The organism is Sphingomonas phyllosphaerae (genome assembly GCF_029623345.1).
GTDB lineage: Bacteria > Pseudomonadota > Alphaproteobacteria > Sphingomonadales > Sphingomonadaceae > Sphingomonas > Sphingomonas phyllosphaerae_C.
Map to the genome: position 1 here is coordinate 169555 of NZ_JAPYKH010000006.1, position 54733 is coordinate 224287.

54 protein-coding genes, 3 tRNA genes, 1 pseudogene and 1 riboswitch (1 of these 59 cut by a window edge) are annotated in these 54733 nt (G+C 70.8%); of the genes and pseudogenes, 29 read left to right on the forward strand and 29 right to left on the reverse strand.

What is annotated here, in order from left to right; all coding sequences use genetic code 11:
• The first annotated feature begins 237 nt into the window (after window positions 1-237).
• Both QBJ89_RS08310 and dapD read left to right on the forward strand, forming a co-directional pair.
• Window positions 238-903 (forward strand): pyrimidine 5'-nucleotidase, encoded by a 666-nt coding sequence (locus QBJ89_RS08310; protein WP_277980055.1) that lies wholly within the window; start codon window positions 238-240, stop codon window positions 901-903.
• Window positions 900-1727 (forward strand): 2,3,4,5-tetrahydropyridine-2,6-dicarboxylate N-succinyltransferase, encoded by an 828-nt coding sequence (gene dapD / locus QBJ89_RS08315; protein WP_277980056.1) that lies wholly within the window; start codon window positions 900-902, stop codon window positions 1725-1727. Before QBJ89_RS08310 ends, dapD begins: the two co-directional genes overlap by 4 nt.
• Before the next feature lie 94 nt (window positions 1728-1821).
• Here dapD and QBJ89_RS08320 read toward each other — a convergent pair whose 3' ends face one another.
• Window positions 1822-2427, reverse strand: coding sequence for a CC0125/CC1285 family lipoprotein (locus QBJ89_RS08320; protein WP_277980057.1), 606 nt, complete (start codon window positions 2425-2427; stop codon window positions 1822-1824).
• Between the two features lie 162 nt (window positions 2428-2589).
• Between QBJ89_RS08320 and QBJ89_RS08325 the strand changes: the two genes are divergently transcribed.
• Complete coding sequence (locus QBJ89_RS08325; protein WP_277980058.1) at window positions 2590-3225, forward strand: nicotinamidase; 636 nt, start codon at window positions 2590-2592, stop codon at window positions 3223-3225.
• Window positions 3226-3232: 7 nt separating this feature from the next.
• On the opposite strand, the gene QBJ89_RS08330 is transcribed toward QBJ89_RS08325, so the two are convergent.
• The 5 genes from QBJ89_RS08330 to moaA form a co-directional block, all read right to left on the reverse strand.
• Window positions 3233-4780: a tryptophan halogenase family protein gene (locus tag QBJ89_RS08330; RefSeq protein WP_277980059.1), complete on the reverse strand. Its 1548-nt coding sequence runs from the start codon at window positions 4778-4780 to the stop codon at window positions 3233-3235.
• A 49-nt stretch (window positions 4781-4829) separates the two neighbouring features.
• Window positions 4830-7922, reverse strand: a complete 3093-nt coding sequence (locus QBJ89_RS08335; RefSeq protein WP_277980060.1) for a TonB-dependent receptor — start codon at window positions 7920-7922, stop codon at window positions 4830-4832.
• Between the two features lie 422 nt (window positions 7923-8344).
• A tRNA-Asn gene (locus tag QBJ89_RS08340) sits at window positions 8345-8419 on the reverse strand.
• 66 nt (window positions 8420-8485) lie between these two features.
• On the reverse strand, window positions 8486-9265 hold the full coding sequence (locus QBJ89_RS08345) for an NAD kinase (protein WP_277980061.1): 780 nt from the start codon (window positions 9263-9265) through the stop codon (window positions 8486-8488).
• Window positions 9262-10269, reverse strand: coding sequence for a GTP 3',8-cyclase MoaA (moaA, locus tag QBJ89_RS08350; protein ID WP_277980062.1), 1008 nt, complete (start codon window positions 10267-10269; stop codon window positions 9262-9264). The genes QBJ89_RS08345 and moaA overlap by 4 nt, the downstream gene beginning before the upstream one ends.
• 108 nt (window positions 10270-10377) lie before the next feature.
• On the opposite strand from moaA, the gene QBJ89_RS08355 reads away from it, so the two are divergent.
• The 3 genes and pseudogenes from QBJ89_RS08355 to QBJ89_RS08365 all read left to right on the forward strand — a co-directional run.
• Window positions 10378-11619 carry a GGDEF domain-containing phosphodiesterase gene (locus QBJ89_RS08355; protein ID WP_277980063.1) on the forward strand — a complete coding sequence of 414 codons (1242 nt, stop codon included), beginning with the start codon at window positions 10378-10380 and terminating at the stop codon, window positions 11617-11619.
• Window positions 11616-12008 carry a hypothetical protein gene (locus QBJ89_RS08360; protein ID WP_277980064.1) on the forward strand — a complete coding sequence of 131 codons (393 nt, stop codon included), beginning with the start codon at window positions 11616-11618 and terminating at the stop codon, window positions 12006-12008. Before QBJ89_RS08355 ends, QBJ89_RS08360 begins: the two co-directional genes overlap by 4 nt.
• Before the next feature lie 65 nt (window positions 12009-12073).
• Window positions 12074-12418, forward strand: a pseudogene (locus QBJ89_RS08365) (YybH family protein); the annotation flags it as partial.
• 174 nt (window positions 12419-12592) lie between these two features.
• Here QBJ89_RS08365 and mfd read toward each other — a convergent pair.
• Window positions 12593-16048, reverse strand: coding sequence for a transcription-repair coupling factor (gene mfd / locus QBJ89_RS08370; protein ID WP_277980065.1), 3456 nt, complete (start codon window positions 16046-16048; stop codon window positions 12593-12595).
• A 207-nt stretch (window positions 16049-16255) separates the two neighbouring features.
• On the reverse strand, window positions 16256-16519 hold the full coding sequence (locus QBJ89_RS08375; RefSeq protein ID WP_277980066.1) for a succinate dehydrogenase assembly factor 2: 264 nt from the start codon (window positions 16517-16519) through the stop codon (window positions 16256-16258).
• A 119-nt stretch (window positions 16520-16638) separates the two neighbouring features.
• Between QBJ89_RS08375 and recG the strand changes: the two genes are divergently transcribed.
• Window positions 16639-18693 carry an ATP-dependent DNA helicase RecG gene (gene recG / locus QBJ89_RS08380; RefSeq protein ID WP_277980067.1) on the forward strand — a complete coding sequence of 685 codons (2055 nt, stop codon included), beginning with the start codon at window positions 16639-16641 and terminating at the stop codon, window positions 18691-18693.
• Between the two features lie 238 nt (window positions 18694-18931).
• On the opposite strand, the gene QBJ89_RS08385 is transcribed toward recG, so the two are convergent.
• From QBJ89_RS08385 to serS, 6 genes are all read right to left on the reverse strand, one after another.
• Window positions 18932-20152, reverse strand: a complete 1221-nt coding sequence (locus tag QBJ89_RS08385; protein WP_277980068.1) for an autotransporter outer membrane beta-barrel domain-containing protein — start codon at window positions 20150-20152, stop codon at window positions 18932-18934.
• A 652-nt stretch (window positions 20153-20804) separates the two neighbouring features.
• Window positions 20805-21116, reverse strand: coding sequence for a PilZ domain-containing protein (locus QBJ89_RS08390; protein ID WP_277980069.1), 312 nt, complete (start codon window positions 21114-21116; stop codon window positions 20805-20807).
• Window positions 21117-21196: 80 nt separating this feature from the next.
• Window positions 21197-22423, reverse strand: coding sequence for a tyrosine--tRNA ligase (gene tyrS / locus QBJ89_RS08395; protein WP_277980070.1), 1227 nt, complete (start codon window positions 22421-22423; stop codon window positions 21197-21199).
• Window positions 22424-22447: 24 nt separating this feature from the next.
• On the reverse strand, window positions 22448-23557 hold the full coding sequence (locus QBJ89_RS08400; RefSeq protein WP_277980071.1) for a M23 family metallopeptidase: 1110 nt from the start codon (window positions 23555-23557) through the stop codon (window positions 22448-22450).
• Between the two features lie 5 nt (window positions 23558-23562).
• Window positions 23563-24327 carry a 5'/3'-nucleotidase SurE gene (gene surE, locus QBJ89_RS08405; protein WP_277980072.1) on the reverse strand — a complete coding sequence of 255 codons (765 nt, stop codon included), beginning with the start codon at window positions 24325-24327 and terminating at the stop codon, window positions 23563-23565.
• 49 nt (window positions 24328-24376) lie between these two features.
• On the reverse strand, window positions 24377-25657 hold the full coding sequence (gene serS, locus QBJ89_RS08410) for a serine--tRNA ligase (protein ID WP_277980073.1): 1281 nt from the start codon (window positions 25655-25657) through the stop codon (window positions 24377-24379).
• Window positions 25658-25752: 95 nt separating this feature from the next.
• On the opposite strand from serS, the gene QBJ89_RS08415 reads away from it, so the two are divergent.
• From QBJ89_RS08415 to QBJ89_RS08430, 4 genes are all read left to right on the forward strand, one after another.
• Window positions 25753-26262, forward strand: a complete 510-nt coding sequence (locus QBJ89_RS08415; protein ID WP_277980074.1) for a host attachment family protein — start codon at window positions 25753-25755, stop codon at window positions 26260-26262.
• Between the two features lie 191 nt (window positions 26263-26453).
• Window positions 26454-26936, forward strand: a complete 483-nt coding sequence (gene dksA, locus QBJ89_RS08420) for an RNA polymerase-binding protein DksA (protein WP_431522520.1) — start codon at window positions 26454-26456, stop codon at window positions 26934-26936.
• 120 nt (window positions 26937-27056) lie between these two features.
• Complete coding sequence (locus QBJ89_RS08425) at window positions 27057-27377, forward strand: PilZ domain-containing protein (RefSeq protein ID WP_277980075.1); 321 nt, start codon at window positions 27057-27059, stop codon at window positions 27375-27377.
• Window positions 27378-27570: 193 nt separating this feature from the next.
• A tRNA-Leu gene (locus tag QBJ89_RS08430) sits at window positions 27571-27654 on the forward strand.
• A gap of 457 nt (window positions 27655-28111) precedes the next feature.
• Here the strand turns inward: QBJ89_RS08430 and QBJ89_RS08435 are convergent.
• The 5 genes from QBJ89_RS08435 to QBJ89_RS08455 form a co-directional block, all read right to left on the reverse strand.
• A complete protein-coding gene (locus tag QBJ89_RS08435) occupies window positions 28112-28330 on the reverse strand; it encodes a DUF4170 domain-containing protein (RefSeq protein ID WP_132907437.1) in 219 nt (72 codons plus the stop codon).
• A 178-nt stretch (window positions 28331-28508) separates the two neighbouring features.
• Window positions 28509-28964 (reverse strand): hypothetical protein, encoded by a 456-nt coding sequence (locus QBJ89_RS08440; protein WP_277980076.1) that lies wholly within the window; start codon window positions 28962-28964, stop codon window positions 28509-28511.
• A 37-nt stretch (window positions 28965-29001) separates the two neighbouring features.
• Entirely contained in the window at window positions 29002-29277 is a 276-nt protein-coding gene (locus QBJ89_RS08445) for a DUF3618 domain-containing protein (protein WP_277980077.1), read from the reverse strand.
• Window positions 29274-29615, reverse strand: coding sequence for a phage holin family protein (locus tag QBJ89_RS08450; RefSeq protein ID WP_277980078.1), 342 nt, complete (start codon window positions 29613-29615; stop codon window positions 29274-29276). The genes QBJ89_RS08445 and QBJ89_RS08450 overlap by 4 nt, the downstream gene beginning before the upstream one ends.
• Before the next feature lie 4 nt (window positions 29616-29619).
• Entirely contained in the window at window positions 29620-30165 is a 546-nt protein-coding gene (locus tag QBJ89_RS08455) for a hypothetical protein (RefSeq protein ID WP_277980079.1), read from the reverse strand.
• 132 nt (window positions 30166-30297) lie between these two features.
• Between QBJ89_RS08455 and eno the strand changes: the two genes are divergently transcribed.
• Together eno and QBJ89_RS08465 are read left to right on the forward strand one after the other, a co-directional pair.
• Window positions 30298-31578, forward strand: a complete 1281-nt coding sequence (gene eno / locus QBJ89_RS08460) for a phosphopyruvate hydratase (protein ID WP_277980080.1) — start codon at window positions 30298-30300, stop codon at window positions 31576-31578.
• 44 nt (window positions 31579-31622) lie between these two features.
• Window positions 31623-31940 carry an FtsB family cell division protein gene (locus QBJ89_RS08465; RefSeq protein WP_277980081.1) on the forward strand — a complete coding sequence of 106 codons (318 nt, stop codon included), beginning with the start codon at window positions 31623-31625 and terminating at the stop codon, window positions 31938-31940.
• Window positions 31941-32132: 192 nt separating this feature from the next.
• On the opposite strand, the gene QBJ89_RS08470 is transcribed toward QBJ89_RS08465, so the two are convergent.
• The 3 genes from QBJ89_RS08470 to QBJ89_RS08480 are packed head-to-tail and all read right to left on the reverse strand — an operon-like array spanning window position 32133 to window position 34722.
• The gene (locus QBJ89_RS08470; protein ID WP_277980082.1) at window positions 32133-32957 is read right to left on the reverse strand and encodes an alpha/beta fold hydrolase; all 825 of its coding nucleotides are present in this window, start codon (window positions 32955-32957) and stop codon (window positions 32133-32135) included.
• A 59-nt stretch (window positions 32958-33016) separates the two neighbouring features.
• On the reverse strand, window positions 33017-34174 hold the full coding sequence (gene aroB / locus QBJ89_RS08475) for a 3-dehydroquinate synthase (protein ID WP_277980083.1): 1158 nt from the start codon (window positions 34172-34174) through the stop codon (window positions 33017-33019).
• Window positions 34171-34722 (reverse strand): shikimate kinase, encoded by a 552-nt coding sequence (locus QBJ89_RS08480; RefSeq protein ID WP_277980084.1) that lies wholly within the window; start codon window positions 34720-34722, stop codon window positions 34171-34173. Before QBJ89_RS08480 ends, aroB begins: the two co-directional genes overlap by 4 nt.
• Window positions 34723-34819: 97 nt before the next feature.
• Here QBJ89_RS08480 and QBJ89_RS08485 point away from each other — a divergent pair, with 97 nt between their 5' ends.
• Genes QBJ89_RS08485 through QBJ89_RS08500 form a run of 4 tightly spaced genes read left to right on the forward strand, consistent with a single transcriptional unit; the run spans window position 34820 to window position 38605 of the window.
• Complete coding sequence (locus QBJ89_RS08485) at window positions 34820-34957, forward strand: hypothetical protein (protein WP_165926994.1); 138 nt, start codon at window positions 34820-34822, stop codon at window positions 34955-34957.
• Window positions 34938-36710 (forward strand): hypothetical protein, encoded by a 1773-nt coding sequence (locus QBJ89_RS08490; RefSeq protein ID WP_277980085.1) that lies wholly within the window; start codon window positions 34938-34940, stop codon window positions 36708-36710. Before QBJ89_RS08485 ends, QBJ89_RS08490 begins: the two co-directional genes overlap by 20 nt.
• Window positions 36710-37645 carry a tyrosine recombinase gene (locus tag QBJ89_RS08495; RefSeq protein WP_277980086.1) on the forward strand — a complete coding sequence of 312 codons (936 nt, stop codon included), beginning with the start codon at window positions 36710-36712 and terminating at the stop codon, window positions 37643-37645. The genes QBJ89_RS08490 and QBJ89_RS08495 overlap by 1 nt, the downstream gene beginning before the upstream one ends.
• Before the next feature lie 9 nt (window positions 37646-37654).
• Window positions 37655-38605, forward strand: a complete 951-nt coding sequence (locus QBJ89_RS08500) for an acetyl-CoA carboxylase carboxyltransferase subunit alpha (RefSeq protein WP_277980087.1) — start codon at window positions 37655-37657, stop codon at window positions 38603-38605.
• Between the two features lie 276 nt (window positions 38606-38881).
• On the opposite strand, the gene QBJ89_RS08505 is transcribed toward QBJ89_RS08500, so the two are convergent.
• Both QBJ89_RS08505 and QBJ89_RS08510 read right to left on the reverse strand, forming a co-directional pair.
• Window positions 38882-39055, reverse strand: coding sequence for a Flp family type IVb pilin (locus QBJ89_RS08505; RefSeq protein WP_277980088.1), 174 nt, complete (start codon window positions 39053-39055; stop codon window positions 38882-38884).
• A 150-nt stretch (window positions 39056-39205) separates the two neighbouring features.
• Entirely contained in the window at window positions 39206-39397 is a 192-nt protein-coding gene (locus tag QBJ89_RS08510; RefSeq protein ID WP_277980089.1) for a Flp family type IVb pilin, read from the reverse strand.
• Window positions 39398-39436: 39 nt separating this feature from the next.
• Between QBJ89_RS08510 and QBJ89_RS08515 the strand changes: the two genes are divergently transcribed.
• From QBJ89_RS08515 to QBJ89_RS08535, 5 genes are all read left to right on the forward strand, one after another.
• Window positions 39437-39856, forward strand: a complete 420-nt coding sequence (locus tag QBJ89_RS08515; protein WP_277980090.1) for a (deoxy)nucleoside triphosphate pyrophosphohydrolase — start codon at window positions 39437-39439, stop codon at window positions 39854-39856.
• Window positions 39855-40052, forward strand: a riboswitch (cobalamin riboswitch). It overlaps the preceding gene by 2 nt.
• A gap of 112 nt (window positions 40053-40164) precedes the next feature.
• On the forward strand, window positions 40165-42096 hold the full coding sequence (locus QBJ89_RS08520; RefSeq protein ID WP_277980091.1) for a TonB-dependent receptor plug domain-containing protein: 1932 nt from the start codon (window positions 40165-40167) through the stop codon (window positions 42094-42096).
• A 1-nt stretch (window position 42097) separates the two neighbouring features.
• Entirely contained in the window at window positions 42098-42916 is an 819-nt protein-coding gene (locus QBJ89_RS08525; protein WP_277980092.1) for an ABC transporter substrate-binding protein, read from the forward strand.
• A complete protein-coding gene (locus tag QBJ89_RS08530) occupies window positions 42913-43875 on the forward strand; it encodes a FecCD family ABC transporter permease (RefSeq protein ID WP_277980093.1) in 963 nt (320 codons plus the stop codon). Before QBJ89_RS08525 ends, QBJ89_RS08530 begins: the two co-directional genes overlap by 4 nt.
• Window positions 43872-44645, forward strand: coding sequence for an ABC transporter ATP-binding protein (locus QBJ89_RS08535; RefSeq protein ID WP_277980094.1), 774 nt, complete (start codon window positions 43872-43874; stop codon window positions 44643-44645). The genes QBJ89_RS08530 and QBJ89_RS08535 overlap by 4 nt, the downstream gene beginning before the upstream one ends.
• An 11-nt stretch (window positions 44646-44656) precedes the next feature.
• Here the strand turns inward: QBJ89_RS08535 and QBJ89_RS08540 are convergent.
• Window positions 44657-44730 (reverse strand) — tRNA-Cys (locus QBJ89_RS08540).
• Window positions 44731-44887: 157 nt separating this feature from the next.
• Here QBJ89_RS08540 and QBJ89_RS08545 point away from each other — a divergent pair.
• The 3 genes from QBJ89_RS08545 to QBJ89_RS08555 are packed head-to-tail and all read left to right on the forward strand — an operon-like array spanning window position 44888 to window position 47671.
• Window positions 44888-45559, forward strand: coding sequence for a protein-L-isoaspartate O-methyltransferase family protein (locus QBJ89_RS08545; protein ID WP_277980095.1), 672 nt, complete (start codon window positions 44888-44890; stop codon window positions 45557-45559).
• A gap of 13 nt (window positions 45560-45572) precedes the next feature.
• Entirely contained in the window at window positions 45573-47087 is a 1515-nt protein-coding gene (locus QBJ89_RS08550) for a TolC family outer membrane protein (protein WP_277980096.1), read from the forward strand.
• A gap of 35 nt (window positions 47088-47122) precedes the next feature.
• A complete protein-coding gene (locus QBJ89_RS08555) occupies window positions 47123-47671 on the forward strand; it encodes a DUF2497 domain-containing protein (protein ID WP_277980097.1) in 549 nt (182 codons plus the stop codon).
• 151 nt (window positions 47672-47822) lie between these two features.
• Here the strand turns inward: QBJ89_RS08555 and QBJ89_RS08560 are convergent, their stop codons facing one another.
• Genes QBJ89_RS08560 through QBJ89_RS08575 form a run of 4 tightly spaced genes read right to left on the reverse strand, consistent with a single transcriptional unit; the run spans window position 47823 to window position 50764 of the window.
• Window positions 47823-49172 carry a sensor histidine kinase gene (locus tag QBJ89_RS08560; protein WP_277980098.1) on the reverse strand — a complete coding sequence of 450 codons (1350 nt, stop codon included), beginning with the start codon at window positions 49170-49172 and terminating at the stop codon, window positions 47823-47825.
• Between the two features lie 17 nt (window positions 49173-49189).
• Window positions 49190-49876, reverse strand: coding sequence for a winged helix-turn-helix domain-containing protein (locus QBJ89_RS08565; RefSeq protein WP_277980099.1), 687 nt, complete (start codon window positions 49874-49876; stop codon window positions 49190-49192).
• Window positions 49877-49886: 10 nt separating this feature from the next.
• Window positions 49887-50246, reverse strand: a complete 360-nt coding sequence (locus QBJ89_RS08570) for a PDZ domain-containing protein (RefSeq protein WP_223013425.1) — start codon at window positions 50244-50246, stop codon at window positions 49887-49889.
• Window positions 50243-50764: a DUF1003 domain-containing protein gene (locus tag QBJ89_RS08575; RefSeq protein WP_223013423.1), complete on the reverse strand. Its 522-nt coding sequence runs from the start codon at window positions 50762-50764 to the stop codon at window positions 50243-50245. Before QBJ89_RS08575 ends, QBJ89_RS08570 begins: the two co-directional genes overlap by 4 nt.
• A gap of 145 nt (window positions 50765-50909) precedes the next feature.
• Here QBJ89_RS08575 and QBJ89_RS08580 point away from each other — a divergent pair, with 145 nt between their 5' ends.
• From QBJ89_RS08580 to mprF, 4 genes are all read left to right on the forward strand, one after another.
• Window positions 50910-51245, forward strand: coding sequence for a hypothetical protein (locus QBJ89_RS08580; protein ID WP_223013421.1), 336 nt, complete (start codon window positions 50910-50912; stop codon window positions 51243-51245).
• Window positions 51246-51248: 3 nt separating this feature from the next.
• Window positions 51249-51992, forward strand: coding sequence for a virulence factor (locus QBJ89_RS08585; RefSeq protein ID WP_223013419.1), 744 nt, complete (start codon window positions 51249-51251; stop codon window positions 51990-51992).
• A gap of 101 nt (window positions 51993-52093) precedes the next feature.
• Window positions 52094-52519: a DUF2147 domain-containing protein gene (locus tag QBJ89_RS08590; RefSeq protein ID WP_223013697.1), complete on the forward strand. Its 426-nt coding sequence runs from the start codon at window positions 52094-52096 to the stop codon at window positions 52517-52519.
• Window positions 52512-54733, forward strand: partial view of a bifunctional lysylphosphatidylglycerol flippase/synthetase MprF gene (gene mprF, locus QBJ89_RS08595; protein ID WP_277980100.1) — the 5' portion only. Its footprint extends 424 nt past the window's final position; the window shows 2222 of its 2646 coding nt (coding positions 1-2222); it begins with the start codon at window positions 52512-52514; the stop codon falls past the right edge of the window. The genes QBJ89_RS08590 and mprF overlap by 8 nt, the downstream gene beginning before the upstream one ends.

Sequence of the window (54733 nt, forward strand, 5' to 3'; positions counted from 1 at the left end):
AGGCGGGCGGCGCTTCGCCAGCCGAGAGTGGCTTGGCGCGGGCGAAGCTAGGCTTGGGGCGGCGTACTCCTCTCCCGTCAGGAGAAGGACGCTTCCGCGTACGTCGCGCTTGCGGACGGGCTCCACTACAATCCCGCCGCTGAACGGGAGGGGCTGACAAGGCTGCACCGCGTCCTCCATCCCGCGCTCGTCCCGAAGGGATGACGCGCCGCGGCAAAGTCACTACAGCCTCACGCCATGCTGCCAGCGCTCGCGCACATCGATACCTGGATCTTCGATCTCGACAACACGCTCTATCCGGCCAGCGCCGACCTGTTCGCGCTGATCGACCGGCGTATGACGGCCTTCGTCGGCGACCTGCTCGGGCTCGATCCGGTGGAAGCGCGGCGCGTGCAGAAGGACTATTTCCTCGGCCACGGCACCACGCTGGCTGGGCTGATGGCGAACCATGAGATCGATCCCGCCGCCTTCCTCGCCTATGTCCACGACATCGAGATGGACGCGCTGGAGGAGAACGCCCCGCTCGCCGCCGCGCTGGCGCGTCTGCCCGGGCGCAAACTGGTCTTCACCAACGGCGACAAGCCCTATGCGCTGAAGGTGCTCGACCGGCTCGGGCTCGGCGCCAGCTTCGAGGCGGTGCACGACATCACCGCGATGAACCTCGTGCCCAAGCCCGCTGCCGCGGCCTATCAGGGACTGTGCGACGCCTTCGGCATCGATCCCGCGCGCGCTCTGTTCGTCGAGGACATGGCGCGCAATCTCAGACCCGCCAAGGCGATCGGCATGGCGACGGTGTGGGTCGACAACGGATCCGAGCAGGACCACGATTCCGACCGCTCCTACGTCGACTATCGCATCACCGATCTCACCGCCTGGCTCGACACCCTGTTGGAGACCGCATGACGAACGACCTCGCCGCCACCATCGACGCCGCCTGGGAGCAGCGCGCCGAGCTCGGCTTCACCACCGCGGGCGAGATCCGCGTCGCGGTCGACCAAGCGCTGGCGCTGCTCGACGCCGGCGAGGCGCGCGTCGCCGAACCCGACGGGTCGGGCGGCTGGCGCGTCAACCAATGGCTCAAGAAGGCGGTGCTGCTCAGCTTTCGTCTCAACGACAATGCGCTGATCGACAACGGCCCGGGCGCGGGCCACTGGTTCGACAAGGTGCCGAGCAAGTTCTCGGGCTGGAGCGAGGTCGAGTTCCGCACCGCCGGTTTCCGCGCGGTGCCGGGCAGCGTGGTGCGGCGCGGCGCCTTCGTCGGCAAGGGCGCGATTCTGATGCCAAGCTTCGTCAACATCGGCGCCCATGTCGGTGAGGGCACGATGGTCGACACCTGGGCGACGGTCGGCAGCTGCGCGCAGATCGGGCGCAACGTCCATCTCTCGGGGGGGGCGGGGATCGGCGGCGTGCTCGAGCCGCTCCAGGCCGATCCCGTCATCATCGGCGACGGTGCCTTCATCGGCGCGCGCGCCGAGGTGGCGGAAGGCGTGCGCGTCGGCGAGGGCGCGGTGCTGTCGATGGGCGTCTATCTCGGCGCCTCGACCAAGATCGTCGACCGCGCGTCCGGCGAGGTATTTCGCGGGGAAGTGCCGCCCTATGCGGTGGTGGTGCCCGGCTCGATCGGTGGCGGGGAGGGCAGGCCGGCGCTCTACTGCGCGGTGATCGTCAAGCGCGTCGACGCGCAGACGCGGAGCAAGACGAGCATCAACGAGCTGCTGCGCGATTGAGGCGGCGCGCCGAGAAGCTCGGCGCACCGATCCAGACGTGAAAAGGGCCGCGATCTTACCGGTCGCGGCCCTCTCATCGTCATCGTTCGGCGATTCAGGACGCCTTTGGCAGCCTGATCGACGGCCCGATCGTCTCCACCACCTGGCGGGCGTTGAAAGCGCGGACGTTGCCGGGCTCGGGCGAGCCCTTGAACATCACGATCTCGGCCGACGCCTCGTAGCGGTCGACGGTGCGGATATCGGCGCCGCCGCCGAAGCCGCCCCACGGGCCGCCCCAGAACGGGTCCCAGGCGCGATAGCCGAAGCCGCGGCCGTAGAAGCCCCAGCGCGGACCCCACAGCCCGCCGCCGAACGCGCCAAAGCCGGGACCGAAGCCGCCATAGCCCGGCGTCGAGTAGGTGCGCGCCTGGCGATCGGTGTCGCGATCCGCCATCACGAAGTAATCGAAGCCGTTCTGCAGCGTCAGCTCGGCCGAGCGGAACAGCAGGTAGCGCTCCACCACGTCGCGATCGGTGACGGTGTTGCCCGCGAAGGTGACGCGGAAGCGATTCGGCTCGATGCGGGTGTCGCTGTAGCCGGTGCGATAGAAGCCCGATCCGGTCGCCGGACGATAGGCAGTCTCGGTCGCGCACGCCGCGACCAAGGAGGTGCTGGCCGCCAACGCCACGACAGCGGCGGTGCGGCCCCATTTCTTCAACATGGCGAGTCACTCCAATCGCGCCAGGGCGGCACGACTGGCGTCGTGTAGCCGAGGCGAGTGGAACGTGCGATGAACGGAAACGCTCCGTGTGCCAAGGGGGTGGGAAGAGGAGCTGACCGCTCGTGGGGAGTGGACGCGAGCATGCTCTAGAAGGTGCGGCCGATGGACGAGAGCGACGACTATACCGAAGAGGACGCGCTGATCGTGGTCGATCCGCAGCTCGACTTCTGCCCCGGCGGGCGGCTCGCGGTGGTGGACGGCGACACGGTCATGGCGCCGATCGCGGCGCTGGCCGCGCGCTTCCGCCACGTCGTGGTCACGCAGGACTGGCACCCGGCGGATCACTCGTCCTTCGCGAGCAGCCATCCCGGTCGACGCGCCTTCGACACGATCCGCATGCCCTACGGCGAGCAGGTGCTGTGGCCCGACCATTGCGTCCAGGGTAGCGCGGGCGCCGACTTCCACCCCGACATCGCCGGCGCGGTCGCGCGCGCCGGGCTGATCCTGCGCAAGGGCGCCAACCCGGCGGTCGACTCCTACTCGGCCTTCTACGAGAACGACAAAGCGACCCCCACGGGGCTGGCCGGCTATCTCCGCGACAAGGGCATCCGGCGCTGCGTGCTCGTCGGCCTCGCCTATGATTTCTGCGTGAGCTGGTCCGCGCTCGACGCGCGTCGCGAGGGCTTCGCCGCGCGCGTGCTGACCGGCTACACCCGCGCGATCGCGATGCCGGCGGGGGCGGGCAGCAGCGTCGATGCCGCGGAGGCGGCGATGCGCGCCGCCGGCGTAAGCTTCTAGCGTCGGCTCAGGCCGCGGCGCTGCCGAAGCCGCGCCGCTGCGCCGCCTCGACCAGGGCCCGGTGCGGCGGCAAGTTGGCGAGCGCGACGCCGACCTGCCGCCGCACCTCGCCGAACGCGCGGCGCGCGTCGTCGCGATAGCGCAGCGCGCCGGCGCGCGCGCTCAGGTCGGTGCGCCAGCCCATGCCGTAGAGGACATATTGCCAGCTCGCCTCGGTGAAGATGTCGACCTGCGGGTCGATGTCGAGCTCGTTGGGCCAGCGATGACGCCAGCGGTCGAGCAGCTCGAGCAGGCTGGCGGTATTCGACGCATCGGCGACGTTGTCGCGCCAGAAGTCGGTGTCGCGCCGCTCCGAGAGGCAATAATGCAGCTTGATGAAGTCGAGCGCGCGCTCGTAGCGGCGCAGCATGTTGGCGTTGAACTGGCGCGCCGAGGTTTCGAGGTCGCCACTCCACGGGAAGAGGTTGGCGATCATCGCCGCGGACACTTCGGCGAAGGCGATGCCGGTCGCCTCGAGCGGCTCGAAGAAGCCGCTCGACAGCCCGACGGCGACGCAGTTGCGCCGCCAATTGATCTCGCGGAAGCCCGCGTCGAAGCGGAAGCGGCGTACCTCCGCCTGCGCGCCGCGCGGGCCGAGGTAGCGCCGCAGCGCGCGCTCGGCCGCCTCGTCGTCGCTGTGATCGGACGAGTAGACGTGTCCAATGCCGCGGCGCCGATCCAGCCCGATGTCCCAGATCCAGCCTGCCTCCTGCGCGGTCGAGATGGTCTGCGAGGCAATCGGCGCGTCCGCCGCGTCGTAAGGCAGCTGCGCGGCGAGGGCGCGGTCGCAGAACAGCACGTCGCGACACGAGCGGAACGGCACGCCCATCGCCTTGCCGATCAGCTCGGCGCGAAAGCCGGTGCAGTCGACGTAGAGGTCGGCGGTGAGCGCAGCGTGGCGCTCGGTTTCGAGCCGCTCGATCGCGCCGCTGTGGTCGAGCGCGACATGGGTGACGGTGTCGACGAGATGGGTCACGCCGTTCGCCACCGCGCGCTCGCGCAGCAGCCCGGCGAGCGCGACCGCGTCGAAGTGGAAGGCATAGTTGAGCGGCCCCACATAATCGGGGTGGGTCGGCAGCTTGGGCGCGCGCGCCGAGTCGGCGGCGGCCTTCTGCGGGGTGGAAACTTCGTCCCACTCGGCGTCGCCCGCGGCGCCGCTGAGCCAATAGGGCAGTAGCTCGAGCCCGCCCGGCGCCTCGGCGACCTGAAACGGGTGCATGTAATGGTCGCGCCCGGACGTCCCCGGCGCGCGCTGCCAATGGACGAAGCGCGCGCCTTGCTTGAAGGTGGCGCCGCAGCGCCGCACGAGCTCGGCTTCGTCGACGCCGATCGTCGCGAGCGTGCGCCGGATCGTCGGGAAGGTGCCCTCGCCGACGCCGAGCACGCCGATGTCCTTGGACTCGATCAAGGTGATCGCGACGCCGTCCGCGAGGTCGGCGCCGAGCCGCTTGGCGAGATAGCCGGCGGTGAGCCACCCCGCGGTGCCCCCGCCGACGATCAGCACGCGCTTTCTCATGACCGTCCTCCCGCTGCCCCGCCGCGGACCGGCGGGGCAGCGCATCCTATCAGAACGACAGGTTGATGCCCGTGCTGATGCGACGGTCCGACTGGAACCAGCTGCGCCCGACCAGCCGCCCGTTGGGATAGCCGCCCATCAGCGTCCGCTGGGTTGAGGCGGTGAGGTTGGTACCCTGCACGCCGAACGAGAAATTGTCCGTCACCTTGAAGCGGATCCCGGCGTCGAGCGAGCCGTAATTGCCGCCGTAGATCGGCAGCGCGATCTGCGTGCTGGTGTTGGCGCCGCCGTCGAGGTCGGTCAGCACGCCGGGCGCGCTATAGTAATTGTACGTGCCGTTGGTGCCGTTGCTGTTGGTGGACAGCAGGTACTTGGAGCGCCACGAGTAAGCGACGCGGAGCGAGAAGGGGTTGCGCTCGTACAGCAGCGTCGCGTTGGCATTGTGTTTCGACAGGCCGACCAGCGGCGCGTCGTTGCGGATCGCACCGCGGATATCGCGGTACAGGTCGCCCGGGTTGCTGCTCTCGATGAAGGTGTAATTGCCCTCGAAGCCGAAGCCGCTGAGAAAACCAGGCAGCATGTCGAGGAAGAAGCGCCCGCCGACCTCGACGCCCTTCACCGTCGCGGCCTTGCTGGAGTTGATATAGTCCGACGCGGTCGCGGTGACGGTCTCGTTCGAGCCGTCGGTGAAGATCACGTTCACCTGGCGCTCGGTGATCGAGAAGATCGGCAGGTTTTTAAGGCGCTTGTAGAAGGGCGCGACGTGGAAGGAGGTGCCGGCGCGCGCATAATATTCCATCGAGATGTCGAAATTGTGTGACAGCGTCGGCTTGAGCAGCGGGTTGCCCGTGTCCGCGGTGAAGTTGGCGAACAGCGGCGTCAGCCCGGTACCGCCCGGGTTGGGGATGGTCGCGATGCCGACCGAACCCGAGGAGCGCAGCGCGTTGAAGCTCGGCAGGTCGAGCGTCACATTGTAGCTGCCGCGCAGCTTCACCTTGTTGCTGGGCGAGAACTCGAGGTTGATCGAGGGCAGGAAGCGCGTGAACTCGGCCTCGCCGCCGCGCGGCACGAAGGTGTTCGCCAGCGTCTGCAGCACGCCGTTGCGCAGATAGGGCGTCCCGCCGTTCTGCTGGACGTAGCCGCTGCCCTGATTGCGGATGTTAACGACGCGCAGGCCGATGTTGCCCGCTATGCCCGGCATGTTGTCCTGCGGCCCGAAGCGGAGCAGCGCGTAGCCGGCGATGTTGCGGGTGCGGTTGTCGACCTGGTCGCCCGGCAGGACGAAGCCGACCGGGCGGATGCCCGACGCGCCGCCATAGCCGCTGCCGACCGGAAGCGGACCGGAAGCCGAGCAGTTGAACTCGGTCCCCGCCGGGCAGAAGCCGGCCGGCGGCGATTGGACCAGCCCCGTACGGTCGCGATTGTAGCGCGACGCCAGCGCCTGGGTGGCGAACATCAGGTTGCCCGGCAGCGCGGTGTTGCCGCGGAAGAAATCGTCGAACGTGTGGACCGCGACGTCGCCCGGCACCGCATTGGCATAGGTGAGCTGCGGGTCGCCGTTCCAGCCGCGGCCCAGCGCGGTCCAGTTGTAGCCGTTGGCAAAGTCGCGCTCCTTGCGCTCGGCGGCGCGGGCGCCGAACTTGACCGAGCGGAAGAAGCTGTTGTCGAACGTATATTCGGCGTCGACCTGCGCGCTGTCGAGGCGGCCCTTGTTGTTCTCGTTGTGCGGCATCGACGCCGACCAGAAGTAGGTCGACGGATCGGCGAAGGCGGCGCGGGTGTCGGCGCCGACGCTGATCAGCGGCAGGTCACCGGTGAGATCGATGCCGTAGCTGTTGCCAAAGCCGGTGTCGCGGAAGATATCGATCCGGTCGTAGATCTGGTGCGAGTCGACTCGCTGGATCGCGCCCTTGATCGACAGCGGCCCGCCATCGGGCGCGAAGGCGAACGACAGCGAGTAATCGCGCGTCACCGTGTTGCTCTGGACGAAGCCCTTGTTGCCGCTGCTGGTGATCGCTGCGTTGGTGGGCGCGAACGTATCGGTGTTGCGGTTGTACAGCGCGTCGGTCGACAGCAGGAGGCCGTCGCTGTCGAAGGTGCTGGTCGCCGGGTTCACCGTCAGCGTCTGCGAGTCGAGCTGGGTGCCATAGTCGCTCGACTGGCTCTTGTAGCGCGACTGGAAGAAGGTGCCGGTGAAGGTCAGCGAGTCGCTCGGCGCCCATTGCACCGCGCCGTAGATGCCGTAGCGACGATACTGGAACGCCTCGTCGCCATAGGCGAAGCCGCTCGGTACGTACTTCTCGGAGCCGTCGCTCAGCTTGGTCAGGAAGTACGGGCTGGTGCGCAGGAACTGCGACAGCGAGCTGAACTGGCTGAAGGCGAGGTCTGCGAGCACGCCGATGCGGCCGATGCCGGTGTCGAAGCTCTTGGTGACAAGGAACGAGCCGGTCGGGTCGGCCTTGTTGGCCATGTCGCCCAGCGCCAGCTCGCCGGTGCCGGAGACGTGGAAGCCGCCGTCGAAGTCGAACGGCAGCTTGGTGCGCAGGTCGATCTGGCCGCCGGTGCCGCCCTCGATCAGGTCGGCCGTAGACGCCTTGTAGACGTCGACCGCGGCCATCAGCTCGGGGGTGACGTCGCTCCACAGGATGGCGCGGCCGTTGTTGGCGCTGAAGATCTCGCGGCCGTTGAGGCGCGAAGCGACACCCGTCAAGCCGCGCACCTGCACGCCCGAGCCCTGCACCGAATAGTGATCGGGGTCGCCGAGTGCGGCGAAGCGGACGATCGAGACGCCCGAGACGCGCTGGAGCACTTCGGTAATCGAATTGTCGGGCAGCTTGCCGGCGTCGTCGGCGACTACCGAGTCGATGATGGTCTCGCTGCGGCGCTTGCGATCGTCGGCGGCCTGGAGCGCGGCGCGGCGGCCGGTCACGATCACGTCGCCCGCGTCGCTGGCGCCGGGCTCACCCTGATCCTGCCCGGGGACGGCGGCCTGGCTGGCGTCGGGGGCGATCGGCTGCACCTCGGCCTGCGCCCAGGCCGAGCCGCTCAGCCCGAGCGCAAGCAGCGCCGCGAGCGAGGCGCCGCCGCGGAGCGAGCGACGGTGAACGTTAACAGAGCGCGCGAGTCGGAGCCGGTCTTCCATCATCCCCCCTAATCCCGCCGCTATGCGGCGAGCCTTGTTGGCGCGCCTTGATGAGCGCTACCACCGGGCTTTTAGCTACGCTGCTTTATCCGATCAATGTGAAACTTCCGACACTTGAGACACTGTCGTCGTGTAACCGCTTACTCATCGAGGTGGCCCTCACTTACAATCGGCCGAGCACATCGCGACTGACTAAGACAAATGGCGCAAATTACTGACCGCTTTGTTAAACTACGACAGCAATACTGCTGTGCATCGACAGGTCTTACAGAGTTGTTCGTGTAGAGAGCTGGGAGCGGTGTGATGCAGATCACAACCTGGTAGCGTTACCGCGGTGCCCTCGGGCCGTAGCGGAGCCGACATGCGGACACACGTCCGCTCACGCGTGACCACACGTGCTTTCGTCTGGCGATGTAAGAAAGTGGCTCCCCGAGTAGGATTCGAACCTACGGCCGCTCGATTAACAGTCGAGAGCTCTACCGCTGAGCTATCGGGGAACGCTGTGGAGGGCGTCTATACCGGTGGTTTCGCGTGGCGCAATACCCTTTGTGCCGCATCGGAGATCAGGCGACGAACTGCTCCATCGCGATCCGGTCGTCGAGCGCGTGCTCGGGGTCGAACAGCAGCGTCAGCTCGCGCGCGCGGTCCATCGCGATGTCCACCTGCGCCACGTCGCGCACCTCGCGCTGGTCCGCCACCGCTGACACCGGGCGCTTGTTCGAGTCGAGCACGCGCAGCGACACGCGCGTGCGGTCCGGCAGGATCGCGCCGCGCCAGCGCCGCGGCCGGAAGGCGCTGATCGGCGTCAGCGCGAGCATCTGCGAGCCCAGCGGCAGGATCGGTCCGTGCGCAGAAAGGTTGTACGCGGTCGAGCCCGCCGGCGTGGCGACCAGCACGCCGTCGCACGAGAGCTCGTCCATCACGATGCGGTCATTGATCTTTACCTCGATCTTGGCGGTCTGGCGCGTCTCGCGCAGCAGCGACACCTCGTTGATCGCGGGCAACGTGCGGACACGCCCGTCCACGCCCGTCGCGGTGGCGGTGAGCGGTGTGACCTGGAAGGCGCGCGCGCGTTCGATCCGCCCGTCGAGGTCGTGGCGGCGCCACTCGTTCATCAGGAAGCCGACCGTGCCCAGATTCATCCCGAACACCGGCACGATCGCGCGGCGTCGCTCGAGCAGATTGTGGAGCGTCTGCAGCATGAAGCCGTCGCCGCCGAGCGCGACCACCATGTCGGCCTCGTCGAGCGCGCACCAGTCCCAGGTGTCCGCCAGTTCGGCGCGCGCCGCCTGCGCCGGAGCGGTGGGCGAGGCAACCAGCGCCCGCCGCGGATAGCGGCTCATCCGCCGGTAACGCTCATGTGCCGCGCCACCGCGGGCGCGGCGTCCCGCTCGATGCGGAAATCGTGGCGACGCGGCTTGGTCAGCAGCGCGTCCTCGATCGCGGCGTCGAGCGCGCCCACGCCGCCGGTGCGCAGTGCCGCGCGCAAGTCGCGCTGGTCGTCATGACCGAGGCAGGTGTAGAGCCGTCCCTCGGTGGTCAGCCGCACGCGGTTGCAACCGTCGCAGAAATTGGCGGTGAGCGGCGAAATCAGGCCGAGCCGCGTGCGCCCGCCATCGACCTGCCAGTAGCGCGCGGGGCCACCGGTTCCCGCAGCGTCGCGGGTCAACGCGAACGCGCGGTCGAGCTGTTCCTTCACCGCGGTGAGCGGCAGGAAGCGGTCGGTACGGTCCTCGTCGATCGCTCCGAGCGGCATCGTCTCGATCAGCGTGAGATCGTGGCCCTCGGCGGCGCACCATCGCAGCATGGGCGCGATATCGTCCTCGTTGAGGCCCTTGAGCGCGACCATGTTGATCTTGACCGCGAGGCCCGCGTCGCTCGCAGCGGCGATGCCGTCGAGCACCTCGGCGACGTCGCCGTGGCGAGTGATGTGGCGGAAGCGCTCGGGATCGAGCGTGTCGAGGCTGACGTTGACGCGGCGCACCCCTGCGTCGACCAGGTCGGCGGCGTAGCGGCGCAGCCGCGTGCCGTTGGTGGTCATCGTCAGCTCGTCGAGCGCACCGCCGACGTGGCGGCCGAGCCGCTCGACCAGCATCATCACGTCGCGCCGCACCAGCGGCTCGCCGCCCGACAGCCGGATCTTGCGCACGCCGCGCGCGACGAAACGCTCGGCGATGATCGCCAGCTCCTCGAGCGAGGCGATCTGGTCGCGCGGCAAGAAGGTCATGTGCTCGGCCATACAGTACCGGCAGCGCAGGTCGCAGCGATCGGTGATCGAGACGCGAAGGTAGCGGATGGCGCGGCCGAACGAGTCGACGAGGGGCGCGGGCGCGCGGTCTAGATCCATGGCTGGCACAACGCAGAGAGCTAGGGAGTCGTTCACGGCAGAGCAAGATGATTGCCGCGCGCCGCGCCCGCGCCTACCACGCGCGGGATGGAGCGGCGGTCACGGGCGATGCAACGGGGCGGGCGGCGCCCGGGGGAGGGCGCGGCCAGCGCCGAGCAACTGCGCCTGGTCGAGGCCCATGCGTCGCGTGGCGTCACCGCGATCGTCGCGGCGCCGACCAGCTTCGAGATCGTCAACACCGCTTACGGCCGCGTCGCGGGCGATCAACTTGTCGAGGCGATGGCGGAACGGCTCGCGCACGAGCTTGCCGGTCACGAGTTCGCGGCGGTGCGCGGCGGCGCCACCTTCACGATCGTGGTCGCGGGCGACGCCTCGACCGGCGACGCCGCGGTGAGCCGGATCGAGCGCGCGCTGGAGCGGCCCTTCCTTGTCGACGGCGAGACGATCCACGTCGGCGCGCGCATCGGCGTCGCGCGGATGACCGAGGACGAGCCCGCCGAGCACCTGCTGCGCCGCGCTGCCGAGGCGCTGGCGCGTGCCCGCGCCAGCGACGGCGCGACCACGCGAGTCGCCGCCGAGCACGAGGGCGTACCGCTTGCCGCGCTCGCCGCCGACCTGCACCGGGCGATCGAGCGCGGCGAAATCGACGTGCGCTTTCAGCCGCAGGTGCGGCTCGTCGACGGCGCGGTCACCGGGGTGGAGGCGCTGGCGCGCTGGCAGCACCCGCGGCTGGGCGTGCTCGGCGCCGAGACGTTGCTTGCCGCGGCGCACCGCGCCGATCTCGGCGTGGCGCTGTCCGATCAGGTGCAGGCGCTCGCACTTGAGCGCGCCGCGCGCTGGCCGGCGCGGATGGCTGGGCTGCGGATCGCGGTCAACGTCACCGCCGCCGACATGGCGCGCGCGCCCTTCGTCGAGCGCTTCCTCGCGCGGGTGCAAAATTCGGGCGTCGGGTTCGAGCGTGTGACCGCCGAGGTGACCGAGACCGGGCTGATCGACGACCTGCACGGCGCCGCGACCGCGCTCACCGCGCTGCGCGCCGCCGGCTGCCGCGTCGCACTCGACGATTTCGGCACGGGTTATTCCAGCCTGTCCTATCTCACGCGGCTGCCGCTCGATTATCTCAAGATCGACCGCAGCCTGGTGCAAACGATCACGGGCGACGCGCGCGACCGCGTCGTGGTCGAGGGCGTGATCGCGATCGCCGCCGGCCTCGGGCTGGAGACGGTGGCCGAGGGCGTGGAGACCGAGCGCGAGCGCGTGTTGCTGGCGCAGCGCGGTTGCACCTTCTACCAGGGCTTCCTCTGGGCCGAGCCGCTCGACGACGCGGCCTTGCAGGCGCGGCTGGCGTGAGCGACCCCCGCGACCTCGGCGGCACCTGGTACGGGCGCTACGAGGGCGGGGGTAGTCGGGCGAACAGCTTCATCGCGCGCCTGACCGAGCGTGGCGGCCAGCTCAGCGGCACGATCAGCGAGCCCGACGACCTCGGGCTGGAGCCGGTGCGGCGCGCGCTGGTGAGCGGCCGGCGCGCCGGCGCGGCGGTGACGTTCGTCAAGCAATATGACGGCGACGTGCTGGTGCATGCGGTCGATTATCGCGGCACCGTGGACGCGCGCGGGACGATGGTGCGCGGCGACTGGTCATTCGCGACCTATGCCGGCAGCTTCGCCATGACGCGCGAACGGTTCGACGCAGACGAACTCGCCGAGGCGGTCGGCGACGAGGCGGAGGTGGCACGATGAGCGCGGCGATGATGATCTGAGCGGCGGCAGCGGCCGCCGCGGCGACGCCGCAGGCGCAGGTCGAGGCGGTGATGGCGGACAGCGCCGCCGGCTGGAACGCCGGCGACCTCGCACGCTTCACCGCGATCTACGCGCCCGATGCGGTCTATGTCGCTGGGGGGGACGTGGCGCAGGGCAGGCAGGCGATCGCCGCGCGCTACGCCAAGAGCTTCGTCGGCGGCGGCAACGTGCGCGGGCGGCTGAGCTTCACCCCGGTGATGTGGCGGCCGCTGAGCGCGGTCCACCTGCTCCATGTCGCGCGCTGGACGCTGACGCCGGGGGGTGGGGCGACGCCGCAGACCGGGCTGACGACCTTGCTGTTCGAGCGGCGCAAGGAGGGGTGGCGGATCATCTCGGATCACAGCAGCTGAGGGCGGGATTGCCGTCGTCGCTCTCCTTCTCTGTTCCCCGGCGATCGCCGGGGCCCAGTCGGGAGACCGTCGAGGAACTCACTACGACCTTGCCACCTGGACCCCGGCCTCCGCCGGGGTGGTGAGGAGAGGCGGGGAGTGACCGACCAGAGGCGCGGCCCTCCTGCCGCCGCCTCACGCCGCCGCCTTGGCCAGCCCCTTCGACAATTGCAGCGCGCCGTGCAGCCGCGCCTTGGGGTCGCCCCAGGCACGTGACAGCGCCAGCTTGCTGTCCGGCCGCAGCTTGGCGACGCCGCCGAGCCGGTCGACATAGGCGAGCAGCCCCGGCACGTTGGGCGGCTTGTCGTCGTGGAAGGTGACCAGCGCACCCTTCGGTCCCACGTCCAGCTTGGCCACGCACGCCGTTCGCGCGTTGAGCTTGATCTCCATGACCTTGACCAGATTGTCGGTCGCCTCGGGCAACGCGCCGAAACGATCGATCATCTCCGCGGCGAAGCTCTCCAGCCCGCCGACCTCGTCGATCTCGTTGAGCCGGCGGTACAGGCCCATGCGCAGGTCGAGGTCGGGGACGTACTCCTCCGGAATAAGGATCGGCGCGTCGACGCTGATCTGCGGCGAGAAGTCGCGCTGGCGCTCGCGGATGCCGCCCGCCTTCGCCTCCATGATCGCCTCCTCCAGCATCGACTGGTAGAGTTCGTAGCCGACCTCCTTGATATGCCCCGATTGCTCGTCGCCGAGCAGGTTGCCCGCACCGCGGATGTCGAGGTCGTGGCTGGCCAGCTGAAAGCCAGCGCCGAGCGAGTCGAGGTCGCTCAGTACCTTGAGACGCTTCTCCGCGGCATCGGTCATCTGCCGCTCGGGCGGCGCGACCATATAGGCATAAGCGCGCGTCTTGGAGCGGCCGACGCGCCCGCGCAGCTGGTACAGCTGCGCCAGCCCGAAGCGGTCGGCGCGGTTGACGATGATCGTGTTGGCGGAGGGGATGTCGATTCCACTCTCGATGATCGTGGTCGAGACCAGCACCTCGAACTTCTTGTCGTAGAAGGCGCTCATCCGCTCCTCCACCTCGCTCGGCGCCATCTGGCCGTGCGCGACGACGTAGCGGATCTCGGGCACCTCGCGGCGGAGATAGTCCTCGATGTCGGGCAGGTCGGCGACGCGCGGGGTGACGAGGAAGCTCTGCCCGCCGCGGTAATGTTCGCGTAGCAGCGCCTCGCGCAGCACCACCGGGTCCCACGGCATGACATAGGTGCGCACCGCGAGCCGATCGACCGGCGGCGTCTGGATCACCGACAGCTCGCGCAGCCCGCTCATCGCCATCTGCAACGTGCGCGGGATCGGCGTGGCGGTGAGCGTCAGCATATGGACGTCGGCGCGCAGCGTCTTGAGCCGCTCCTTGTGCGTCACGCCGAAGCGCTGCTCCTCGTCGACGATGACCATGCCCAGCCGCTTGAAGTCGATCGTCTTGGCGAGCAGCGCGTGGGTGCCGATGACGATGTCGATCCCGCCGCTGGCGAGCCCGTCCTTGACGCGCTTCGCCTCGGCGGCGGGGACGAGCCGGGAGAGCCGCCCGATGTTAATCGGGAAGCCCTCGAAGCGTGCGGTGAAGTTGTTGTAATGCTGGCGTGCCAGCAAGGTCGTCGGGCAGACCACCGCGACCTGCATCCCGGCCATCGCGGCGACGAAGGCGGCGCGCAGCGCGATCTCGGTCTTGCCGAAGCCGACGTCGCCGACGATCAGCCGGTCCATCGGCTTGCCCGCGGACAGATCGGCCAGCACCTCCTCGATCGCGCGGTCCTGATCGTCGGTCTCGGTATAAGGAAAGCGGTCGACGAAGGCGGGATAGCCCGCGCTGTCGGGTTCGGCGATCTCGCCGGGGCGCAACGCGCGCTCCGCCGCGACCGCGATCAGCTCGCCCGCGATCTCGCGAATCCGCTCCTTCATCCGCGACTTGCGCCGCTGCCACGCCTCGCCACCGAGCCGGTCGAGCGCGGCGCCCTCCTCCGACGAGCCGTAGCGCGACAGCACCTCGAGGTTCTCGACCGGGATGTAGAGCTTGTCGCCCCCGGCATATTCGAGCGCGACGCAGTCGTGCGGCGCGCGCGCGACCGGCACCTGTGTCAGCCCGACGTAGCGGCCGATGCCGTGATCGCTGTGGACGACGAGGTCGCCGGGCGACAGCGTCGCCAGTTCGGCGAGGAAGGCGTCAGCCGACTTGCGGCGCTTGGTGCGGCGCACGAGCCGATCGCCCAGCATGTCCTGCTCGGTGAGCACCGCCACGTCGGGCGCGGTGAAGCCGTGGTCGAGCCCGATCACCGCCATCGCCACGCCGCGGTCGGCGGCGCCGAGCGACTCCTGCCACGTCTCGGTCAGCCGCGCGCCGGTGAGGCCATGGTCCTCGAGCAGCGAGCGCAGCCGCTCGCGCGCGCCGACCGAGTAGCTGGCGAGCACCGGCTTGCGCCCGTCGCGGCGCAGCTTGGCGACATGCGCCACCACCGCCTCGTAGACGTTGGCCTGCGCGGCGCGCTCGGGCGCGAAGTCGCGCGGGCCGTCGACCTGGAAGTCGAGCACAGTGGCGGACTCAGGCTCGTGGAAGGCGGTGGCGAGATGCGCCGGCATCCCCGCCACCTCGCGGGACCATTCGTCGGCGTCGAGGTACAACGTCTTAGCGGGCAGCGCGCGATAGCTGCCGGGTTCGGCCGCCTCGGCGCGCTTGCGGTTCTCGTAATAGTCCGCGATCGAGTCGAGCCGGCTCTCGGCCGCGGCGGGGGTGCCGCTGTCGCGCAGCACGATCGCGTCGTCACCGAGATGATCCCAGACCGTCGCCAGTTTCTCCTCGAACAGCGGCAGCCAGTGCTCCATGCCGGCGAGCCGGCGTCCCTCGCTCACCGCCTGGTAGAGCGGGTCGCCCGTCGCGGTGGCGCCGAAGGTCTCGCGGTAGCGCGCACGAAAGCGCTTGACGCTGTCGTCGTCGAGCAGCGCCTCAGAGGCGGGGAGCAGCACGAAGCCGTCGAGGCGCCCGGTGGTGCGCTGGTCGGCGGGGTCGAAGCTGCGCACGCTCTCGATCTCGTCGCCGAAGAAGTCGAGCCGTAGCGCCTGCTCCTCGCCGCTGGGGAAGAGATCGACGATGCCGCCGCGCACCGCATATTCGCCCTGATCGTGGACGGTGTCGGTGCGGACGTAGCCGTTGGCCTGGAGCAACGCGGCCAGCCGGTCGCGGTCGATCCGCGCGCCGGGCTTGAGCTCGGCGACGAGCTGGCGGATGCGAAAGGGGGTGAGCGTGCGCTGGGTCAGCGCGTTGACCGTGGTAAGGACGAGCTGCGGCGCGCGCGGCTTCTGTTGCAGCCGGTAAAAGGCGCCGATGCGCTCCGCCATGACGCGCAGCGTGGGCGAGGCGCGGTCGTAGGGCAGGCAGTCCCAGGCGGGGAGCTGCACCACTTCGAGCTCGGGCGCGAAGAACGGCGCGGTGGCGGCGAGCCCGCGCATCTGCGCCTCGTCCGCCGCGACGAACACCGCGCGCCGCGGCGCCGCGCGTGCGAGGTCGGCCAGCAGTGCGGGCAGGAAGCCGGCGGGGACGCCCGCGAGCGTCAGCGGGGTGGTGGCGCGGAGGATCTTGCTGAGGTCGGGCATTCGGGTCCTTGGTCGGGGTCATTCGTGGTGGCGCGTGGCGGTCACCGTGGCGAGGACCGCATTCGCCTCCGCCGCCACGCCGTCATCCCGGACCTGTTCCGGGATCCACCGTGCCGCCTTATTGGCGGGTTCGGCTCCGGCGGATCAGTGGATCCCGGGACGAGTCCGGGATGACGGATGGGGCAGGCGCGTGCCCCTCTTCTGCCCTCACGGGATCGTCACGAAGTCCACCCGCCGCATCACCGCCATCATCTCGCCCTCCCACTCGGGCGGGCAGGGCAGCGAGCCGATCGCCCAGCCCATAATGTCGACGTCCTGCTCCTCCAGCAGCCGCTCGAACCAGTCGAGCTGCGCCGGCGTCCAGGTCGCGGCGTGCGTGTCGAAGAAGCCGCCGATCATCAGATCGGCCTCGCGCGTGCCGCGGTGCCAGGCGCGGAAACGCAGGCGCTTGAGCCGGATGTCCTGGTCCACGTGATCTCCCGTCGGCCGCGTGCGGCCCGTCTATGCCATAGCGGAGCGCTGCCGCGACGCCGCCGCAAGCTTTCGCTGGCGCGGCGGCGGGAGGCAGAATAGTCGGGCGCTACATAGTCATGCGACCCGAGATCCTCAATCCGCTGTTCGCCGAAGTGGCCGCGCTCAAGGGCGTCGGTCCGGCGCTGGCCAAGCCGCTCGACCGGCTGGGCATCGCGCGCGCGGTCGACCTGCTCTTCCATCTACCCTCGGGCTGGGTCGACCGGGTGGCGCGCGACGAACTCGACGACGCCGACGTCGGCCGCACGATCGCGATCACGCTCACCCCGCGCGACTATCGCAGCGGCTCCAGCCCGCGCGCGCCGACGCGCGTCCAGGCGACCGACGCCGCGGGAAATCACGCGAGCCTCGTGTTCTTCGGCGGCGGCTCGGGCTGGGCGCGCAAGCAGCTGCCGCTTGGCGAGCCCAAGCGAGTCTCGGGCCGGCTCGACCGCTACGGCGACGCGCTCCAGATCGTCCATCCCGAAATCGGCGGCGAGGAGGAGGGCTTCCGCGCGCGCGAGGCGATCTACCCGCTGAGCGAGGGGCTGACCTCGCGCCGCCTCGCCGCGCTGGTCGAGCAGGCGCTGGCACGCGCGCCGGTGCTCGACGAGTGGATCGAGCCCAGCCTCAAGGCCCGCCACGACTGGCCCGACTGGCGCAGCGCGGTCGAGCGCATCCACGCCGACCCGGCCGACGCGGTGGCGCGCGCGCGGCTCGCCTATGACGAGCTCTTCGCCAACCAGCTCGCGCTGTCGCTGGTGCGCGCCGACACGCGCAAGCGTCGCGGGCGCTCGTTGCAGGGCGACGGGCGGCTGCGTGACCTCCTGCGCCTGCCCTATCAGCTCACCGGCGCGCAGGCGCGCAGCGTGCGCGAGATCGAGGGCGACCTGGCGCAGAGCGCGCCGATGCTGCGGCTGCTCCAGGGCGATGTCGGCGCGGGCAAGACCTTGGTGGCGGCGATGGCGCTGCTGATCGCGATCGAGGCGGGGGCACAGGGGGCGCTCCTCGCGCCGACCGAAATCCTCGCGCGCCAGCACTACGATACGCTGCGTCGGCTGCTCGCCGGGCTGCCGGTCGAGATCGCGGTGCTGACCGGGCGCGACAAGGGTCGCGCGCGCGAGGCGACGCTGATGGGGCTGGCCGACGGCTCGATCCAGCTGCTGATCGGCACGCACGCGATCTTCCAGGAGGCGGTGCGTTACCGCGACCTCGGGCTGGTGGTGGTGGACGAGCAGCATCGCTTCGGGGTGGCGGAGCGCATGCTGCTCCAGGCCAAGGGCCAGACCCCGCCACACGTGCTGGCGATGACCGCGACCCCGATCCCGCGCACGCTGACGCTCGCGCTCCACGGCGAGATGGACCAGAGCCGGCTCGACGAGATGCCGCCCGGGCGCGAGCCGATCGAGACCCGCGTCGTCTCGGAGGAGCGTATCGACGAGGTGGTCAACGCGCTCGGCCGTCACCTCGCGGACGGGAAGCAGGCCTATTGGGTCTGTCCGCTGGTGGAGGAGAGCGCGACGAGCGACTTGCAGGCCGCCGAAGCGCGCGCGGCGTCGTTGCAGGCACGGTTCGGCGACCGCGTCGCGCTGGTCCACGGCCGGATGCGCGGCGCCGAGAAGGACGCGGTGATGGCGCGCTTCTCCGCCAATGAGGCGGGCGTGCTGGTGGCGACCACGGTGATCGAGGTCGGCGTCGATGTACCCAACGCGACGCTGATCGTGATCGAGCACGCCGACCGCTTCGGATTGGCGCAGCTTCATCAGCTCCGCGGGCGGGTCGGGCGCGGCGGCGGCAAGTCGGTGTGCCTGCTGCTGCGCGGCGGGTCGCTGAGCGAAACCGCGCGGGCGCGGCTGGCGCTGATGCGCGAGAGCAACGACGGCTTCCGCCTCGCCGAGGAGGACCTGCGCTTGCGCGGCGCGGGCGAGCTGCTCGGCACGCGCCAGTCGGGCGAGGCGATGTTCCGGCTCGCCACGCCCGAGCTGCTCGGCGAGCTGCTCCCCGCCGCGACCGACGACGCGCGCCTGCTGATCGACCGCGACGGTGGACTGGAAGGGGCGAGGGGGCAGGCGGCGCGGGTGGCGCTCTACCTGTTCGAGCGCGAGGCGGGAGTGGCGCTGCTGCGCTCGGGGTGAGGGGGCGGAGAGTGTGTCGTCGGGAGCGCGGATGGGCGCGCCGTCAGTCATTCATCCGGTCGCGACTCCATAAGCCGCGACGACTGGCCGAAGGCGATGGTTGCGCTCCGCAGAAGCGTCGTGTCGCAAGGTCACGGCAGATCGACGATCGCGTGCGCCGTGGGGGATACCGTGCGACGCCACGCGGCGTTGGGGTGAGGGGCGGGCACGCGCCTCGACGCCTGCCCGCCCGATCGGCTCAGAAGCGAGCGCGAACGCCCGCGGTGATCGACTCCTGGTGATCGTCGCGCCCGGTCTGCGCCGCAGCACCGGCGAAGATCTCGGTCGCGTCGCTCGGACGATAACCAATCCCCGCGCTGGCGGTGCCGACCAGCTCGGCGCGGCTGGCGCCGATGCCGATCAAGTCGAGATCGCCCTCGTCGAACGCGCCGACCGCTCGCACGCGCTGCCCCTGCAATTGATAGCGCGCGCCCAGCGTCACATAGGGATGCCACGCCTCGTTCGGCCGCTCGCTCCGCGCGAAGCTGAGCGCGCCGTCGGCGAAGCCGGCGACGTGGCGCTCACGCGCGACGTCGAGCGCAAAGACGCTGTGACCGTCCTCGTTCAGCGCGCCGCGCGTGGTGCGGACATAGGTGAGACCCACGCGCGGAATGAGCGTCCAATCATGCCCCACGTCGGCGGCGTAGAAGGCGGACAGGTCGCTGGTCATGCTGTTGAGCTTATACCGGCTCCACACCTGCCGATCGTCGGGCAGCCAGCGGTGGGTGCGCGCACGACCGCCGTCGAACACCAGCGCGGCAGAGAAGCCGAAGCCCTGCTTGCTGGCATAACGGCTGTGGATGCCGGTGATCAGGCTCTCGACGCGCGTCTGCGCACCACGAACGACGACGTGCTGGCGGTTGGTCAGATTGCCGCCGAAGGCGCCGACTACCCAGCCATGGTCCGCGAAGCCGAGCCCGCCAATCGTACCATAGGTCTGGCCCACCGCATTGGCGCTGCCGGCCGGGGCGTAGCCGCGCAGCGTGTGCCACTGCCCGAGCGCCTGGCCGAAGGTGAACAGGCCAGCGTCGTCGCCGTACGGCGCCAGCGCAGCGCCCCGCGTCGCCTGAGTCAGCAGCAGCGCGTCGTCGGTGCCGATCTGCGTCGCCTGCGCGTAGGGCTCCGGCGTGAGCCGCGCGAGCGCGGCGTTAGTGATCGTACCGGATCGGTCGAGCAGGGTTGGCATCGCATCAAGGAGGCGCTGGCTCGCGCCCTCCTCCACGAGATCATCAAGATAGGCAATCGTGTTGATCGTGGTGCGGTTCAGCATTCCCGGAGTGACATAGTCGCTGATCTGGTCCGAAGAGGACGCCTGCGCATGTGCCTGGCTAACGCCTGTAACAGCGGCGACCAGCGCCAGCGCGCTGCCGGGTGCCAACAGGCGGGGCAGACGACGCGGCTCGCAGGTGGCGTCGATCATGTAGTCCTCCGTTACATACAATGTTCTGTGTCGCTACCATCATAGAAGTTTAAGGTCGTAAGTGGATTCGCTGTCGCCCAATCGGGACCGGCGACGTGCTAGGTGCTGTCGCTGAAATAGCGTCTTTTTCACACCATTAGCTTGGGAGCAATAAACGTAATCAATTGAAGTAGAGAAAATTTTCATATCGCCGCTTTGAGTAGCGAGGTGCGCATCTGTCAGGTGACGTGCGCTTGGAATTGAGCTGCTGAACCAAAGCGGAGTTCACCTGATACCTTGCCGTAAGATCACAGCTGTCGGCTGTGATATCGGCATGTCCCCATGCCCAGCTTCGTACAGATCTTGCTCATCCTCCTTGAAGAAGTTCCGGCGCCGCGGTGCTGCCGCCGACGAGCATCCGCTTCGCCAACGCTGGTGCATCCGTGGGGCTTTCGGCGCCGCTGTTCTTTGCTGCCGGCGCGGGGAGTTGCTGGCCGTCTGGGGTGGCGGCGGACCGCACGCCGATGTCGGCGCTGCGCGGCGAGCCCTAATAATCGGGGCTCGGCAGACGCTGCGGCCTCGTCGCCGCGTTCTCGCCCGACCGCTTCGGATCGGTGGAGTTATCGCGGCGAGCGCTGTCGCCGGAGCGGCTGACCCGCCCCAGCGCCTCGTCTCAGCGCATCGCCGCGAGCGCGCAGGGGTAGAGCGCCGCGGGCAGCTCCTGCGCGAACTTGGCGCCGACGCGCCCGCCCAGTGACCAGCGGATCTCGGCGGTGCGGTCGCCGACCACGGGCAGCGTGAGGACGACGCGCTCACCGCCCGCCAGCGGCGCGTCGGTGCGCGCCATGAAGCCGTTGAGCGACAGGTTGACCACCGTCACCGCGTGGCGCGCGCCGGTGGCGTCGAATAGCCAGCTGCGGCACAACGTCTCGTCGCGCGGCTCGACGCGATCCTCATAGGCCATCATCGCTGAACGCGCGACCATCAGGCTTCTCCCGCTCTACCAGCGTCGCGGTATAGGATCGCGCGGTTAATGCGGGATGAGCGGGGCGCGTAGGAAGATGGTTAGCCCGGATTCACGAGGCCGTGGTGTTTCTTGCCCGCCGAGATGCGCACCGGCACGTCCGCCACCGCGATCAGCGCGGCCTCATCGCTGACCTTCTCGCCGTCGATGCGCGCCCCGCCGCCCTTGATCAGCCGCCGCGCCTCGCCCTTGGACGCGGCAAAACCGAGCGCCACCAGAGCGTCGACCAGCGGCAGCGAGCCACTCGCGGTGATCGACGGCAGCGCCGCGCCGCTCGCACCCTCCTCGAAGGTAAGGCGCGCGGTCTCGGCCGCTTCCTCGGCAGCGGCAGGGCCACGGCACAGCGCGGTCGCCTCGTTGGCGAGCACCTTCTTGGCCTCGTTGATCTCGGCGCCTTCCAGCGCCTCCAGCCGCGCGATCTCGTCCAGCGGCAGGTCGGTGAACAGCCGCAGGAAGCGGCCGACGTCGCGGTCGTCGGTGTTGCGCCAGAACTGCCAGTAATCGAAGTGCGGCAGCTGGTCCTCGTGGAGCCACACCGCACCGGCGACGGTCTTGCCCATCTTCTGCCCGTCCGCGGTGGTGAGCAGCGGCGTGGTGACGCCATAGACCTCGGTGCCGTCCATCCGCCGCGCCAGCTCGACGCCGTTGACGATGTTGCCCCACTGGTCGCTGCCGCCCATCTGCAGCCGCACGCCCTGCCGCCGCGCCAGCTCGCGGAAGTCATAGCCCTGCAGGATCATGTAGTTGAATTCGAGGAAGCTGAGCGACTGCTCGCGATCCAGCCGCAGCTTGACCGAGTCGAAGCTGAGCATGCGGTTGACGCTGAAATGCTGCCCCACCTCGCGCAGAAAGGGAATATATTCGAGCTCGTCGAGCCATTCGGCGTTGTTGACCATCACCGCGTCGCTCGGCCCGTCGCCGAACCTCAGGAAGCGTTCGAAGATGCGCTGGATGCCCGCGATGTTGGCGGCGATCACGTCGTCGCCGGCGAGCTTGCGCGCCTCGTCCTTGAAGCTGGGGTCGCCGATCTTGCCGGTGCCGCCGCCCATCAACACCACCGGCTTGTGGCCGGTCTGCTGGAGGCGGCGGAGCAGCATGATCTGCACCAGGCTGCCGACATGCAGCGAGGGCGCGGTGGGATCGAAGCCGATATAGCCCGGCACCACCTCGCGCCGCGCCAACGCGTCCAGCGCGGCAGCGTCGGTGAGCTGGTGGAGATAACCGCGCGCAGAGAGCAGGCGGAGCAGGTCGGACTGATAGTCGGTCATGGTGCCGCGGGCGTTACACGCGCGTCAGCGGTGCGGCAATTGCATCGTCGGGTCCACCGGGGTGCGGCCGCGGCGCAGCTCGAAGTGGAGCTCGGGTCGGTCGGCATAGCCGCTCTCGCCGCTGCGCGCGATCACCTGGCCCTTCCTCACCGCCTGGCCGCGCTGGACCAGCAAGGTGCCGGCATGGCCGTAGACCGAGGTCCAGCCGCCGCCGTGGCGCACGATCACCAGCCCGCCGAGCGCGGGCACCTCCGAGCCGACATAAGCGACCGTGCCGTCGGCGATCGCGCGCACCGGCGTGTCGAGCGGGATCGCGATCTTGATGCCATCGTTGCGCTCGCCGGTCGCGCCGGGCCCGAAGCGGCGCACGATCGTGCCGTCGACCGGCCAGACGAAGCGACCGGGCAGCGCCGCGGGCGCGATCGTCGCGGCGCTCGGCGCGAGCACGCGGCGCGCGCTCGCCACCGGCGTCGCGGGTGCCTGGCCCGCCACCACTGCCGGTTCGCCCCCGGTGAGGATCGTGTCGACGTCAAGTGTGAAGGCGGCGGCCCGCTCCGACGCGCTGACCGAACCCCCCGGCAGGCGCGGGATCAGCACGCGCTGGCCGGCGCGGAGCAGATAGGGCTCGTCGAGTGCGTTGGCCGCGACCACCTCGCGCCACGGCACGCCATAGGCGCGCGCGATCGCGATGCCGGTCTGACCGGCGCGGACGAGATGGTAGCGGCCGCCCGGGATGGCGAGCGTCTGGCCGGCGCGGACGGGGAAGGGCGCGGCGAGCGCGTTGGCGCGCGCGATCGCGTCGACCCCCGCGCCGGTGCGCGCTGCGATCGCGCCGAGCGTGTCGCCGGGACGCACGGCGTAGCGCTGCGCCGCGACCGCGCGCGCGTCGGGTTTGACCGGGCGCGCCTCCCAGGCGGGGCGCGGCGCGGGGAGCTGGGCGACGTCGCGACGCGCGCCGCTGGGAGGCGCAACCTGATCCTCGGCGTGCGGCGCCGGTTCCGGGGCGACCTCATCCGCGGGGAGGGAACCCGCCGCCTCGGGCGGCGGCGCTGGCGCGGGGCGCTCGGCGGCGGGGATGCAGCCCGCGAGCAGCAGCGCCAGCGCCGCGGCGCGTGTCACGCCCGCCTCACGCACCCGGCTCAGCCATAAGCGCGCGCAAGCGGTTCGAGCGAGGCGTGGCGGGTAAGGTCGAGCTGGAGCGGGGTCACCGTGATCCAGCCTTCGGCGACGGCGCTAAGATCGCTGTCACCGGGCGCCGCAACGGCGACTTTGCCTAGCGCGAGCCAGTGATAGTCGTAACCGCGCGGATCGGTGCGCGTCTCGAAGCGCGCGCGGCCGTAATCGCGCAGCCCTTGCGGCACGATGCGGATGCCTCTCACCGGACCGGCGTCGGGCGCGGGGAAGTTGACGTTGACCATCGAGCGCGGCGCCCAGTCCGCGTCCAGCAGCGGGCGCAGTACGCGCTCGCCCCATTCCTCCGCGGCGGCGAACGAGACGTCCTCGCCCGGCGCCCGCGCGCCATATTTCTGGCTCAACGCGATCGAGCGGATGCCCGCGAGCGCCCCCTCCATCGCGGCCGCGACGGTACCCGAGTACATCACGTCCTCGGCGAGATTGCCGCCGCGATTGACGCCGGAGAGGATGAGGTCCGGCGGCGTCTCGCGCATCACCTCGGCCAGCGCGAACATCACCGCGTCGGTAGGCGTGCCGCCGACGGCGTAGCGGCGTGAATCGAAGCGCCGCACGCGCAGCGGCTTGGTGAGCGAGAGCGAGCGGCCGGTGCCGGATTGTTCGTCGGCGGGCGCGCACACCCAGACGTCGTCGGAGAACCGAGCGGCGATGCGCTCGAGCACGGCGAGACCGGGGGCGTGATAGCCGTCGTCGTTGCTGAGGAGAATGCGCATGTTGGTCAATTCCTCCCCGTGCCGGGAAGGATTTTGCCCTTTGCCGCCCTCACGCCTGCGGTTCCAGCAGCGTCAGCCCGCCGAGATACGGCCGCAGCACCGCCGGCACCGCCACCGCGCCACTCTCCTGCTGGTAATTCTCCAGCACCGCCACCAGCGTCCGCCCGACCGCCAGCCCCGAGCCGTTGAGCGTGTGGACGAAGCGCGTCGCTTTTTCTCCACCCGGCCGGTAGCGCGCGTTCATGCGCCGCGCCTGGAAGTCGGTGCAGGTCGAGCAGCTCGAGATCTCGCGGTAGCGCGCCTGCCCCGGCAGCCAGACCTCCAGATCATAGGTGCGCGCCGCGGTGAAGCCCATGTCGCCCGCGCACAATTTGATCCGGCGATAGGCCAAGCCGAGCGCGTCGAGCACGCCCTCGGCGCAGGCGGTCATCCGCTCGTGCTCGGCCTCGCTGGCCTCGGGCGCGACGATCGACACCATCTCGACCTTGTCGAACTGGTGCTGGCGAATATAGCCGCGCGTGTCGCGCCCCGCCGCGCCGGCCTCGGAGCGGAAGCACGGCGTCAGCGCGGCGAAGCGCAGCGGCAGTACCTCCTCGCTCAGGATCTGCTCGCGCACGATGTTGGTCAGCGATACTTCGGCGGTGGGGATCAGCCAGCGCCCGTCGGTGGTGCGGAACAGGTCCTCGGCAAACTTGGGCAGCTGGCCCGTGCCGAACACCGCCTCGTCGCGCACCAGCAGCGGTGGCGCGACCTCCTCATAGCCGTGCTCGCGCGTCAGCCGGTCGAGCATGAACTGGCCGAGTGCGCGCTGGAGCCGCGCCGCCGCGCCGCGCACCAGCGTGAAGCGCGAGCCCGCGATCGCCGCGCCGGTCTCGAAGTCGAGCCCGAGCGCCGGGCCGATCGCGTCATGCTCGCGCGCCGCGAAGCCGAGGTCCGGCCGCGTGCCGCGCTCATGGATCAGCTGGTTGTCGTCTTCGTCAGCGCCGTCGGGCACGTCGGGGTAGGGCAGGTTGGGCAGCGCCGCGAGCAAGGTGTCGAGCTCGGCGCCGAGCCGTGCCTCCTCGGCTTCCAGCTCGGGCAGCCGCTGCTTGAGCGTGGCCACCTCGGCCATCAACGCCTGCGCCGCCGCCTCGTCGCGATTCGCCTTGGCCGCGCCGATCGCCTTGGAGGCCTCGTTGCGCCGCGCCTGCGCCGCCTGCGCCTCCGTGATCAGCTCGCGCCGGCGCTTGTCGAGCGCGACGATCGCCGCGGCCGAGGGAGCGGCACCACGCCGCGCCAGTGCGGCGTCGAAGGCGTCGGGGTCGTCGCGGATCAGGCGGATGTCGTGCATGCGCCGCGCTATGGCCGGGGCGCCGCGGCGAGGCAACCCGGCGCACGTCCGCCGCGTTCACGCTCCACACCCGCACGGATAGAGGAGAATGAGCGATGCAGGTACCCCATGACTCGGTGGTGCTGGTGGCGGACGGGCGCAAGCTGCTGTTCCTGCGCAACGAGGGTGACGACGTTCACCCCAACCTGACGGTCGAGCACGCCGAGGAGCGCGCGAACCCCGCCAACCGTGACCAGAAGACCGACGCTGCCGGCGGCAGTTCGTCGACGCAGAGCGGCGCCGGCGCCCCGCGCGTCGCGCAGGGTGGCTCGAGCCATGCGCAAGGCGGCGGCGCGCAGTTCGCGCCCTCGCGCGGCAGCATGGAGGAGACCGACTTCCACCAGCTGGAGGAGGATCGTTTCGCCGCCGAGGCGGCCGACCTGCTCAAGCGCCGCGCGCTTGCCAACGACTTTGAGTCGCTGATCGTGGTCGCGCCGCCCAAGACGCTCGGCGAGCTGCGCAAACATTACCACAAGGAGGTCAGCCAGCGGCTCACCGGCGAGCTGAGCAAGGACCTGACCGGGCACACGATCCCCGACATCGAACAAGCGCTGCTCTCGGCCTGATCGCACCGACGCCGGACGCGGCGCCGTCCCATCCTCGCACACATGCCGGGCCGCTCTGTTCATGACGAGGACAGGGCGGCGCGACTAGGCGCGCGTGTTCGCTTGTGGTGGCCGGCCCGCGCGACTATAGGCGCCCCGGAGGGGGCGCACAGCGGTGCTAACGACATCCTGGGCGCAGCGGGAGTAAGTCGATGGCGACGGCGATCAATCGTTTCGGTGAAGGGCCCGGCAAACTGGCGGCAGCGAATGACGAGGCTGAGGTCGGAGGAGCAAGCGACGGCTATCGCCCGAGCCCCGACGAACCGTTCATGAACCCGCGGCAGCAGGCGTATTTCCGCCGCAAGCTGCTCGAGTGGAAAGACGCGATCCTGCGGGAGTCGCTCGGCACGCTGTCGCAGCTCCAGGTCGACTCGCTGCGCGAGGCCGATCTTACCGATCGCGCCGCGAGCGAGACCGACTGGTCGCTCGAACTGCGCACGCGCGATCGGCAGCGCAAGCTGATCTCGAAGATCGAGGCCGCGCTCCGCCGCATCGACGAGGGCGAATACGGCTATTGCGAGGTCACCGGCGAGCCGATCAGCCTCGGCCGGCTGGAGGCACGTCCGATCGCGACGATGACGGTCGAGGCGCAGGAGCGCCACGAACGCAACGAGAAGGTCTCGCGCGACGATTGAGCCGCGCACCTCGGCCCGGCGCGCTAACACCTGCTTAACTATTTGCCGGCTAGGCTCGGCGGGGTTCAGCAGGCGGTGGGCAGGATGGAGCATTTCGGGCGACTGGCGACGGTGGGTGGTATGAGCGGGCGAGACGACGACATTCGGGCGCTGGGCGGCCAGGCCGACAAACGCCGTGACCTGCGCGGACGTGACGAGATCACGATGTTCGCGCGGCTGCGGCTCGCGGGACAGGCGGACGGGTTCGACGTCAGCGTGCGCAACGTGTCGACCGGAGGGCTGATGGCCGAGCTGCCGCATCCGCTCGCGCCCGACAGTGCGGTCGAGATCGAGCTGGCCGGGCTGGGCTGGGTGGCAGGGCGGATCGCGTGGCAGATAGACCGTCGTGCCGGCATCGCGTTCGACGAGCTGATCGACCCCGCTGCGATCATTCATCACTGACGTAGCGGACGAGCCACGAGGGGGGTGAGCGCGCTCGTTCGGCGCGCCACGCCCTCCTGCGCAAACGGGGAGTCCAGCGCCATGAGCCTGGCCCCGTAGCACCGAGTTCCGGCGTGCGCCGGGGCACGAACCGGCTGCGGTCGATCACACTCTAGACGCGGAGGCATCTGTCGTGCCAAGGCGCGCCGGTCACGCGGGCGTGGCGGAATGGTAGACGCAGCGGACTCAAAATCCGCCGGAGCAATCCTTGTCGGTTCGAGTCCGACCGCCCGTACCAGAAAACTGCGGTGACGCGTCCTCTTGTGACCCGGCGACGGCCGGGACGATGAGGGAAGGCGCTGGTAGCAGCTACGACCGTCAGCTGATCAGCTCTTGCCCTCGGGTAAGCCGCTTGGTTCCGTCATTCGTCGCCTTCGGAAATCTTGTGGTGCACCGCACCTTGAGCCTCGCACCGGCTGGATGGAGTGGCTCGGTTGATCCCGAATCGAAACGTTCATCGCCGCGGAAGCGGCTCGCCCCAGCCGTCATCCCGGGCGAGCCGGGATCCATCGTCCGGTGAAAGACGCCTGCGTCGCTCCTGTGCAGGGTGAAGCCTCGCACGAGGCCGAGACGATGGGGAGGGACGAGGAAGCGGTTCTGCCGATCGCAGCGTGCTACTCGCCTGGAGATTAGGCGACTGATCAGACCACCGTGGTGCACGCTGACAATCTTGGCGGCGCCTCGCCCCGTCGTGCTCACGCCGTCAGGTCGGGCTCCAGCAGGCGGTGAAGGTGCACCACGACATATTTCATCTCGGCGTCATCGACGGTGCGCTGTGCGGCGGCGCGCCAGGCCTTCTCGGCGCTGGCATAATCGGGGAAGACGCCGACGATGTCGATCGAGGAGAGGTCGGCGAAGTCGAGGGTGCGCGGGTCGGTAACACGTCCACCGAAGACGAGGTGCAGCTTGCTCATGGGGCGGCTCCTGAGAGGGTGAGCGGCGATCGGCCGCCGCCGCGGGACCCGAACAGGGGAGAGCAGCCGAGGCGGTACGCCCGACTGCTCTCCTGATTCCCGTGCGCTGTCGGTGCCGCGGTGCCGATCACCTGGTGTGGGATCGGCCTTAGCGCCACCCGCCGCGCGATAGAAGGGGTCAGCTGGCGGTCTTCACCTGCTCCTTGCCCGCCTTGGCCGCCGCGGTACCCGCACTGGCCGCCGCCTTGACGATGCCCTGGAACAGCGACTTTGCCTGGCCACGCGCAGCGTCCGGGGTGAGGCCGAGCTGCTCGATCTCACTGCGGCCCGCCTCCTTGGCGGCGGCGAAGGCGGCGGTCGCGGCGGCGCTGACCTTTCTACCCACGGGCGCCAGCAAGTCGCGCTCGCGCTGGCCGCGCGGGATCACTGCCGCGACGAGCGCGCCAAGCGCGAGCCCGCCGACAACGAGTCCGAGCGGGTTGGCTTCGAGCGTCTCGGCGGTGGCATGCGCCGCGTCGCTGGCACGATGGCGCGCGCTCTCATAGGCGTGCGACGCGGCGTCGCGCGCCTGGTCCACACCGTCGCGCAGACGGCCGTGGGTGTCGTCATGATCATGCTGCTGATGGTCGGTCATGGTCTCTATCCTCTCGGCCTGGCGGACGATATTGATGTCACGATTTCTTCCTGCTCAGCAGGCGCGCGATCCGCTTCCGGTTAAGGAACGCGAGCAGCAGCGCGCCGGCGCCGGCGACGGTGGCGGGTTTGCGTCGAGCCGCCTCAAGACCGGCGCGCGCGGCCCTACTGCCGCCGTCGAGCACCTCTGCCTTAGCGACGGTGACGAGCCGACGCGGTTCGAGCTCGGCCTGCAGCGCCTCGACCGTGCCGTTAAGCCGCGCCCGTGCCTCGGCCGCGCGCGCCTCGGCGGCGGTGAGATCGGCGCCGCTCATGCGCCCGGCCTCGCGGCGAGGCGCGAGCGGCCCGCGAGCGAGAGCGCCAGCGCGACGATTAGCACGGCGCCGACCACCGCGGCGGTAGCGAGCCCGGGTCCGATCAGGGTGGCCAGCGTCAGCACCAGACCGACAAGCAAGGTGATCAGCGCGGCGAGCGCGAGCACGCCCGCCACCGCGAACAGCACGGCCGCTTTCTTGTAGCGGGTCGCTGCTTCGCTCGCCTTGGCCTTGGCGAGTGCGATCTCGGCGCGTGCGACGTCCCGCGCATCGTGCGTGAGCCGCGCGACGAGCTGGGGGATGCTGGGCTCCGCGATCACCGGTTCACGTAGGTCCATCGGGTCAGGCGTCGCGCTGATCGAGGCCCGCGCTCAGCAGCCGTGCGACGACGAAGCCGAGGCCCGCGGCAACGCCTACGGCCGCTGCCGGGCTCTTGCGCACCAGCTCGCGCGCGTCGGTGAGCAGGTCGTCGACGCTCTTCTGGTCGATTGCGCTGGTGAAGCCTTGCACGCGATCGGCGGCGCCGCGCGCATATTGCCCATATTGCTCGCCTAGCTTGTCATCGACCTGCTGCGCCGCGTCGCGCAGCAGCTGCGAAAGCTGGCCGAGCGCATCGCTCGCCTTGGCCTTCCCGTCCTCGGCGAAGAGGCGCGCCTTGTCGGCGGCCTGCTCGCGGCCTTTGGCAACATTGTCGCGTAGCGCCTGCTTTGCGCCCGTTACGGTGCTGCCCGGCTCGGCGGAGTGATCGCTCAGGCCGCTCTCGGGCGAGAAATCTACGCCCGCATCCTTCAGTGGAGCGGCGGGGGTGAAGCTCGCGCCGGCGGGCGGTGGCGTGATGTCTCCGTCGCTGATCGGCTGCGCGGTATCGCGGTCCTGCTGGTCGGCCATGATCCATCCTTCCGTAGTCGAAGTCGAACAACCGGCGCCGCTGGCCGGGGTTCCATCGCGTTGCAGCCTAACGCGGTGATCGCTACACGCGGCGGCGTCGCCGTTAAGGCAGCAAGCTAAGAGGATCGTTACGTGACCGCAATCATCGACCTGCACGGCCGCCAGATCATCGACAGCCGCGGCAACCCGACCGTCGAGGTCGACGTCCTGCTCGACGACGGCAGTTTTGGCCGCGCCGCGGTGCCCTCGGGCGCTTCGACCGGCGCGCACGAGGCGGTGGAAAAGCGCGACGGCGACAAGGCGCGCTGGTCGGGCAAGGGAGTCGACCGCGCGATCGAGGCGATCAACGGCGAGATTGCCGAGGCGATCGTCGGGCGCGACGCCGAGGACCAGCTCGAGGTCGACCAAGCGATGATCGAGCTGGACGGCACCGAGAACAAGGGCCGGCTCGGCGCCAACGCGATCCTCGGTGTCAGCCTCGCAGTGGCGAAGGCGGCGGCGGACGCGCGCGGGCTGCCGCTCTACCGCTACGTCGGCGGCGTCGCCGCGCACGTGCTGCCGGTGCCGATGATGAACATCATCAACGGCGGCGAGCATGCCGACAATCCGATCGATTTTCAGGAGTTCATGATCGTACCGGTCGGCGCGGACTCGCTCGCCGAGGCGGTGCGCTGCGGCTCGGAGATCTTCCACACGCTCAAGAAAGGGCTGAGCGAGAAGGGGCTCGCCACCGCGGTCGGCGATGAAGGCGGCTTCGCGCCCAATCTCGCCAGCACCACCGACGCGCTCGACTTCATCATGACCTCGATCGAGCGCGCCGGTTACACGCCCGGCGACGACGTGATGCTGGCGCTCGACTGCGCCGCGACCGAGTTCTTCAAGGACGGCAAGTACGTCATCTCGGGCGAGAACCTCACGCTCGAGCCGGGCGCGATGGCGGACTATCTCGCCGATCTCGCCGCGCGCTACCCGATCTTCTCGATCGAGGACGGCATGGCCGAGGACGATTTCGAGGGCTGGAAAGCGCTCACCGACGCGATCGGCAAGCAGGTGCAGCTGGTCGGCGACGATCTGTTCGTCACCAATCCCAAGCGGCTGCGCGACGGCATCAGCCAGGGTCTGGCCAACTCGCTGCTGGTGAAGGTCAACCAGATCGGCACGCTGAGCGAGACGCTCGAGGCGATCCGGGTGGCCGAGCGCGCCGGCTACACCGCGGTCATGTCGCACCGCTCGGGCGAGACCGAGGATTCGACGATCGCCGACCTCGCCGTCGCGACCAACTGCGGCCAGATCAAGACCGGCAGCCTCGCGCGATCGGACCGGCTCGCCAAGTACAATCAGCTGATCCGCATCGAGGAGGAACTGGGCGACGTCGCCCGCTACGCCGGACGCGACGTGCTCCGCACGCGCTGAGGGGGCTTGCCAAGGACGTGGCGGCGCGCGAGAATCGCGCCGCCATGCCCGCCCGCAAACCCGATCGTCTCCGGACCACGCTCCGCTCGGCCGCGCTGCCCGCGCTGGCGGTGACGATCATGCTGTTCTTCGGCGCCTACGCGATCCTGGGACCCAACGGCGTGCTCGCGCTGGGCGACTATAAGCGCCAGCTCGCGGCGCGCGAGCGGCACTTCTCGGCGCTCGACGCGCGGCGCGAGATGCTGCGCAACCGGGTCGCATTGCTCGACCCGCGCCACGCCAATCCCGACATGGTCGACGAGCTGGTGCGCAAGGAACTCAATGTGGCTCACCCCGACGAGGTGATCGTCCCGCTGAAGTGAGGGGCGGGGCCTGGGTGTGGATCTACACTCGCCCCGGTCATCGCGTGCCCCGGCGAAGGCCGGGCCCAGTTGGGAAGGGGGTGATGGGACCCACTTTGTTCACCCAACTGGACCCCGGCTTACGCCGGGGTGGCGCCACTTGCCGAGGCTAGGTGGCATTACACCAGCAGCGACTGTTCGGTCGCTCGCCGATCACCGCCCGAGGAACGTCAGCAGGTCGCGCGTCAGGCGCTCGCCCTCGGTCGCGAACAGGCCGTGCGGGGCACCGTCATATTCCACCAGCTGCGCGCCCTGGATACCGCGCGCCGCCTGCCGGGCGCTCGCATCGATCGGCACCGTCTTGTCGCTGGTGCCGTGAAGGACGAGCGTCGGTACATGAAAGGCGGGTAGATCGCCGCGGAAGTCGGTGTGGCCGAAGCTCTCGGCGCATTTGAGCGTGGGTTGCAGACCGGCCTGCATCGCCAGCCGCCAGGCCCAGTCGAGCGTCGCCTCGCTGACCGGGCTGGTGACGTAGCCGACACCGAAGAAGTCCTTGAAGAAGGAGCGGAAGAAGTTCGGCCGGTCCTCCAGGATGCCGTCGGCGATGCCCTGAAGTGTCTCTTCTGGCACGCCGCTGGGATTGTCGTCGGTCTTGAGCATATAGGGCACGACCGAGCTGATCAGCGCGGCCGAGATCACGCCCTTGCCGTCGTAGCGCGACTGGTAGCGCGCCACCTCGCCGCCGCCCATCGAGAAGCCGACCAGCGTGACGTCCTGGGTCGCCCCGGCGGCCTCGAGCACGTCGTTCAGATCGTCGGTCAGCGTGTCGTAATCGTAGCCGCTCCACGGCTGGCCGGAGCGGCCGAAGCCGCGGCGATCATAGGCGATCGCGCGGAAGCCGGCGTCGGCCAGCGCCTTCATCTGCGGATCCCAACTGTCCGAGGAGAGCGGCCAGCCGTGGATCAGCACCACGGGGCGACCCTCGCCCCAGTCCTTCACGTACAGGTCAGTGCCATCGCGCGTTTTGACGTAGGGCATGGGCTCGCTCCTTGAGAAAACTAAGCCACGTTAACCGCCCCACCGCGGCCCCGTTCCGCTCAGTCGGTCGCACCCAATGCAGCGCTCGCCGCGGCGCGCGGCTCGGCGGCGAGGAACGCCTCCACCTCGCCGAGCGCCACGTCGCGATCGAGGTAGGTCTGGCCGATGCCGCGCGCGAGGAGGAAGGGCAGGGTGCCGGCCTCCATCTTCTTGTCATGGCGCATATGTTCGACCAACCGCGCGGCCGGCGCGTCGATGCCGGAGGCGGCGAGCCCGTCGGGCAGGCCGCTCACGCGCCAATGCGCCGCTACGCGCTCGGCGTCAGCGGCGGCGCAGCGCCCCGTCGCGGCCGAGAACGCGAAGGCGAGCGCGCAGCCCGCCGCGACGGCCTCGCCGTGGAGCAGGCGATCGGAGAAACCCGCCTCCGCCTCCAGCGCGTGGCCGAAGGTGTGGCCGAGATTGAGCAAGGCGCGGCGCCCGTTGGTCTCGTGCTCGTCCTCGGCGACGATCCGCGCTTTGGCGGCGACGGCGTGCGCAATGGCATGGGTGCGCGCCGCCGGGTCGCCGGCGAGCAGCGCGGCGCCGTGGCGCTCGCACCAGGCGAAGAAGTCGGCGTCGTCGATCAGCCCGTATTTGACTACCTCGGCGTAGCCGGCGCGGACCTGCCGCGCGGGTAAGGTGTCGAGCACGTCGGGGTCGATCAGCACGAGGCGGGGCTGGTGGAAGGCGCCGATCAGATTCTTGCCTGCGCGCGCGTTGATCCCGGTCTTGCCACCGACCGACGAATCCACTTGCGCCAGCAACGTGGTCGGGATCTGGACGAAGCGGCAGCCGCGTTTGAGGATCGCGCTGGCGAAGCCGACGAGGTCGCCGATCACCCCGCCGCCGAGCGCCACGACATGGTCGCCGCGCTCGACCCCGAGCGCGAGCAGCTGGTCGGTCAGTTTCTCGAGCGTGGCCCAGCTCTTCGACGCCTCACCCGCGGGGAGCACGATCGAGCGATGACCCACCCCGACCGCGTCGAGGGCGCCGCCCAGCACGGCGAGATGGTCCGCGACATTGACGTCGGCGACGATCACCAGCGGGCGCCGGCCCGCTAGCGGCGCGAGCAGCTCGCCGGCGCGGCCCAGCAGGCCGGGCTCGATCACCACGTCATAGCTGCGCTCGCCCAATCGCACGGGGACGGTGGCGCGCGCGCCGGTCTGCTCGATACTCATCGGCCCAGGGCCTCCAGGATCGCGCGCACGGTCGTCTCGTGCGGGGCGTTGGCGCTGGCAATGCGGAGATGCGCCAGCGCGTAGAGCGGGTTGCGGACGGCGGCGAGGTCGCGCAGCACCGCCGCCGGGTCGCGCCCGCGCAGCAGCGGGCGGGTGTCGCGGCGACGCACGCGCTCGGCCAGCACCTCCACGGGTGCGTCGAGCCAGATCGCCAGCGCCTCGGCCAGGATCAGCGCGCGCGTCTCGTCGTTGACGAAGGCGCCGCCCCCGGTCGCGATCACCTTGGGACGACCGTCGATCAGTCGCTGGATCACGCGGCGCTCGCCGTCGCGGAAATAGACCTCGCCGAACTGCGCGAAGATGTCGCTGATCGACATGCCCGCGGCGGACTCGATCTCCGTGTCGGCGTCGACGAAGGGCAGGCCGAGCCGCGTCGCCAGGCGGCGCCCAACGGTGGACTTGCCCGCGCCCATCAGCCCGACCAGCACGATCGGCTGGCCGATCCAGGCGGCTCCTCGTTCGCGCGGGGCAGGCGGGCTTTGCAACATCGTCGGCAGGGCTATACAGCGCCTTCATGCCCCGGCAACAGCGTGCGCGCCGCGCGCTTCTCCCGGGGCGGTTGGGCGCGTGCGCGATGGGGTATCCATGTCTCGGTTGATCGTCTCGGTGGTGGTGTTGCTGGTGATCGTGCTCGGCGCCCTGTTCTTTCTCGCCGGGCGCGCGACCGAGCAGCCGACGACGCGGGTCGAGAAGGCGGTCGAGCTTGGCAACCTCGCGAACTAGGCGCGCGCTCGTCGCGGGCGCCGCGGCGCTCGCGATCGGTGCCGCCGCCGCGGCGCAGCAGAGCCCCGAATCGCTGCTGCCGCCCGGTTTCGGCGACAACGCGCCGACGCCCACGCCCTCTCCGGTGCCTTCGGCTGTTGCACCCGCGCCGGCTGGTCCGGGCGCGGCACCCGCAACCGCGCCGCGCGTCACCGCGACGACGCCGGCCGGCCCGCTCCCGCCGCTGACGATGCCGTCGCCGGACGCGACCCCGACGCCAGCCGCGCCGCGCTACGAAATGCCCGCCTTCGCGCGGCGCTCGCTCGCCCAGCTCGGCCCGAGCGACAGCTTCGCCGCCGACGCCTTCGCCGGAGCCGATGGCCGCTATCTCGAGCGACTGATGCGGCGGCTGTCCGCGCCGCTGCCGTCGCGCTGGCTCCAGATCGCACTGCGCCGACTGCTCGCCGCCGAACTGGTCACGCCCGCGCACGTCAATGGCGCCGACTTCGCGGCCGAGCGCGCCTGGCTGCTGCTGCGCATGGGCGAGTCGGTCACCGCGCGCGCGGTGGCACAGTCGGTCGATCTCGACCGCGTCACCCCCAAGCTGCGGCAGGTGTGGATGCAGGCCGCGCTCGCCACCGCCGACCCCGCCGCTCTCTGCGCGCTGGCGCCGGGCGCGGGCGAGAGCGAGCGCGGCTGGATCGTCGCGCGCGCGATGTGCGCCGGCCTCACCGGCACCGGCAAGACGCAGCCGCTGCTCGCCGACATCCGCCGTCGGCGCGTTGCCAGCGGCATCGATCTTCAGCTCGCGCAGAAGGTGATGGGGGCCGGGCTCGACAGCCGCCAGGCGATCACGATCGAATGGGCGCCGGTGACCCAGCTCACCGCGTGGCGCTTCGGCCTCGCCACCGCCACCGGCGTCGCAGTACCGGGCGAGCTATACGACACGGTCGGCCCGCAGGTGACCGCGTGGCGCGCGCTCGCGCCGGCGATCCCGCTCGCCGAGCGCGCCGCGGTCGCCGACCGCGCGGCGGCGATGGGCGCGCTTTCGAGCGCGGCGCTGGTCGATCTCTACTCGGCGCTGGCCGACGGCGACGATGTGCCCGCGCCATTGGCGCGTACCGCCAACGACCTGCGCGACGCCTATGTCGGCGACAGCCTCGACACGCGGCTGGGCGCGATGGCGCGGCTGTGGGACGCGGCCGAGACGCCGGCGGCGCGCTACGGCCGCCTGATCCTCACCGCGCGCGCCGCGGCGCGGCTGCTGCCGGCGGGCGAGGTGGAGCAGGCCGACCGGCTCGTCGCCTCGATGCTGAGCGCGGGGCTGGACCGCACCGCGCAACGCTGGCGCGGCCACGTGCGCGCCGGCAGCGACGCCTGGGCGATGCTGCTGCTGGCCGACCCCGACGGCGCCGCGCGCGGCGCCAGCCCGCGCGACTATGCGCCCGGGGGCGCCAACGCCGAACGCAAGAAGCAGCTGTTCTTCGCCGCGCTCGCCGGCTTGGGCGACGTGCCCGCCGCCGACCTGGCGGACGAGGGCGAGCGCTTCGGCGTGCCGGTCACGCGCGCCGACAGCTGGACGCGCGCGCTCGACCAGGCGGTAGCGGCGCGCCAGCAGGGCACCGTGCTGCTGCTCGCCGCGGTCGGTATGCAGGCGCGCGGCTGGGAGACGGTGCCCGCCGCGTCGCTGTATCGCGTCGTCGCGGCGCTGCGCGCGGTCGGGCTCGACGGCGAGGCGCGGATGATCGCGGCCGAGGCGATCGCGCGGCTCTGATGCGCGCGCGCGGGCTCACGACCGGGGCGGGCGCCTCGGGCGAGGACCGGCAGGCGATCGAGCGCTTCCTCGAGATGCTGGCGGCGCAGGCCGGCGCGGCGGCGAACACGCTCGCCGCCTATCGCCGCGACCTGGCGCTGGCATCCGAGGCGCTCGACGGCGGGCTGGCGCGGGCCGACGCCGTCGCACTGGGCCGGCTCGCCGACGGCTGGACCGCGCTCGCCAGCGCCAGCGTCGCGCGCAAGGCCTCGGCGCTGCGGCGGTTCTTCGCCTTTCTCGCCGAAGAGGGCGCGCGCCCGGACGATCCCTCGCCGGCGCTGCCGCGTCCGGCGACGCGGCGCGCACTGCCGCGCACGCTGAGCCACGCCGACGTCGACCGGCTGTTCGCCGCGATCGCCGAGCGGCTCGCGCGCGATCCCGTGATTCCGACCGACCTGCGGCTCGCTGCCGTGATCGAGCTGCTCTACGGCTCGGGGCTGCGCGCGAGCGAGCTGGTGTCGCTGCCGCGCAACGCGATCCATCCCGACCGGCCGTTCCTGATCCTGCGCGGTAAGGGCGGCAAGGAGCGGCTGGTGCCGCTGTCCGATCGCGCGCGGGCGGCAGTGGCGGCGTGGCGCGCGCATGTCGCGACCGACCGTCCCTTCCTCTTCCCCTCCGGCGCGACTCACCTGTCGCGCGTGCGGCTGTTCCAGCTGGTGCGCGCGCTCGCCGCGGAGGCCGGGATCCCGCCCGACCGGATCAGCCCGCACGTGCTGCGCCACGCCTTCGCGACTCACCTGCTGGAGGGTGGCGCCGACCTGCGTGCACTCCAGACGATGCTGGGCCATGCCGATATCGCCACCACCGAGATCTACACGCATGTCGACAGCAGCCGATTGATCGAGCTGGTCAACGAGCGCCACCCGCTCGTTGACGCGTTGCGTCACCGCGACTAGCTGCGGCCGATGCCTAGTTTCCTCGACTTCGAGAAGCCCATCGCCGAGCTGCAGGCGCGCATCGACGAGCTGCGCGATACTGGTGCCGAGGGCGCGATCGACATCTCCGCGGAGATCGCCAAGCTCCAGGCGAAGTCCGACAAGCAGCTCAAGGACACGTTTGCCAAGCTAACGCCGTGGCAGAAGACCCAAGTCGCCCGCCATCCCGAGCGCCCGCACTTCCGCCACTATGTCGCTGGGCTCTTCGACGAGTTTCTCCCGCTCGCGGGTGATCGCGCGTTCGGGGACGACCAAGCGATCCTCGGCGGGTTCGCGACGTTCCGCGGCCAGCGCATCATGGTGCTGGGCCATGAGAAGGGCGACGATACCGCCAGCCGGGTCAGGCACAATTTCGGCATGGGCAAGCCCGAGGGCTATCGCAAGGCGATTCGCCTGATGGAACTGGCCGATCGTTACGGGCTGCCGGTGGTGACGCTGGTCGACACCTCGGGTGCCTTCCCCGGCATCCAGGCGGAGGAGCGCGGCCAGGCCGAGGCGATCGCGCGCTCGACCGAGGCGTGTCTCGCGCTCGGCGTGCCGCTGGTCGCGTCGATCGTCGGCGAGGGCGGCTCGGGCGGCGCGATCGCGCTCGCCAGCGGCAACCGCGTGCTGATGTTCGAGCATGCGGTCTATTCGGTGATCTCGCCGGAAGGATGCGCGTCGATCCTGTGGCGCACCGCCGATCGCGCCCCCGACGCCGCCGAGGCGATGAAGGTCACCGCGCAGGATCTCAAGGGCCTGGGCGTGATCGACTCGATCGTTCCCGAGCCGCTCGGCGGCGCACATCGCGACCCCGCGGGCGCGATCCGCGCGTTGGGTGATTCGATCGAGCGCGCGCTTGGCGAGCTGACGCCGCTGACCCCAGAGGCGCTGCGTCAGGATCGGCGCGACAAATTCCTGCGCATGGGTCGGCTGAGCTGAGGCTCGGCTTCCTATCAGGGGGAAGAAGCTTCGCCTGCAATTTGGTCCGTCATCCTGAACTCGTTTCAGGATCCACGGTGCTGCGTACACCACGCGCGAGGCCATCGCGGGACGATGGAGCCTGAAACGAGTTCAGGATGACGCCAGTGGGAGGCTGTGAGCGTCATTGACTTGTGAGTTGTTGCAACAGCAGGGTCACGGCGCCCGCGAATTGGCCAAGAAAAAGGCGGCGGGACCAACGTCCCACCGCCCTTGTCACAAGAGCTGATCGGCGGATTACGCGCCGTTGGTGCTCATCGTGGTCTGCACCTTGGTGAAGGTGTTGGTCAGCTGGTTGCCCAGGCCCTTCATCGCGGTGATGGCGGCGACGGCGACCAGTGCGGCGATCAGGCCGTACTCGATCGCGGTGGCGGCCTTGTTGTTCTTCAGGAAAGCGCGAATCTTCTGCATGTCGATCTCCGAGACAAATTGGCTTCAGTTACCCGGCCGATGAGCCTCTGAGGCTCCAGCGATGTCCGGTGTAGCTGCGGCACGGTTGAAAAAGACTTAAGCCTGATTCTGCGAGTTCAGAAATTTACGCAGATTAGTGGAGGTCTTGTCTCAGCGGCCGACGAGAAGGTTGGTCGACACGGTAGTGAGAACGTCGCTCAGCGCGGCGGACACGCGTCCGAGCCCCGTGGCGATCGCCAGCGCGACGGCGGCAAGGATCAGGGCATATTCCACTGCGGTCGCGCCGCGGCCGTCACGGCTGAGTCGCGAGAAGAGCGGGCGTCGGTTGCGAGGGCGTGCCATGACGCGATCGTAACCTAAGGATGGTTAAGGACCGGTTCGATGACGATACTGGTGGTCGCCGCGGCGCTGCTCGACCCGACGGGACGCTGCCTGATGCAGCAGCGCCCGATCGACAAACGCCACGGCGGATTGTGGGAGTTCCCGGGCGGCAAGGTCGAGCCGGGCGAGGCACCCGTGGATGCACTGGTGCGCGAGCTCGCCGAGGAGCTCGCCATCGTGGTGGCGCCAGCGGCGCTCACGCCGCTGTCCTTCGCCGCCGATGCCGCGCCCGGCGCGCGCCCACTGGTGATGCTGCTCTACGTCGCACGCGCCTGGTCGGGTGAGCCGCGTCCGCTCGCCGCGGCGGCGCTGCGCTGGGACGTGCCCGCCGTGCTCGCCGCATTGCCGATGCCACCGGTCGACGTCCCGCTGCTTGCCGTGCTGCGCGAGTCGCTTGCCCGCGGCGACGCGCTGGCCTAGGGGCGCCGACGCGACAGGTTCCCCGCGAGGGGAAGTAAGAGGGAAGCCGGTAGCTTGATCGCGATCCGGCGCTGCCCCCGCAACTGTGACCGGCGAGCCCCTCTCCCGCGCGTGCCACTGGACCGATGGTCCGGGAAGGCCGGAGCCGGGGCGCTGACCCGGGAGCCAGGAGACCTGCCCGTCGCGGTTGTCCTTCGCGCGGACGGGGTGTGCCGGGCGATCGAGGTCTTGTCCTCGCGTGACGACGATCGGGCGGCAGCGCCGCGGCACGGGGCCGCGCGTCCGCCCGCGACCGTGTGAGGGACGACGTGACCATATCCTATCGCCGCATCGCCACCGCGCTGCCGCTGCTGCTGCTTGCGCCCGCGGCGCACGCGCAAAGCGCGCAGTCGACCGAGGCGCTGGAGCAGGCGACCCGCGCGGGCGACGACGTGATCGTCACCGCCGCGCGTTCCGCCACGCCGGCGGGCAGCGTGGCGGAGGCGGTGACGGTGCTCGACACCGCGACGATCCAGCGGCGCCAGACGGTGGTGCTCGCCGACCTGCTGCGCCAGACTCCCGGCATCGCGGTGGCGCGCACCGGCGGCGTCGGCGGTGTCACCTCGGTGTTCATCCGCGGCGCCGAGAGCGACCAGACCGCGGCGCTGATCGACGGCGTGAAGATCAACGACCCGTCCGCGCCCGGCGGTGGCTTCAACTTCGGCGAGCTGCTGGTCGGCAATATCGCGCGGGTCGAGGTGCTGCGCGGCGCCTCCTCGGTGCTGTGGGGCAGCCAGGCGATCGGCGGCGTGGTCAACATGATCACGCGCCAGCCGACCGACCAGCTGAGCGTCAACGCTCGCGCCGAGGGCGGATCGATGGGTACCGGCCAGGCCTTCGCGAACGTCTCGGGGCGGGCCGGCGTGATCGCGGCGAGCCTGGGCGGTGGCTATTACACCACCGATGGCATCTCGTCCTACGCGCGCGGCAGCGAGCGCGACGGCTTCCGCCACTATGGCGGCAACGCCAGCGTGACCGCGACGCTGGCGAGCAACGTCTCGGTCGACCTGCGCGGTTTCTACGCCAACGGCCGGACCGAGTTCGACGGCTTCCCGCCGCCAGATTACACCTTCAACGACACGCGCGAGTATAGCGACGCCGAGCAGTGGGTCGGCTATGGCGGCGTCAACGTTGCGTTGTTCGACGGCGCGCTGCGCAACCGGCTGGGCTATGCGCGCACCGACATCGCGCGCACCAGCTACGACCGCGACCTCACGCCGCGCGAGACGTATCGCTCGCAGGGGCAGAACCATCGCCTCGACTATCAAGGTGTCGCGGATCTCGGCGGGGTCGCGCGCGCGACCTTCGGCGCCGAGCGGGAGATCTCGCGGCTCTACACGCGCGGCTATGGCAGCACCGATCGTGGGCGCGCGCGGCTGTTCAGCCTCTACGGCCAGCTCGCGCTCACCCCCCTCGCCGGCGTGACCGCGACCGGCGGCGTGCGCCACGACGACCATGATCGCTTCGGCGGCGCTACCGTGGGCGCGGCGAGCCTCGCCTGGACGCCGAACGGCGGCGCCACTCTGCTGCGCGGCAGCTGGTCGCAGGGCTTCAAGGCGCCGACGCTGTTCCAGCTCAACGGCAGCACCGGCAATCCGAACCTGCGCCCCGAGCGATCCGAGGGTTGGGACGCCGGCGTGACCCAGCGCGCGCTCGACGGCGCGCTGGAAGCGAGCGCGACATGGTTCCGCCGCGTCTCGCGCGACCTGATCAACACGCGCGCATGCAGCCCCGCGGTGGACGGGCCGATCTGCGACACGCGGCCGTTCGGCATCTACGACAATGTCGCGCGCACCCGCGCACAGGGGCTGGAGTTCGCGCTCACGTTACGCCCGGTCGAGGCGCTGACCGTCGTCGCCGCCTACACCTACCTCGACGGCGAGAACCGCTCGCCCGGCGCGAGCTTCGGCCTGCCGCTGCTGCGCCGCCCGCGCGACAGCACCACCGTCAACGCCGACTATCGCTGGCCGTTCGGCCTCTCCACCGGGGTGACGCTCACCGCGGTCGGTGACAGCTACGACGTCGGCCAGGTACGGCTCGACGGCTATGTCCTCGCCGACCTGCGCGCCGCGCTGCCGCTGACCGACAACATCGAGCTGTACGCGCGGCTCGAGAATGCCTTCGACCAGCGCTACGTGGTGGCAGTGGACTATGGCAATCCCGGGCGCGCCGCCTACGGCGGGGTGCGGCTGCGCTACTGACATGGGCGCACGCGCTCTCCTGCTGCTGCTCGCGACACCCGCGCTGGTCTCCGCCGCGACCCCGCGCGCGCCGCGGATCGTCTCGATCAATCCCTGCCTCGACGCGGTGCTGGTGCGAGTCGCCGACGCCGCGCAGATCGCCTCGATCAGCGCTTACTCGCAGGACGCGCGCTCCAGCTCGATCCCGCTCGCGCTGGCACGGCGCTTCCCCGCCAACGCGGGGACCGCGGAAGAGGTGGTGGCGCTGCGCCCCGACCTCGTCGTCGCGGGCGGGCATGTCGCCCCCGCAACGGTGGCGGCGCTGGCGCGGCTGCACGTGCCGCTCGCGCAGTTCGCGGTGCCCGCGACGGTGGCGGAGAGCGTCGCCCAGGTGCGCGATCTCGCCGCGCGGGTCGGCCACCCCGCGCGGGGCGCGGCGCTCGCAGCGCGCATCGAGGCGGCGGCGCGGCCGGCGCGGGTGACGCGCGTGCCCGCGCTGATCTTCGGCGCGGGCGGGCTGGTGCCCGGCGCGGGCACGCTGCCCGACGACCTGCTGACCCGCGCCGGCTTCCGCAACGCCAGCGCGGCCTACGGGATGGCGCGCTGGGACGTGCTGCCGCTCGAGCATCTCGTCGCCGCGCCGCCGCGTGTGCTCTTCTCGGTCGCCGCCGCGGAGGGTGGGGGCGAGCGCGCCGAGCACCATCCCGCGCTCCGTCGGCTCGCGCCGCGGCTCGCCACCGTGGCCTTCCCGGCGCGGCTGATGAATTGCGGCGGCCCGACGATCGTCGAGGCGATGGCGTTGCTGCGCGGCGCGCGCGCGCGGTTCGGGGTACGGCGATGAGGCGCGCGACGCTCTGGCTGCTGCTCGCATTGCTGCTCGCCGCGGCGGGGTCGCTCGCCGCAGGCAAGGTGTGGGTGCCGCTCGACGCCTGGAGCAGCGCCGACCCGCGCTCGATCATCATCGTCGAGCTGCGGCTGCCGCGCACGATCCTCGCGCTGGTCGTCGGCGCGGCTTTGGGCGTCGCGGGCGCGGCGATGCAGGGCTATCTGCGCAACCCGCTCGCCGACCCCGGACTGTTCGGCGTCTCCTCGGGCGCAGCGTTGGGCGCGGTCTGCGCCTTGTTCTTCGGCTATGCCGCGCAAGCCTGGCTGCTGCCGCTGTTCGCGCTGGCGGGGGCAGCGGCGACGATGGCGCTGCTGGCGTTGATCGCGGGGCGCTCGGCCAGCCTGGTGGTGTTCACGCTCGCCGGCATGGTGCTGACCAGCCTTACCGGCGCGCTCACCGCGCTGGCGATCAGCTTGGCACCGACCCCGTTCGTCGCCTCCGCGATCGTCACCTGGCTGATGGGCGCGCTGACCGACCGCAGCTGGAACGACGTGTGGCTGGCGCTGCCATTGGTCGCGTTCGGCGTCGCGGTGCTGGCCCGCACCGCCCCCGCGCTCGATGCGCTGACGCTGGGCGAGACCGCGGCGCGCTCGCTCGGGGTCGAGCCGCGGCGGCTGCAGCGTGCGATCGTGCTCGGCGTCGCACTCACCGTCGGCGCGACGGTGGCGACCGCGGGGGTGATCGGCTTCGTCGGCCTGATGGTGCCACATCTCGTCCGCCCGCTCGCACGCCATCGCCCCGGCGCGACCCTGTGGCCGAGCGCGCTCGCGGGCGCGCTGCTGGTGACGGTGGCGGACATACTGGTGCGGCTGGTGCCGAGCGCGAGCGAGCTGCGGCTCGGCATCGCCATGTCGCTGCTCGGTGCTCCCTTCTTCCTCTACCTGCTGCTGCGGCTGCGTCGGCGGCTGGCATGAGCGCGCTGGAGACCGACCGGTTGACGCTGTCGCTCGGCGGCCGACGCGTGCTCGAGGAGGTGACGCTCACGCTCGCACCCGGGCGCGTCACCGCGCTGCTCGGACCCAACGGCGCTGGCAAGAGCAGTCTGCTCGCCTGCCTCGCCGCGCTGCGCCGGCCCGACGCGGGGGCGGCGGCGCTCGACGGCAAGGACGTGGCGACGCTGCCGGCGCGCGAGCGCGCGCGCCGCATCGGCTTCCTGCCGCAGCAGGCGGATGTGCACTGGGACGTCGACGTGCGCGCGCTGGTGGCGCTCGGCCGGCTGCCGTGGCGCGGGCGCGGCGCGGCGGACGCGGCGGACCGCGCCGCGGTGGAGCGGGCGCTGGAGGCGACGGCGATGACGGCGTTGGCGGAGCGGCCGGTCGAGCAGCTCTCCGGCGGCGAGCGCGCGCGCGCATTGCTGGCGCGCGTGCTGGCGGGCGAGCCCGAGTGGCTGCTCGCCGACGAGCCGCTCGCCAGCCTCGACCCGGCGCACCAGCTCGACGTCGGCGCGCGGCTGCGCGCGGTCGCGACGGCGGGGGCGGGCGTCGTGCTGGTGGTGCACGACCTCAACCTCGCGGCGCGGCTGGCGGACTCGGTCGTGCTGCTGCGCACCGGGCGCGTGGTGGCGGCGGGCGACACCGCGGCGGTGCTCACGCCCGAGGCGATCGCGGCGACCTATGGGGTGGCGGTGGAGGTGGGGGTCACCGCGCGGGGCGAGCGGTATATCGTGCCGGTAGGGCGGGTTTGAGCTACTGCATCTGGAGGCGCGACCGGGAATCGAACCCGGGTGCAAGGATTTGCAGTCCTCTGCGTCACCACTCCGCCATCGCGCCTCGATGCCGTGGAGGGCGCGCATCTGCGGGCAGCGGCGCCGGCTGTCAAGCGCCGCCGCGCGGCAAAGTGATTGGCGAAGCCGTCGCCGCGCGATACAAACCCGCCACACGCAACGTGTGTTGCATTACTAAAACAGCTATGTCACAGGAACGTCCGATGACCGCCGCAGCCACCCTTCGTGACGACGATTTCACCGCGATGCGCCAGGCGATGGTGGCGAGCCAGTTGCGCACCGTCGCGGTGACCGATCCGCGCGTGGTGGCGGCGATGGCAGAGGTGCCGCGCGAGCGTTTCGTCCCCGCGGAGTCGACGTCCATGGCTTACCGCGACACCGCGATCGCGCTGGGGCAGGGGCGCGCGCTGAACACGCCGCTCGCCACCGCGCGGCTGCTGGTCGAGGCGCGCCTGCGCCCCACCGACCGCGTGCTGCTGATCGGCGCCGCAGCGGGGTATAGCGCGGCGGTGCTGGCGCGGATCGTCGCCGCGGTGGTGGCGGTGGAGGAATCACCCGATCTTGCCGCGCACGCGCGCGCAGCGCTTGCCGGCGCGCCCAAGGTGACCTTGGTCGAGGGGCAACTGACGCATGGCCATCCCGCGGACGCGCCCTATGACGTGCTGCTGGTCGACGGCGCGGTCGAGGAACTGCCGTCAACGCTGCTCACCCAGGTCGTCGACGGCGGCCGGATCGCGACCGGTCTGATCGAGCGCGGCGTGTTCCGCCTCGCTGCCGGCGCGCATCGCGGCGCCGCGACCGCGTTGACGCCCTTCGCCGACATCGATTCCGTCCGCCTGCCCGGTTTCGCCAAACCGCGCGGCTTCACCTTCTGATCGAGGTATCCGTGTGCGCCGACGTTCGCTGCCGCTGCTCCCGCTGCTCGCGCTGGCGAGCACGCCGCTCTCCGCCGAGACGCTGCGCGACGCTTTGGCCAAAGCCTATCAGAACAACCCGACGCTGACGGCGCAGCGCGCGGCACAGCGCGCCAACGACGAGAACGTGCCGATCGCGCGTGCCGGCGGGCGGCCGGTGCTGTCGACCTCGACCGGACTCAACGAGAACCTGCTGCGCGGCGGCAACAGCTTCACCACGCCCGAGCGCCAGCTGAGCGCCTCGGCCGGGGTGACGCTGCCGATCTACCAGGGCGGTCGGGTAAAGTACGGCGTCCGCGCCGCCGAGACGCGGGTCGAGGCCGGACTGGCCAACCTGCGCGGGGTCGAGGCGAGCACCTTCACCGACGTGGTCGGCGCCTATAACAACGTGATTCGCGACGAGGCGATCGTCGCGCTCAACGCGCAGAACGTGCGCGTACTGGAAACCAACCTGCGCGCGAGTCGCGACCGCTTCGAGGTGGGCGACCTCACTCGCACCGACGTGGCGCAGTCGCAGGCGCGGCTCAGCCTCGCGCGCGCGCAGCTTCAGTCGGCGCAGGCGACGCTGATCTCCAGTCGCGAGAATTACGTCCGGCTGGTCGGCGCTCCCCCGGGCACGCTCGAGCAGCCGCCGGCGCTGCCCAAGCTGCCCGACAGCGCCGACGCGGCGGTTGAGATCGCGTTGCAGGACAATCCCAACCTGCTCGCCGCGCGCAAGGTGCGGGAGGCGACCGACTATGACGTCAAGGTCGCGCGCGCGGGACGTCTGCCGCAGCTCGGCGCCACGGTCGGGCAGAATTACTTCAACTATCTCGGCACGCTCGGGCGCGGCAACGCCGCCGGGCTCGGCGTCGGCCAGACCGGTACCGCCACCGCCATCGGCGCCTCGATCAACCTGCCGATCTTCCAGGGTGGGCGCGTCGCGGCGCAGCTGCGGCAGGCGCAGGAGCTGCGCGGCCAGGCGATCGAGCAGGCCACCGGCGCCGAGCGCCAGGTGGTGGCGCAGGCGCGCTCGGCCTATGCGGTGTGGCACTCGTCGCTTGAGGTGATCGCCTCGGCCGAGGCGGCGGTCAACGCCAACAAGCTCAGCCTCGAGGGCGTGCGCGCCGAGAACAGCGTCGGCACGCGCACGATCCTCGACATCCTCAACGCCGAGCAGGAATTGCTCAACAGCCAGGTGACGCTCGTCAGCGCACGGCGCGATGCCTATGTCGCCGGCTTCTCGCTGCTCGCGGCGATGGGCCATGCCGAGGCGGAGGACCTCGGGCTCGACGGCGGCGCGCTGTACGATCCGACCGTCAACTATCGCGCGACGCGCGGGCGCTTCAACGATTTCGCGCGTACCCGGGCGGCCGAGCCGGTTGCCGGCAGCACCGCCGGGATCGGCGCGCAGGACGCCACGGTCACGCGCCAGCTGGATCCTCTGCTCGAGAGCAATGTTGACAGATCGCCCGCGTTGACGACAGGTGTGGACCGGCCGCGCCCTTGATCTAGCGCGGGAAAACACGCTGTGGGGACCAAGTGATGGCGGATCTGAACGCCGAGCCCTCGATGGAGGAGATCCTCGCCTCGATCAAGCGCGTGATCAAGGAGGGCGAGGCCCAGCCGCCGCGCCGCCCCGCGCCGCGCCCGCTCGGCGGCCATGATCGCGACCATGTGCTCGAGCTCAACGACTCGCTTGCCGCGCCGACGGCCGCAGCGGAACCCGCCCGCTTCCCGGAGCAGCGTGCGGCCGAGCAGCGCGCACCCGAGCCGCCGGCGTCGGCCTTCACCCAGGCCGAGCCGAGCTTCGCGCCGCCGCCGGCGGCGGCCCCTGCACCGACGCCGGCAGCGACTGCGGCCGCGCCCGAGCCGGCGGTGTCGCCGGCGACGGTCGAGGCGACCCGCGGCGCGCTCGGCGCGCTGTCGCGGTTGGTGGTCAAGCCGGAGCCCGACAGCGACGGCACGCTCGAGGGACTGGTGCGCGACATGCTGCGCCCGATGTTGAGCGACTGGCTCGATCACAACCTGCCCCGGCTGGTCGAGCAGATGGTCGCGCGCGAGATCGCCAAGATCACTGCGGGGCAGGGGTGAGCGCGAACGGTCGGTGATAGGCTGAGAAGCGTGCGCACGGCCTTCATGCCGGGCGAGTCGTCCGCGTAACTTGGTACTTCGGGATTGAACGGCACGCTGGTCGGGCGATTTGACCTGCCTCGCCCCACCTGCTTACACGCCTGCGTTCACCTCACGACCGCAGCGGCAGCTCCAGCGCCACGACCAGTCCGGGCGCGGCATCGTCGAGCGTGACGCTGCCGCCGTGCAGCCGCGCTACCGCGGCGACCAGCGACAGCCCCAATCCGGCACCATTGCCACCACGCGCCTCGTCGACCCGACCGAAGCGGCTCAGCGCGACCGCGCGATGCTCGGGCGCGATGCCGGTCCCTTCGTCGGCGACGCTCACCGTCGCCGCGTGCGGCGTCACCGCAAGCGACAGTGTGATCGCGCCGGCGCCATATTTCAGCGCATTGTCGATCAGATTGCCGAGTGCCTGCGCGATCAGCTCGCGGTGCAGTGGCAGCGTCAGCGGCATCGGTGCAACCACCCGGATCGCGCGTTCGGCATCCTCCGCGAGCGGCCCGTAGATCTCGGCGAGCTGCTCCAGCTCGTTGGCGAGATCGACCGGCGCGAACGACTCGCGCCCGATCCCCGCCTCGGCGCGCGTGATGCGCAACGCCGTCTCGACCAGCGCGAGCACCCGCTCGCCCTCGCCGAGCGCGCGGTCGACCGCCTCCTGCGCGGCGGGTTCGCTCACCTGCGCGGCGGCACGTTCCAGCGCCGAGCGCAGCCGCGTCAGCGGCGATTTGAGATCGTGCGCCAGCGTGTCCGTGGCGATCGTCAGCTCGCTGACCAGCGCGTCCAGTCGGTCGAGCGTGGCGTTCACCGCGTCGGCGAGCAGCGCGAAGGCGTCACCGCTGCGATCGTCGGCGACGCGGCGCGAGAGATCGCCGCCGCGCACCGCCCGCAGCGTTGCCACCGTGTCGTCGAGCCGGGTGACGATCATCCGCGCCGCAAGCCAGGCGGCGAGCGCGGCGAAGGCGATCGCGAGCGACAGGGCCACCAGCATCGCCGCCTCGAGCAGGCGCACGGTGCGGCGCTCGCCCTCCACCACGCTGCCGGTGAGCAGCCGCGCGCCGCCGGCCAGGCGGGTCGCCCGCACCAGCATCGCCTCGGGCGCGTCGTGGCGGCGGCGGTAGAGCTCCACCGCGATCGTGCCGTCGTCGGGGAGGATGTTGGGCGGCCAGGCGGAGAGATTGCCCGCGAGCCGGTTGCCCGCCGCGTCCGCCAGCAGCACCACCGCGCCGGCGCGGGCAGGGCGCGCACCGCGCGCCTCGATCGCGCGCGCGAGGCCAGCGGTGCCCGCGTCGCTCTGAATCGCGAGGAGGTCCTGGCGCAGCACCTCCTCGGTGGCGAGCGCGCGATCGTAGACCTGGCCGCGCACGATCGCGCGCAGCGTCAGCAGCAGTGTCGCCGCCGCGGCCACTTGCAGCAGGAAGACCAGCGCGGCGAAGCGCGCCGTGGTCGAGCGCCAGTGCACCTCAGCGCGCGCGCATCTTAGGGGTTCACGCCGAGTCGGTAGCCCGAGCCGCGCACGGTGTGCAGCAGCGGTCGCGCGAAGCCCTCGTCGACCTTCTTGCGCAGCCGGCTGAGATGCACGTCGATCACGTTGGTGCCAGGGTCGAAGTGATAGTCCCACACGCCCTCGAGCAGCATCGTGCGCGTGACCACCTGCTCGGCGTGGCGCAGCATGAACTCGAGCAGGCGGAACTCGCGCGGTTGCAGCTCGATCGTCTTGCCGGCGCGCTTGACCCGGCGCGCGAGCAGGTCGACCTCGAGGTCGTCGCAGCGCAGCACCGTCTCCACCGCCGGCGCGCTACGGCCGCGACGGACCAGCAGCCGGATGCGCGCGAGCAGCTCGGCGAAGGCGAACGGCTTGACGAGGTAGTCGTCGGAGCCGTTGGTGAGCCCTTTGACCCTGTCCTCGGGCGAGCCGAGCGCGGAGAGCACGATCACCGGCGTCTCGATGCCGGCGCCGCGCATCGCCGCCAGCACGGCCATGCCGTCGATGCCGGGCAGCATGCGGTCGAGCACGACGCAATCGTAGCTGCCGTCGGTGGCGTGGAACAGGCCATCGCGCCCGTTATCAGCGCGGTCGACCACGAAGCCCTCCTCGCTCAGCCCCTTGGCGACGAAGTCGGCGGTGGTGGCATCGTCCTCGATCAGCAGGATCTTCTGCGACACGCTGTACCTCTCATCGCCCGCGGACCTCGATCGGCAGGTCGCGCGCGCCGCGCCGCACCACCAGCTTCACCAGCGGGTGTGTTGCCATCTCGCGCTGTACTTCCGCAAGCGTCGCGGGCGCGCGGCCGTCGATCCTCTCGACGAGGTCGCCGACCAGCAGGCCGGCACGCTCCGCCGGGCCGCCCGCGCGCAGGCTGGTCACCATCGGCAATACGCCGCGCGGGGGCGCGGTGGAGACGAAGGTGGCGCCGACCGAGTCGCCGCGCGCGTGATGGAGCTGGTGGACACCGCGCAGCGCCAGCGCGGAGCCGAGCGCGGCGAGCACCGCCGAGGCGAGCACCGCGCGGTCGAGCGGTTGCAGCCGGGTCACGACGCCTCCCGCCGGTGCTCGAGCAGTGCGTCGAGTCGCGCCGTGACGACATGCTCGATCATCTCGTGCAGCCGCAGGATCTCGAGCTCGGCGCGCAGGTTCACCTCATAGTCGAGCCGTGCTGCGAGCCGATCCTTCGCCGCCTGACGATTCTGGCTCATCATGATCACGGGCGCCTGGATCGCTGCCAGGGTCGACAGCATCAGGTTGAGGAAAATGTAGGGATAGGGGTCGAAGGCGTGGCCGAGCCGCGGCAGCACGCCGCTGTTGAGCAGCATCCAGCCGACCAGCAGCAGCGTGAAGGCCAGGATGAAGCCCCAGGAGCCGCCCACCGCCGCGACCCGGTCGGCGAGCCGGTCGCCGAGCGTCGCTGTCTCCTCGTCGACGTCGCCGGCGTCCCGCGAGATCGGCAGCCGCTCCTCGATCTTGGTCAGGACGCGGCGCTCCTCCGCGTCCAGCGCCGTCGCTGACTTGCCGAGCAGCCGGGCGGCGAAAGCGTGGACGGGGTGGCTGGCCATGCGCGACGGTCTCCGCTGACGCCGCGGCGCGGGGCGTCGAGCCTCTTGTGCCCGCGCCGGGCTGTTCGAGCGATGAGCATAAGATGACGAATCGCTAATGTTTTTGTCAGCGCGCTGGCAGGCGGCGGCGGGCAGGGGGGAGGACATGGAGCCGCCGCTTTCCCCGCGCGCCGCGCTGGACGAGCGCATCTGCCGGCTGATCTGCCCGATCGCCTCGGCGATGGTGGGCGTGTGCCTCACCGGCATCGGCCTGCTCCATCTCGGCATCGCGGGTGGTCGGCGCGCCGGCGTGGCGGACGATCTGCTCGCGATCGACTCGCTGCTGTTCCTGGTGGCGACGCTGACGTCCTACGTGGCGCTGCGCGGCGCGTCGCGCCGCCGGCTGCACCTGATGGAGCAGCTCGCCGACGCCTGCTTCATCCTCGCCATGCTGCTGCTCACCGCGGCGTGCTTCGTCATCACCTACGCGCTGAGTGCCTGAGCCATGACTGACTTCCCCGCGCCGCCGCGCCGTCGCAACCCGCTCGGCGTCGCCCTGGCGCTGCTCGCCGGGATCGCGCTGCTGGTGCTCGGCTATCTCGGTTCGCTCGGTTACTATAACGCCTCGATGTACCGGCTGGTGCCGGCGGCACGGGCGCCCTCTCCGGCGCAGCGCGGGCTGGTGGCGGTGCTGCTCTCGGGCGATTCCGGCTTCGACGCCGGGATGACCCCGCATATCGGGCGTACGCTGGCGGCGCACGGTATCCCCGTCCTCGAGATCAACTCGCTGACCGCCTTCCGCGAGGGACGCACCCCTGCGGAAGCCGCCGCGCTGGTCGCCGAGGTGACCCGCCGCGCGCTCGCGCTGCCGGGGGCAGAGCGGGTGCTGCTGGTCGGCCAATCGTTCGGCGCCGACATGCTGCAATATGGCGCGAGCCTGCTGCCACTGCCGCTGCGCGCGCGCGTGCCGCAGCTGATCCTCGCGGTTCCCGGCAACACCTTGCTGTTCCGCGCCACCCCCAACGGCCTGTTCGACGGACCGCCCGACCGTGCCGCGCTGCCGAGCGCGCGCCGCGTTGACTGGGTACCCGTGCTCTGCGTCCATGGTGCGACCGAGGCGAACAGCCTGTGCCCGCTATGGCGCCAGCGCAACGTGCGCGCCGTGGCGCTGCCCGGCGACCATTACCTCAACCATGACCCGGATCGGCTGTGCGCGACGGTGTGGCGGGCGGTCCGCCAGGGCCGCTGAGCGCCACATTACCGATTATTCAGTCGACGACGAAGCTCCCGCAATGCGCGCCGTCCTACACGGTCGCTCAAACAGAGCAGGGGATTGTACACGTGAGAAGCATGCGCGGGGTGTTGGCGACGACGATCGCGGTGGCGGCGGCGTTCGCGCTCCCGGCCGCGGCGGTGGCTGCGCCGACCGCGAGCCCGCTGGGGACGTGGCTCAACCCTTATGGATCGGTGGCGGTGCGGACGGGCGCCTGCGGCGACCGGCTGTGCGGCTGGATCGTCTGGGCCAGTGCCGAGGCGCAGGCCGACGCGCGTGAGGGCGGCGTCACCGGGCTGATCGGTACCCAGCTGCTGGAGAACTACCGCCCGACCTCGGGTGGGTGGGTCGGCACCGTCTTCGTCCCCGACATGGGGCGGCGCTTCTACTCGAAGATCGAGCCGGTCGGCAGCGACGGTCTGCGCGTGAAGGGCTGCATCCTCCACGGTCTCGTGTGTCGCTCGCAGCTGTGGCACCGCGTCGCGCAGCCGCCCCATGCCTGAGCTGCGCGCCCGTCTCGAACGCTATCGCACCCCTGTCACCGTGGCGGCGATGGTGCTGCTGCTCGGGCTCGGCTTCGCCGCGGTCGAGCGGCTCACCCGCGAGATCCGGCTCGCGGACGTGCGCGCGGCGATCCACGGACTGTCGGGCGCGCGGATCGCCGCGGCGCTCGGCTTCACCGCGCTCAGCTATCTCGCGCTGACGCTCTACGACGCGATGGCGCTGCGCGTGATCGGGCGACCGCTGCCTTGGCGAGTCGCTGCGCTCGGCTCCTTCACCAGCTACACGCTGTCGCACAATCTAGGGTTGGGACTGCTGACCGGCGGCTCGGCGCGATACCGCGTCTATACCGCCGCGGGGCTGGATGGTCCGGACGTGGCGCGAGTCGTCGGTATCGCCAGCGCGACCTTCTGGCTCGGTGTCATTACCGTCGCGTGTGCGGCGCTGACGCTGCGCGACGGCCCGATCGTGCTCGCGGACGTGACGCTGAGCGCCGCCGCGGCGCACGCGATCGGTGCCGCGGTGCTCGCCGGGGTCGTCGCGCTGGTCGTCGCCTGCGGCATGGCGCGCGGGCCGCTGCGTATATGGCGACTCACGCTGCCGCTGCCGAGCGCCTCGCAGGCGGCGGCGCAGATCGCGATCGCGCTGGTCGATACCGCGGCGGCCGCGGCCGCGCTGTTCGTGCTGATCCCGCACGCGCCGCTCGCCCTGCTCCCCGCTTTCGTCTTGGCCTATGCGCTCGGCATCGTCGTCGCGCTGATAACTCATGTCCCCGGCGGCATCGGCGTGTTCGAGGCGGTGGTGCTGGCGGTGGTGCCGGGTGACCGCACCGCGCTGGTGGCGGCGCTGATCGCCTATCGCCTGGCCTATTACGTGCTGCCGCTCGCGCTGGGCGTGGCGCTGCTGGCGTGGCACGAGGGACGCCGTCAGCACGGCCTGCCGCGGCTGCTGCGCGACTCGAGCGCGCTGGCGAGCGAGGTGGCACCGCTGGTGCTCGCCGCGGCCAGCTTCGCCGGCGGTGCGATGCTGCTGCTCTCGGGCTCGCTGCCCGCGCTGGCGCCGCGTATCGGTGCGCTTCATGCACTATTGCCGCTGCCCTTCATCGAGGCGAGCCACGTCGCCGCGAGCCTGGTCGGCACCGGGCTGCTGCTGCTCGCGCCTGGTCTGTACCGCCGGCTCGACGGCGCCTTCGTCGCGACGCGCGCGCTGCTGCTCGCCGGTGCCGTGTTCTCGCTGGCGAAGGGGGTCGACTATGAGGAGGCCGCGGTGTGCCTCGCGCTCGCCGCGCTGCTGCAATGGACCCGCGGCGCCTTCTATCGGCGCACCGCGCTGACGCAGGCACCGCTCTCGGGCGCGTGGCTGGTGGCGGTCGCCGTGGCGGTGGGTGTCGCCGCCTGGGCCGGTCTGATCGCCTATCGCCACGTGCCGTACGACGACGATCTATGGTGGCATTTTGCGCTGCACGGCGACGCGCCGCGCTTCCTGCGCGCGACGCTGGCGGTCGCGGTGATGCTCGCTGCCGTGGCCTTGTGGCGGCTGCTGGGGCCGGCGCGCAGCGTGCCCGACGTTCCCGCCGATCCCGCCGCGGTGGCGCGCGTGCTCGCCAACGCCGAGCGTACCGACGCGATGCTGGCGCTGACCGGCGACAAGCGCTTCCTGCTCTCCGAGGACGGTCGCGCGATGCTGATGTACCAGGTGCGCGGCACCAGCTGGATCATCATGGGCGATCCGATCGGCCCGCCCGACACCTGGGGCGAGCTGCTGTGGCGCATCCGCGACCTGGCCGATCGCGCGCAGGGCCGGCTGTTGCTTTACCAGGTCACCGGACTGGTGCTGGACCTCGCGATCGGGATGGGGTTGCAGATCGTCAAATACGGCGAGGAGGCGATCGTCGATCTGCCCTCGTTCGCGCTCGACGTGCCGCGGCTGCGCTCGGTGCGCAAGGCGGAGCGCGCCGCCGCGCGGAAGGGGGCCGAGTTCCGCATCGTCCCCGCCGCGGCGGTGCCGGTGATCATCGACGAGCTCGCCGCCATCTCGGACGAGTGGATGCACGCCAAGGGGCACAATGAGAAGGGCTTCAGCCTGGGCCGCTTCGATCGCGACTATCTTCGCCATTTCGACGTGGCGCTGGTCTGCGTCGAGGGCCGGATCGTCGCTTTCGCCAACCTGTGGCTCACCGAAGGGCGCAGCGAAGCCTCGGTCGACTTGATGCGCCA

What these genes read in the sequence shown, in the direction of transcription:
- QBJ89_RS08310 (WP_277980055.1), top strand. Translation starts at nt 238, where the DNA reads ATGCTGCCAGCGCTCGCGCACATCGATACCTGGATCTTCGATCTCGAC.
- dapD (WP_277980056.1), top strand. Translation starts at nt 900, where the DNA reads ATGACGAACGACCTCGCCGCCACCATCGACGCCGCCTGGGAGCAGCGC.
- QBJ89_RS08320 (WP_277980057.1), bottom strand. Translation starts at nt 2,427, where the DNA reads ATGTTGAAGAAATGGGGCCGCACCGCCGCTGTCGTGGCGTTGGCGGCC.
- QBJ89_RS08325 (WP_277980058.1), top strand. Translation starts at nt 2,590, where the DNA reads ATGGACGAGAGCGACGACTATACCGAAGAGGACGCGCTGATCGTGGTC.
- QBJ89_RS08330 (WP_277980059.1), bottom strand. Translation starts at nt 4,780, where the DNA reads ATGAGAAAGCGCGTGCTGATCGTCGGCGGGGGCACCGCGGGGTGGCTC.
- QBJ89_RS08335 (WP_277980060.1), bottom strand. Translation starts at nt 7,922, where the DNA reads ATGGAAGACCGGCTCCGACTCGCGCGCTCTGTTAACGTTCACCGTCGC.
- QBJ89_RS08345 (WP_277980061.1), bottom strand. Translation starts at nt 9,265, where the DNA reads ATGAGCCGCTATCCGCGGCGGGCGCTGGTTGCCTCGCCCACCGCTCCG.
- moaA (WP_277980062.1), bottom strand. Translation starts at nt 10,269, where the DNA reads ATGGATCTAGACCGCGCGCCCGCGCCCCTCGTCGACTCGTTCGGCCGC.
- QBJ89_RS08355 (WP_277980063.1), top strand. Translation starts at nt 10,378, where the DNA reads ATGCAACGGGGCGGGCGGCGCCCGGGGGAGGGCGCGGCCAGCGCCGAG.
- mfd (WP_277980065.1), bottom strand. Translation starts at nt 16,048, where the DNA reads ATGCCCGACCTCAGCAAGATCCTCCGCGCCACCACCCCGCTGACGCTC.
- recG (WP_277980067.1), top strand. Translation starts at nt 16,639, where the DNA reads ATGCGACCCGAGATCCTCAATCCGCTGTTCGCCGAAGTGGCCGCGCTC.
- QBJ89_RS08385 (WP_277980068.1), bottom strand. Translation starts at nt 20,152, where the DNA reads ATGATCGACGCCACCTGCGAGCCGCGTCGTCTGCCCCGCCTGTTGGCA.
- QBJ89_RS08390 (WP_277980069.1), bottom strand. Translation starts at nt 21,116, where the DNA reads ATGGTCGCGCGTTCAGCGATGATGGCCTATGAGGATCGCGTCGAGCCG.
- tyrS (WP_277980070.1), bottom strand. Translation starts at nt 22,423, where the DNA reads ATGACCGACTATCAGTCCGACCTGCTCCGCCTGCTCTCTGCGCGCGGT.
- surE (WP_277980072.1), bottom strand. Translation starts at nt 24,327, where the DNA reads ATGCGCATTCTCCTCAGCAACGACGACGGCTATCACGCCCCCGGTCTC.
- serS (WP_277980073.1), bottom strand. Translation starts at nt 25,657, where the DNA reads ATGCACGACATCCGCCTGATCCGCGACGACCCCGACGCCTTCGACGCC.
- QBJ89_RS08415 (WP_277980074.1), top strand. Translation starts at nt 25,753, where the DNA reads ATGCAGGTACCCCATGACTCGGTGGTGCTGGTGGCGGACGGGCGCAAG.
- dksA (WP_431522520.1), top strand. Translation starts at nt 26,454, where the DNA reads ATGGCGACGGCGATCAATCGTTTCGGTGAAGGGCCCGGCAAACTGGCG.
- QBJ89_RS08425 (WP_277980075.1), top strand. Translation starts at nt 27,057, where the DNA reads ATGAGCGGGCGAGACGACGACATTCGGGCGCTGGGCGGCCAGGCCGAC.
- QBJ89_RS08435 (WP_132907437.1), bottom strand. Translation starts at nt 28,330, where the DNA reads ATGAGCAAGCTGCACCTCGTCTTCGGTGGACGTGTTACCGACCCGCGC.
- QBJ89_RS08440 (WP_277980076.1), bottom strand. Translation starts at nt 28,964, where the DNA reads ATGACCGACCATCAGCAGCATGATCATGACGACACCCACGGCCGTCTG.
- QBJ89_RS08445 (WP_277980077.1), bottom strand. Translation starts at nt 29,277, where the DNA reads ATGAGCGGCGCCGATCTCACCGCCGCCGAGGCGCGCGCGGCCGAGGCA.
- QBJ89_RS08450 (WP_277980078.1), bottom strand. Translation starts at nt 29,615, where the DNA reads ATGGACCTACGTGAACCGGTGATCGCGGAGCCCAGCATCCCCCAGCTC.
- QBJ89_RS08455 (WP_277980079.1), bottom strand. Translation starts at nt 30,165, where the DNA reads ATGGCCGACCAGCAGGACCGCGATACCGCGCAGCCGATCAGCGACGGA.
- QBJ89_RS08465 (WP_277980081.1), top strand. Translation starts at nt 31,623, where the DNA reads ATGCCCGCCCGCAAACCCGATCGTCTCCGGACCACGCTCCGCTCGGCC.
- QBJ89_RS08470 (WP_277980082.1), bottom strand. Translation starts at nt 32,957, where the DNA reads ATGCCCTACGTCAAAACGCGCGATGGCACTGACCTGTACGTGAAGGAC.
- aroB (WP_277980083.1), bottom strand. Translation starts at nt 34,174, where the DNA reads ATGAGTATCGAGCAGACCGGCGCGCGCGCCACCGTCCCCGTGCGATTG.
- QBJ89_RS08480 (WP_277980084.1), bottom strand. Translation starts at nt 34,722, where the DNA reads ATGTTGCAAAGCCCGCCTGCCCCGCGCGAACGAGGAGCCGCCTGGATC.
- QBJ89_RS08485 (WP_165926994.1), top strand. Translation starts at nt 34,820, where the DNA reads ATGTCTCGGTTGATCGTCTCGGTGGTGGTGTTGCTGGTGATCGTGCTC.
- QBJ89_RS08495 (WP_277980086.1), top strand. Translation starts at nt 36,710, where the DNA reads ATGCGCGCGCGCGGGCTCACGACCGGGGCGGGCGCCTCGGGCGAGGAC.
- QBJ89_RS08500 (WP_277980087.1), top strand. Translation starts at nt 37,655, where the DNA reads ATGCCTAGTTTCCTCGACTTCGAGAAGCCCATCGCCGAGCTGCAGGCG.
- QBJ89_RS08505 (WP_277980088.1), bottom strand. Translation starts at nt 39,055, where the DNA reads ATGCAGAAGATTCGCGCTTTCCTGAAGAACAACAAGGCCGCCACCGCG.
- QBJ89_RS08510 (WP_277980089.1), bottom strand. Translation starts at nt 39,397, where the DNA reads ATGGCACGCCCTCGCAACCGACGCCCGCTCTTCTCGCGACTCAGCCGT.
- QBJ89_RS08515 (WP_277980090.1), top strand. Translation starts at nt 39,437, where the DNA reads ATGACGATACTGGTGGTCGCCGCGGCGCTGCTCGACCCGACGGGACGC.
- QBJ89_RS08525 (WP_277980092.1), top strand. Translation starts at nt 42,098, where the DNA reads ATGGGCGCACGCGCTCTCCTGCTGCTGCTCGCGACACCCGCGCTGGTC.
- QBJ89_RS08530 (WP_277980093.1), top strand. Translation starts at nt 42,913, where the DNA reads ATGAGGCGCGCGACGCTCTGGCTGCTGCTCGCATTGCTGCTCGCCGCG.
- QBJ89_RS08535 (WP_277980094.1), top strand. Translation starts at nt 43,872, where the DNA reads ATGAGCGCGCTGGAGACCGACCGGTTGACGCTGTCGCTCGGCGGCCGA.
- QBJ89_RS08545 (WP_277980095.1), top strand. Translation starts at nt 44,888, where the DNA reads ATGACCGCCGCAGCCACCCTTCGTGACGACGATTTCACCGCGATGCGC.
- QBJ89_RS08555 (WP_277980097.1), top strand. Translation starts at nt 47,123, where the DNA reads ATGGCGGATCTGAACGCCGAGCCCTCGATGGAGGAGATCCTCGCCTCG.
- QBJ89_RS08575 (WP_223013423.1), bottom strand. Translation starts at nt 50,764, where the DNA reads ATGGCCAGCCACCCCGTCCACGCTTTCGCCGCCCGGCTGCTCGGCAAG.
- QBJ89_RS08580 (WP_223013421.1), top strand. Translation starts at nt 50,910, where the DNA reads ATGGAGCCGCCGCTTTCCCCGCGCGCCGCGCTGGACGAGCGCATCTGC.
- QBJ89_RS08585 (WP_223013419.1), top strand. Translation starts at nt 51,249, where the DNA reads ATGACTGACTTCCCCGCGCCGCCGCGCCGTCGCAACCCGCTCGGCGTC.
- QBJ89_RS08590 (WP_223013697.1), top strand. Translation starts at nt 52,094, where the DNA reads ATGCGCGGGGTGTTGGCGACGACGATCGCGGTGGCGGCGGCGTTCGCG.